The following is a 56,428-nucleotide window of genomic DNA, read 5'->3' as shown; positions in this document are numbered from 1 at the left end:
AATTCGGCATCCGAAGACTGGCGCTGGGAAGCATAATGCAGCGCTCCACGAATCGCAAATGCGCGCCTGCTGCTAGTGAAACCAATAACACCATCGGACATGCCGACCTTACCGCACGCAAAATGAGTGAGCTCGGCCAAGAATTCGCCATGTGCCGCGATGCCTTCATCGCCCTTGGTGACGAGAGCCGGCAGCTCATATTCATGCAGCTCTTGCAGAATTACGGCGGCATGCGCGTTGGCGAGCTGACGAATACCGTAGGGTTATCGCGCCCAACGGTGTCGCACCATTTGAAGATCCTGAAAGACGCCGGCCTGGTCAGCATGTATTCGGTTGGCACCAAGAACTTCTATCACGCCAGTTCCAACCTGGCCAAATGGCGCCAAATCGCTCACTTAGCCAAACAGGCAGAACGCTTCGTGGAAGACTACCTTAAAAGCTGCGATCAAGGAACGATCCCACCCTACCGAGCAGAGTAGGGTTGCGCATCGCCCTCCTCAAACCTGGCCTATCAGGTTCTTCTTACTCGGCCATTCATAAATGGCCAGGTAAGTTCGTCCTGATAATTGTGGTATCCAACATTTTTACGCCCTTAATAATGTTGTTTAGAGAAATTTAGGAATAGCATTCCTAAACTTGACCACATTACAAGCAAATGAAATGCACTGGTAGAGAAGGATGCGATCGAGAACTTCGGCTGCCTTGAGGGCATGGCCGACTATGAGGATGGATTCGGCCACGTCATCTGCCAGACTCAAGAGCCGTACCTGCTGACCGAGAACGTCGAGGCCGTTCCCGTTTGGACGATATGGGAATCGGGCAACCGAGCCTCCGCCCTGATTGCCGCCAACGCAAAACGGGACGGCGGGGGAGAGATGGCTTGCCTCATGAGCGAGGCGCTCCAGCACACCAAAGATCCGAATGGCGTGGCGTCGATGAAGAGGCTTGGTAGGTTTCTCGTGTCGGCGCTGAAGGTCACGCTGGGCTTTTTCGTTTGGCTATTCCACGCCGTGTTCACTTATTCCTTACTCCATTTGCTCTTTTCCAGGGTGGGACAGCCCTTTGTGGGGTATTCCGACTTTTTGGAGACGGGTGTCGTGAACGTCGTTCCTGCATGGCAATGGCTGCTCGATACCTGACGCTCGTGTCGCTCAGCTCCAGCCTTCGGGCAATCAGTCCACCAGGTTCTCGATGCTCGCGCCTTGCTCGGTGGTGCCGAGCCGCAGGCGATCGGTGGTGAGCACCAGCTTGGGGAAGGCATCGTTCACAAGGGCAAAGGGCGCCAGTTCGCGCTCGTATGTCTCGGGGCTTGCAAGCGTTTCGGTCACCTGGATGTAGAGACAGATCCATGTCGCCTACCCGGGCGTGCATGGCCACGTTGCGTCATACGGCGGCACTTGCTTCGAGATGCCGGCGAAAACTGGGCGCAACTGGAATGACGGGACGGCAGAACCGAAGGCCTCGTGTGGGAATGATCTCCTCTGGCTTTCAGGTGTACAGGGCGCGAATGCAGCTAACGAATTGAGATGCCAGAACCGCGGGATCATCTGCGAACCCGGATTCTGCCCACATCAAGGCCATCTCGACGAAGCCCCCCGCGACGTATCTTTCGAGGAAGTCCCTATCAAGGCCAGACGCGACGCCCCGTCTCGCTTCCGGCAGGAACCGGCCCACATTTGCTACCGCTGACTTGCGCAGCGCACCCGCAAGCTCGCCGCTGCCGCCCCCAAGGGCGAGCGCCCTCACGCCACTTCCCTGCTCCAGCAGATGGCGCAAGGCGTGCTCCACCAGCGCCTCCGGCGTCTCCGACCGCGTGAAGTCGTGCTCCGGCTCGGGCTCGACGGGAGCTATCACGTGGGCGCATATCTGGTCGAGCAGATCGGCCATAAGCGCCTCCTTGCTGGAGAAGCGCGCATAGAAGGTGGCTCGGCCCACATCCGCCCGCTCGATGACCATGCTTGCGGTAACGGCCTCGTAGCCCTTCTCCGCCAGAAGTTCTTGAAAAGCGCCCCTTATCAATCGCTTGCTGCGGGCAACGCGTCTGTCGTCGACTTTGAAGTCCGGTGCATCGGGCCCAGGCTTGCGGCGGGGCTCGCGCTCACGACGGTGGCGTGCGCCATGCTGTCGGTCGATTCCTCCCGGGCCATGAGCTTCACGCCTGGATCGTCTTCCAGGTGCCGCCAGGCGTTCCATTTGCAGTCGGGCTCGTCTTCATGGCAGCGGGCAGCGTGCTCGCTGCACCGCAAGTGTGTGAGCGAAGTCCGACGGGATGACGGTAGTCATTGCTCCGCGGACCCAACCCCTATCTACTCCCAGCTGTTCCAGACCTCGGGCTTGTAGCCAACGGTTGCCTGCTTGCCGTTGCGCACGACGGGCTCGGCGAGGACCTGCTGGTTCTCGAGCAGCTTGTCGAAGCGTTGGCTCTCTGCCAGGTGTTGGATGAGCGCAAGGGTGTCCTCGTCCTTGGCCTTGGGGTTGAGCAGCGCGTCGATACCGCCTGCCGCCTGCATCACGGAGCGCAGCTCGCCCTTGCTCATCTCCTTCTCCTTGAGGTCGATGAACTGGAACTTGATGCGGCGCTCCTTGAACCAGCGCTGGGCCTTCTTGGTGTCAAAGCTCTTCTTCGTGCCGAATATCTGGATGTTCATGGGGTTTCCCAATCCGGTTCGTTCGCGAGTATCCTTATAGAGTTTGACTGTACCGCGGCGTCCTGGCTTACGGGGCGCCGCTCGCAAGAAAGGCCCCACATGCTCCCTCTGCCCGAGGAAATCCGCCGCCGCTGCACCTTCGCCATCATCTCCCACCCAGACGCCGGCAAGACCACGCTTACCGAGAAGCTGCTGCTCTACAGCGGCACCATCCAGTCCGCCGGCTCGGTGAAGGGCAAGAGCTCGTCCAAGCACGCCGTCTCCGACTGGATGGACATCGAGAAGCAGCGCGGCATCTCCGTGACCTCCTCGGTGTTGCAGTTCGAGTACGGCGGACGCTTCGTGAACATCCTCGACACCCCGGGTCACCAGGACTTCTCCGAGGACACCTACCGCACGCTCATGGCCGCCGACGCCGCGGTTATGGTCATCGACGGCGCCAAGGGCGTCGAGGCCCAGACCAAGAAGCTCTTCAAGGTCTGCACGCTGCGCCACATTCCCATCTTCACCTTCGTGAACAAGCTCGACCACGACGCGCGCGACCCCTTCGACCTCATGGAGGAGATCGAGAACGTGCTGGGTATCGGCACGTATCCCATGAACTGGCCCATCGGCTCGGGACGCAACTTCAAGGGCGTGTTCGACCGTGCGAGCCGTCATGTGCTCGCCTTCCAGGGCGACGGCCACGCCAACGCTGCCAAGAGGGTAGCCGAGATTGAGGCGGAGCTGGGCGCGCCCGAGATGGACGAGCTTATCGGCGAGGAGAACCACGCGAACCTGCGCGACGACATCGAGCTGCTCGACGGCGCCGCCGACGAGTTTGACGAGGGGGCCGTGGCCACGGGCAAGCTCTCGCCCGTGTTCTTTGGCTCGGCGCTCACCAACTTTGGCGTGGAGCCGTTCCTGAAGGACTTCCTGCGTCTGGCCCCCAGCCCCGGCGCGCACAAGGATGCCGAGACGGGCGAGGTCATCGAGGCGACCGACCCCGACTTCTCGGGCTTCGTGTTCAAGATCCAGGCCAACATGGACAAGAACCACCGAGACCGCATCGCCTTTCTGCGCATCTGCTCGGGCGAGTTCAACCGTGGCATGGACGCCCTCCACGTGCAGGGTGGCCGCAAGATCAAGCTCGCCACGGGCACCTCGATGATGGCCGACGACCGCTCCACGGTAGACCGTGCCGTTGCGGGTGACATCGTGGGCCTGTTCGACCCGGGCATCTTCTCCATCGGAGACACGTTGTGCGCCGGCAAGCGCCGCGTGCGCTACGCGGGCATTCCCACCTTTGCGCCCGAGCACTTTGCGCGCATCACCCAGGTGGACACCCTGCGCCGCAAGCAGTTCGTGAAGGGCATGGAGGAGCTTGCCCAGGAGGGTGCCATCCAGATCTTCCGCGAGGTGGGCTCCGGCATGGAGAGCGTCATCGTGGGCGTGGTTGGCGTGCTGCAGTTCGAGGTGCTCGAGCAGCGCCTCAAGAGCGAGTACAAGGTCGAGGTCGACCGCAGGGCCCTGCCATACGAGATCATCCGCTGGGTGGAGAACGACCCGGAGGAGCTGGACCTGGCCTCGCTCGACCTCACGCGCGACACCTGCAAGGTGGAGGACATGCGCGGCCACCGGCTGCTGCTCTTCACGCGTCCGTGGAGCCTGGACTGGGCGGTGGAGCACAACGAGAACCTGCGCCTGGCCGAGTTTGGCAACGTGACGTTCTAGATGCGCCTGGGACGTGGGCTCTCCTAGCCCTCTACGGCCTTGGTCTCTTGGGCAAGATCCTCGCTGAGGTCGAGCTTGTTGAACTCCTCGTTGGTGGGGAGGGCCATCTCGAAGCGGCAATACGTCTCGAGCTTGCCCTCGGCCTTGTCAACGGAGAGCTCAAGGAGGTGCCCGCCGCGAGCGTGGTCGTCCGAGAGGTAGTGCAGGTGCCACCCCGGCAGGTTGATTCCCTGCAGGTAGGCGGGGGTCCAGACACCAATCGCCCATCCATGCTCGTGCTCGTAGGCATGCTCATGCTGGTCGCTGGCGAGCTCGGGGAAGGTGGGGTAGGGCTTGGTCTCGCACTTCTTGCAGCTGCGCACGCGAACGTGGGGGAATGTGCCGTGCAGGGCGACGAGCGCCCAAGCGTTGTCGTTGTCGTCGTAGGCACGGCGCCTGCGCTCGAGCTCGGCCCTTGCCTCGTCGAGGCTGCCGGTGGTGTCGAGACACACGCTTCCGGCGCGGCCCGTGAAGTTGGCCACCGTTGCAAAGGCGAGGCGGTTGGTGTTGGGGTACTCGCTGGCAGACCCGCTGTAGTGGGCGTTGTAGGCGTGGCCGTCGCAGATGATGGCCTCGCCGTCGAGTCCCTCGTAGGTGCCGATGCCCCAGGCGCCGTGGCGCTTGAGGCAACCAACGGTGACGGCTCCGTCGAAGTTGCCCATCATGAGGGCGTTGAGCGTGCTCACCTGGAAGAAGATGGGCTTGTTAGCGTAGGCCCTGGCCTCGGCGTCGATGCTGGAATCCTGGGCTGTGGCGTCAATGGGTTCCCGTAGGTTCATGGTGGTTCCCTCCTTTGGCTGCTCAGGATACGACTTGCGGCGTGGCCGGGGGCGCTTCGTCGCGTAGTATGGGTAAGGTCTTACAGGTTAAGGGGCGCGCGGGTGCGAGATCGTCCGGCGCGGGCGCTTGCGTGCGCGTGCTTGCGAGGCGGCTGGCGGATGGGACGCTTGCGGGCGAATGCGGGCGCGGGATGGCCGGTGGGCAAGTGGGCACCCGCGGGCATGGATGGGCGCGAGGCGGCAGGCGGACGGGCTGAAGCTCGTTTGCGCGTGGAGGTATGGATGGGCGAACGCGAGAGTCATAAGGCTGGGGGCGGGACGGCCGACGCTGCCGTCGCGGCTCCGCGCCTCACGCGCGACGAAGCTGGTCTCGCGCTGGTTGGCGGCAACATGGTGCTGCGGGGAGACTTCTCCCGCATGCTGCCGCGCCTGAGGCGCGACCGGCTCTCTCGCGAGTTGTTGGTTCGGGCGGCCAAGGTCAAGGGGGTGGACGCGCCGGTTGCCGTTGACGCCACGGCGGGCCTTGGCGAGGACTCGCTACTGCTTGCCGCCGCGGGTTTCAGCGTCCTGCTCTGCGAGCGGGACGAGGTGGTTGCCGCCCTGCTTAAGGACGCGCTTGAGCGGGCGGCGGCAGACCCTGCGCTCGCGGCGGTGGTCGCCCGCATGCGCGTGGCCGAGGGCGACAGCATCGAGGTGCTGCACTCGCTTCCCGAGCCTCCTGATGTGGTCTACCTGGACCCGATGTTTCCCGAGCGCCGCAAGAGCGCGGCGGTGAAGAAGAAGTTCCAGCTCATCCATCAGCTCGAGCCTCCCTGCGGCGAGCAGGAGGAGCTGCTGGGAGCAGCGCTCGCGGCCTCGCCGCGCAAGGTGGTTATCAAGCGGCCGGTCAAGGGACCCGCGCTCGCCGGCGTGAAGCCGAGCTACTCGCTCTCTGGCAAGGCTGTGCGTTACGACGTGCTGGTTCCGCCTCGGTAGGAGACCGTGCGTCCTCGGTAGGAGACTGTGAAGATGGTCGGGCTGCTGCTCGCTGTTGTGGCTTGCCGTTGCGGTGACGTTTGCTTAGGCCGGCGGAACAAATTCCCGTTGCATGGATAGGGCCTCTTACCTGCAATGTATGCACTCCTGGATGCTGTGCCGCCTTGGAGGCCTGTCAAAACGTGAGGCTTTTCGCCCCTTTCTTGTTTGGTGTCAGTTTGATTTGCGTTTGCGCCAGGACGGGTTTCCGGCATTTCTTTCTGCCGCCCGTGGGGCCGCCCATAGGCTCGAGGTGAGGCCGCTCCGTCGGGAGCGAGGCTGCGCCTCGGCATCGTTGCGCGGTCGGCCCAATGGTGGGCGCCTCGTCTTGAAAGGGGAGGCGTATGGACCTGTATCAGCGCGTGGACGAGGACATATTGGGGGTCTACAAGCGGTGGGCAGACAGGAGCAAACCGTACTTCGAGCGTTCGCGCGACGAGTTCTCCCGCCTCGTGAATCCCCGCGCCTATTACGACGAGGCCCCCGACCCCAACGACATCGTGCTCATCAATCTCTGCTTCACGGAGTGGTTCCTGTTCGAGTTTGACCTCGCGGACGGATGCACGCCTCTTGAGTGCTATGTGGCGGAGCCCCCGACGAGAATCGACGAGGAGAGCGTGCACCGCCTCGCGCAGGTGGCGACAACGCAGCGCTTCTCGCGCTTTGCCATCTGCGAGAAGCTCCTGGCGTCTGAAGATGCGCGTCTGCTCGACCTCTTCACGGGGGAGGAGCTGCTGGTGCATGCGCCAACGGTCTGCAAGAGGCGCAACTGGAGGCGCGGGACCGTGTCCATGAGAATTGCCTGCGTGGACGGCCGGTGGATGCAGGTGGGAAAGGCGACACTCTATGACAAGGCTCCGGCGAAAGCGGAATGCTCGATTCGGGGCGAGGACAAGGTCACGATCTTGGCTCGCAAGGATGGAGCCTGGGGCTTTCTGCACCGCGAATGGAGCGAGAGCTACTTCCTCAACCTTCTCTATGATGTCATCGGAGTAGCCGGGGCCTACACGGACACATGTCGCGCGGTTCCTGTGTAATTGGAGGCGGTTCCTTTTTCAACATTCCTGAATACGTGGCGTTGCCGCGCGTGGGCCATGCCTTTTGCGGGGTTGTTGCGGTGGGTCTCGCGTGAGTGGGCCCCAATCTCGTATCATCAAGGGTCGCAAACTATATCCGAGTGAAGGGTGCACACGTGATCAAGGAGATCGTCAAGGACGAGGAGTTCCTGAGCAAGCCGGCGGAGCCTGCAACGGCGGAGGATGCCGAGGTGGCGCAGGACCTGCTCGACACGATGGCGTCGCTGGACGACTGCGCCTGCCTCGCTGCCAACCAGATTGGCTCCACGAAGGCGATCATCGCGTTCCAGAGCACGAACGGCCCTGCGGTCATGTTCAATCCCAAGATCGTTGCCTTCATGGCTCCGTACAAGGCAACCGAGGGTTGCCTGTCGCTCGAGAACGTCTCCGAGGTGAAGCGCTTCCAGCTCATTCGCGTCAAGTTCGACGCTCTCGTGGACGGCAAGCTCGTCTCCCGCACGCGCAAATACCACAACTGGGTGGCCGAGTGCGTGCAACACGGCGTCGACCACTGCGCCGGCAAGCTGGTGTAGGCGAGGCATAGCGGTGGCCCCCGGCCCCGCATGCAACGGGGTTCGCGACGCCGGACTCGCGTGTGGCGGTGGGCTATGGCCGGCGGTCTCGTGTTCGCATGGGCACTACTCCAGGAACCCGAGTTCGCATGGGTGCTACTCCAGGAACCCGAACACGATGCCGAGCGTGATGTAGGCGGCCACCCAGACAATGAACGCGACGAAGCAGTACGCGAACAGGCGCAGGTGCGAGACCGAGGCGCTCTGGGCAATCTCCGCCATGGCGTCGGCGCGGGGGTTGCCTGTGGCGCTCGTTCCCTGGCGCTTGCGACGGCGTTTGGCGCTCTTGCTCTTGCTGGCATTTCCCTCGAGGTCGAGCGGCTCGTTCCAGGTGAAGGAGAACGAGAGCCGGGCGTCAGTGCCCACGCGCGTGCGCAGGGCGGCCACCTGCTCGGGCAGGTACGAGTTCGCCTGGCCTGGCTGGAGCTTTTCTCCCTCGGGAACGGTTCTGGGAACGCGGGAGCGGATGTGGCGTAGCGCCGAGGTGGACACGCCATAGCCGGCGGCGCCCACCGCGACGGCGATGATGAAGCCGATGCCAAGCGAGATTTCGACCGCGAGGCAGACCGCGTTGATGGTGTCGCCCACGACCGCCTCGGGATAGGAGGTCAGGATGCGTGACCTCACGAAGGGGACCGCCACGGGCAGCGCCACGAGCGCCCAGATCACAACGATGCCGAACCGCCAGGCGCGCAGGCGGCGGACCCAGGAGAGCAGGGTGGCGTCGTCATCGAGGTCAGCGAGGGTGGAGCGCCAGATGAGGCGTGCGTAGAGACACAGGTAGGGAACGACGAGCGCCCCGCCGAGACCGGCCACGAGCATGCCTTGCGTCGACACCTCGTTCAGCGATACGAACTGCGCCATGAACATGGACCCGCCTGCGAGGGCGAGCGCCGCGATGACGAGGAACGCCTTGAACCCCAGGCTCCAGGCGGGACGGCGCGTGTCGGGGCTTCCTGCCTCGGAGTCTTCCGTCGTGATGTGGTTGTCCATGAGCTTTTCCCTCCACCCGTTGTGGAGGACAGTATATCCCTCGGCACAAACGCTCCCTGCGTCGATTTCCGTGACGCCCCTCCTGCGCGATGCTTTCCGAGACGCCTCCCTCGCCGTTTTCGCGATGCCCTCGCGGTACTCCCCCGAATCGGGCGAATCGATGGAAATTGAACCATTGAACTCATTTCCATTGGTTTGTCCACGAAGTTCAATATCCTGTGTGGTAGAGTGTCGATAAATTGAACTTAAGGAGCCCCGAGGTTCTGGGAAGTTCAATTTATTAGCAGATATTGAACTTTGTGGAGTGAGGTGGGCATGGAAAACGAGTTCGCATCCCGGCTGAGAGCCGCGATGGAGGCTCGCGGCCTCAAGCAGTCCGACCTCGTCCGCGCCGCCGCAGAGGCGGGCGGCCACCTTGGCAAGAGCCAGGTAAGCCAATACGTGAGCGGCAAGACCGTCCCGAGGCCGGCCCCCGCCGCGCTGCTCGCGCGCATCCTCGACGTTCCCGAGGCATGGCTGCGCGAGGGAGCGGGCGACTTTGAGCCGGCGGGTGCTGGCGAAGGGCCAAAGGGCGACGGTTGTCTTGGGCCGGCGGATGATGGCCGTGCCCCCGAGGGCGCCAGCGACGGGTCGGCCACCAACGCCGACGGGCAGAAGGCTCGCGGCGACGGTCCGAAGCCCGATGGCGAGCGAGCTACTGCGCGGCCTGCAGCCGCGACCCCGGGCGCGTCGCCCGCGGCCGATTCCCATCACACCTCCACCCAAGGGAGCATCTCCATGCGTCAGTTCAAGAAGTCCTCAAAGCTCGACAACGTGCTCTATGACGTCCGTGGCCCCGTCGTGGATGAGGCGGCCCGCATGGAGGCCGAGGGCACGCGCATCCTCAAGCTCAACATCGGCAACCCCGCGCCCTTTGGCTTCCGCACACCCGACGAGGTTGTGCAGGACATGCGCTACCAGCTGCCCGAGTGCGAGGGCTACTCGGACTCGCGCGGCCTCTTCTCCGCGCGCAAGGCCATCATGCAGTACGCCCAGATCAAGCAGCTGCCCAACGTGGGCATGGACGACATCTACACCGGCAACGGCGTCTCCGAGCTCATCAACCTGTCCTTGCAGGCGCTGCTGGACAACGGCGACGAGATCCTCATCCCCAGCCCTGACTACCCGCTGTGGACCGCCTGCGCCACCCTCGCCGGCGGCACACCCGTCCATTACCTCTGCGACGAGCAGGCCGAGTGGTACCCCGACATCGACGATATCCGTGCCAAGGTGACCCCGCGCACGAAGGCCATCGTCATCATCAACCCCAACAACCCCACCGGCGCCCTCTACCCGCGTGAGGTGCTCGAGGAGATTGTCCAGGTGGCGCGCGAGAATCAGCTCATCATCTTCTCCGACGAGATCTATGACCGCCTCGTCATGGACGGCCTCGAGCACGTCTCCATCGCCAGTCTGGCGCCGGACCTGTTCTGTGTGACGTTCTCGGGCCTCTCCAAGAGCCACATGATCGCCGGCTACCGCATCGGCTGGATGGTGCTCTCGGGCAACAAGCGCTGCGCCCGCGACCTCATTCTGGGCATCAACATGCTCTCCAACATGCGCCTGTGCTCCAACGTGCCGGCGCAGTCCATCGTGCAGACCGCCCTGTGGGGCCACCAGAGCGTGAACGACTACATCGTGCCGGGCGGCCGCATCTACGAGCAGCGCGACTGCGTGTACAAGGGCCTCAACGAGATTGACGGCATCACGGCCGTGAAGCCCAAGGCGGCGTTCTACATCTTCCCGAAGATTGACATCGAGCGCTTTGGCATCACGGACGACGAGCAGTTTGCGCTGGATCTGCTGCACGAGAAGCGCGTGCTGATCGTGCCGGGCAAGGGCTTCAACTGGGGCAAGCCAGATCACTTCCGCGTGGTCTACCTGCCGCGTCGTCGCGTGCTGCGCGAGTGCATGGAAGACATCGCCGACTTCCTCAGCACCTACCGCCAGTAGCGTGCCATTAAGGACACCCGAGCTTGCCATGGGGGACAGACCCTTTTGCAAGTCTTCTGAATAAAGAAGCATTTCCGATGAATATGGGGGCGCGGGGATAATTATTCCTCGCGCCCCCTAGACTGTCCATTTGGTGCCGGGCACCCTGGAAGGGGTCAAGACGAATGACACGGATGATCAGAAGTTGAGGAATCCGGCACGGATGGCGCGGAAGCGCCGTTTGACGCGTCGGAAGACGCAAGAAGGAGACGTAATGTCTGATTTCGAGAACGAGAACCTGAACGAGAGCGACGAGATGCTGGACGAGACGACCGACCAGGGCGTTGAGGACGAGGTCGTCGAGGAGGACGTCGAGGTCGAGGCTGAGGCCGACGAGACCGAGGACGCCGAGGATTCTGACGATAGCGCCGAGGAGGCCGAGGAGCAGGACGAGAACGAGAAGCTCTTCGCCAAGGTGAAGCGTGCCGAGAACCTGCTGTTCCGTCGCCGCGTTTCCCTCGAGCGTGCCGCCGAGGAGAAGAAGGAGAAGACGGCCAGCCTGGTTCGTGCCCTGAAGCTCCTCGAGCTCAAGCCCAAGATGGACCAGAAGGAGATGTCTGACCTGCTGGGCATGCGCCTGCGCGAGCTCGACTCCCTGATGGCCGACGCCGAGGCCAAGGACATCGTGGCCCGCGTTGAGCCGGAGGAGCCCGACATGCGCAAGGTTGTCGTGTTCGCCGGCGAGGACGCCGTCGAGCGCGCCGAGGCCGAGGGCCGCAAGGGCGACGACCTGGTTCCGGGCCTCTCCGAGGAGGAGACCGAGCAGCTTCTTTCCCTGCTCGATAAGGTGATTGACCCGCTCGTGGCCATGGGTCTCGACGAGCCGCGCGAGGATCGTGGCGGCCGTGGCGGCTTTGGCCGCGGCGGCGACCGTGGCGGTCGCGGCGGCTTTGGCGGCCGCGGTGGCGACCGCGGTGGTGACCGTGGCGGTCGCGGCGGCTTCGGCGGCCGCGGTGGCGACCGTGGCGGCCATGGTGGCTTTGGTGGTCGCGACAGCCGTGGCGGCGACCGCGGGGGCTTCCGCGGCGGCGACCGTCGCGATGACCGTCGTGGCGGCTATGGCGATCGCGACAACCGCGGGGGCTTCGGCGGCCGTGGCGGCGACCGCGGGGGCTTCCGCGGCGGCGACCGTCGCGATGACCGTCGTGGCGGCTTCGGCGGCAACCGTGGCGGCTATGACCGCGGCGGCAACCGTGGCGGCTATGACCGCGGTGGCGATCGTGGCGGGTTCGGCGGGAACCGCGGCGGCTTCTCCGGCAACCGCGGCGGCGACCGTCGCGATGACCGTCGTGGCGGCTTCGGCGGCAACCGCGGTGGCTTCTCCGGCAACCGTGGCGGTTACCGCGACTAGCTCGGGCCGCGCTGTCTGACCGACAGCACCGATAGTCTCTGCCTGGCAAAAGGCCCCGCAAGCTCGCGATGAGCTTGCGGGGCCTTTGCGTGGCGGGCCTCGTGGCGCCTTGAGCGGGCCTCTCGTCTTACTTCTTGTACTCGTAGAAACCCTTGCCCGCGGCAACGCCGGTCTCGCCCTTGTCGGCCTTCTCCTTCACCGGAGTCATGCGGACGCTCGCGGCATACTTCATGACCTCGGGAACGTTAGCGAGGTCCGTGCCGGCGTGAGGCATGACCTCGGCGAGCGGTAGAGTGTCTGATTTGGAGAGGAATGGGCGCGCCGGGGGGCGAGTGCGTGAGGGGGCGGCCCTAAGGGCGCCAGACCCTGGGGGAACTAGCCCAAGGGTGGCGGGCGCGCGAGAGGCATGAGCACATGAGAGGGGCGATGGCATGACCGACTGGCTTTCGCGGATGTTCGTCAAGAACTATGGCAAGGTGGATGACCCGCAGGTGCGCGTGGGATACGGCATACTCGCCGGCGTGGTGGGGATTGTCTGCAACCTGCTGCTTTGCGCCGCGAAGGGTGCCATCGGCCTTTCGGCGGGATCTGTCTCTATCGTGGCGGACGCCGTCAACAACTTGAGCGACGCGTCGAGTAACGTGGTGAGCCTGATTGGCTTCAAGCTGGCAAGCCGACCGGCAGACGAGGGCCATCCGTATGGGCACGGACGCTTCGAGTACCTTGCGGGGCTTGTCATATCAGTGCTGGTCACAGCTGTGGGCATCGAACTTGCGCGCTCGGGCGTCGAGCGAATCGCGGTGCCGGAGCCGGTGGAGTTCAGCTGGGCGCTCGTTGTGGTGATGCTGTTGTCCGTGGCCGTGAAGGCGTGGATGATGGGGTTCAACAAGACGCTCGGGCACCGCATTGAATCCGAGACCCTTGCCGCGACGGCGACCGATTCGCGTAACGATGCCCTCTCGACCCTTGCCGTGCTGGCCTGCACGCTGGTCTCGCAGCTCACGGGCATACAGATTGACGGCTGGGTGGGCCTTGCGCTGGGCATCTTCGTGCTGGTGAGCGGCCTTGGGCTCGTGCACGAGACGGTGGATACCCTCCTGGGCGAGGCGCCCTCTCCCGAGCTCGTGGCCCACATTCGCAACGAGATCCTGAGCCGTCCGGGGGTGCTGGACATGCATGGGCTCATGGTGCATGACTATGGTCCGGGCCGTAAGTTCGCCAGTGCCCACGTGGTGATGGCCGCCGAGGAGAATCCCCTCGAGGCGCACGCGGTGCTCGATGCCATCGAGAGGCATTCGCTCGAGCACGATGGCATCATGCTGACGCTGCATTGGGATCCGGTGGTTACCAAGAGTGGCGAGGGCGGCGTGTTCGAGGGGGCCGGCGTGCCCGATGGGATTGACGAAGGCAGGCGGTAGGGCGCGCCAGTGATGGCCTGCGGGTTTACGGGAGCGCGATGGGGCAGGTATGAATCGAGGCGACCTCGCGGGTGCGGGGCCGCCTCGATGCGTTTTGCTTGGCGGTAGTGGTGGCGCGGCGGTGCGAGGGGCGCGGCGCGTATGGTCCGAGGCTGCTCTCGTTACTTCAGGCTCGCCTCGATGATGCCCTTGAGCTCGTCCATGCCGGAGCCGTTGGCGGCTGAGGTGATGACGTAGGGCACGTTGCTCGGCAGGGTGAACTGGCGCGCGAGTGCCTTTGCCTGCGCGGCCTGCTTGCTCTTTGCGAGCTTGTCGGCCTTGGTGAAGGCGATGCAGAACGGGTGCTCGAGCTTGAGCAGGTAGTCCACCATGTTCTCGTCGAGTGGCTGCATGTCGTGGCGGATGTCCACGAGCGCCACCACGAGGCGGAGGTTGCGCTCCATCTCGAAGTAGTCGGCCATGAGCTTGACCCAGCGCTCCTGCTCGGCGCCGGAGACGCGAGCGTAGCCGTAGCCGGGTAGGTCGACGAAGTCCACACCCTGGACGTCGAAGAAGTTGATGTTGATGGTCTTGCCCGGCTTGGCGGAGACCTTCACGAGGTTCTTGCGGTTAAAGAGCTTGTTCATGATGGAGGACTTGCCCACGTTGGAGCGGCCGACGAAGGCGATCTCGGGGCGTCCGGGCTTGGGCAGCTGGGCGGCCGTTCCGGCAGACCAGGTGAACTGTGCGAGGTTGTAGTTGAGCTTCTTGGCCATCTCGGCTCCGTTTCTCGGCGCGTGGGCGGCGGTTGGGATGGGTGGCCTGCCTTGCGCGCGTGTCATACATGTCAGGCTCATGAGTCTACCCGAGGGTGCGAAGCTGCGGCGACGATGTCCAACGCGTACTCGCGGAATCTCCGCTTGCGTTGGGGGATAGACCCTTTTACAAGAAACCTGAAAATGGGGGGGATTGCCGCCTTGCCCTCACTCCCGAGCAGACGCGCTGTCCCCCAAGTGCAGATACCTTGCAAAAGAATCTGTCCCCAATTACATGTCTCCAATTACAGGAGGGAGCCGGCACGGTAGTTCTTGAAGATGGGCTCGCCCTGCTCCTGGGTGGCATCGAGATCAAGGTCGGCCTGGATCTGGAAGTCGTTGTCGCTGTCTGCGTCGTGGAAGATTTGCGTGACGTGCCAGATGTGGTCGGACTGCTCCTCGCTCTCGTCTACGAGGAAGTACTTCGAGCTGTGGGCGTCGGCGTCGAGCAGCAGCTCGTCGTGGGCGGCGTGGAACTCCTCCAACACCTCGCGCCACTTGCGCTCGCCCATGCCCCAGGGCTGGTCCAGGTCTCCGAGCGTGGGTATCTCCTCCGCGCGGAACAGCCGCACACGGCGCCACAGGGCGTTGCGCACGAGCACCGTAAGGCCGTGGCGGTCCTTGACGACGGCCTCCTTCGCGGTGGGCGGCAGGTCCTCGGGCACCTCGCCGGCCGCCTCCCAGGCGTCCACGAGGCTGGAGTCCGTGGTGCGGACGATGAAGCCGAGCCAGGCCACGATGTCATCGAGGCTCTCGGAGCGCTTGTCGGTGGGGATGGTGCGGTCCAGCACGCGCCAGGCGTCGGAGAGGTAACGCAGCAGCGTCCCCTCGGAGCGGGCGAGCTTGTAGTGCTGGATATAGGTCTTGAAGTCCGCGGCAGTCTCGAGCATGTCGCGCAGGACGGACTTGGGGCGGAGGCAGTAGTCGCGCGCCCAGGGGACCTTCTCGCAGTACGTGCCAAACGCGGCGTCGAGCTCGTCCTCGAGCGGCCTGGGATACGTGATCTCCTGCAACTTGTCCATGCGCTCGTCGTAGTCGATGCCCTCGGCCTTCATCTCCGCGAGGGCGCGTCCGCGCGCCTCGCGCTCCTGGGCGCGGAGCACCTGGTAGGGATCCTCGAGCGTGGCCTCCACCATGGAGATGAGGTCCATGTCGTAGGTGTCGCTCTCCGGGTCCAGCAGCTCCAGCGCCGCGAGCAGGAAGGGCGAGAGCGGCTGGTCCAGCGCGAAGTCATCGGGAAGGTCGACGGTGAGGCTGTACGTGGCGGGCGAGGCGAAGGGCGAGGTCGCAGCGGTGGGCAGTGTCTCGGCAAGCTCGGGCGAGATGGCGTCGACGGCATCGGGGAAGTCCTCGCGCACGATGACGCCGGCGTCGATGAGGGTGGCGAAGATCTCGTCGGCACGCGCCACGAGGGCCACCTTCTCGGCGTCTGTCTGGAGGGAGTCCGCGATAAGGCGCATGACGCGGCCGCGGGCGTCGCCTCCCTGCTCGGTCTCGGCGAGAATCATCGAGTTGGTGATGCGCAGGCGCGGCACGAGCGTCTCGGGCGGGGCCACCGTGAGCTTCTCGAAGGTGTCCTTGTTCCAACCCACGAAGCCCTCGGGCGGGCGCTTCTTCTTGACCTTGCGCTGCTTCTTGACGTCGCCGCCGGCCTTGAGCAGGGCCTTTGCATACTCGATGTCATGCTCGGGAGCCTCGGCGATGACGCGCCCCTCGGTGTCGAAGCCGGCACGCCCCGCGCGGCCCGCAATCTGGTGAAACTCGCGCGAGCGCAGGCGGCGCTGGCGGTGGCCGTCGTACTTGGTGAGCGCCGTGAGCAGCACGGTGTGGATGGGCACGTTGATGCCCACGCCCAGGGTGTCGGTGCCGCAGATGACGGGCAACAGGCCCTGCTGGGCAAGCTTCTCCACCAGCAGGCGGTAGCGCGGCAGCATGCCCGCGTGGTGCACGCCCACACCGCAGCCAAGCAGGCGCTGGAGGGTCTTGCCGAAGGCCGTGGTGAAGCGGGTGCCCTTGCAGGCCTCCTTCACAGCGTCGCGCTGCTCCTTGGTGGCCACGCCGTAGCTCGCGAGGCTCTGTGCCGTGTTGAGGGCGGCATCCTGCGCAAAGTGCACGATGTAGATGGGGGCATCGCCGTCGCGCAGGGCCAGCTCGACCGTGCCCTCGAGGGCGGTGTCCACGTATTGGTAGGTGAGGGGCACGGGACGCTCGGCGTCCTTGACCTCGTCCACCGCGCGTCCGGTCTGCCGTTCGAGGGCGGCGGAGATGGCGCCCGTGTCGCCCAGCGTGGCGCTCATGAGGAGGAACTGCGTGTGGGGGAGGGCCAGCAGGGGCACCTGCCAGGCCCAGCCACGGTCGGCCTCGCCAAAGAAGTGGAACTCGTCCATGGCCACGGCGGCCACGTCGCTGGCGGCGCCCTCGCGCAGGGCCTGGTTGGCGAGGATTTCCTCCGTGCAGCAGATGACGGGCGCCTGCGTGTTGATGCGCGTGTCGCCGGTGATCATGCCCACGTTGTCGCGCCCCAGCACCTCCACAAGGTCAAAGAACTTTTCGGACACGAGGGCCTTGATGGGTGCGGTGTAGTAGGCGCGCTTGTGCTGACAGATGGTGAGGTAGGCAAGGCCCAGGGCCACCATGGACTTGCCGGAGCCCGTGGGCGTGCCAAGGATTACGTGGTCGCCCGCGGCAAGGTCGAGCAGGGCCTCTTCCTGGTGGGGCCAAAGCTCCATGCCGCGGCCCGCGCACCAGTCCAGGTAGCGCTCGAGGGCGACGTCTGGGTCGAGGGGCGGCTCGGGCTCGTAGTCGGGCCATTCCTCGGGGTCGAACCAGAGGTCTGGCACGAGCTCGCCGAGCGAGCCGGGCACGGTGGGGTCTGTGGTTGCTGCGTTGTCTGCCGTCTCTGCCATGTGCGTCCCGTTTGTCGTGGTGAGGTTGCATCTGACCAATCATATCGCGCCCGCGCCGTGGCATCGCGAGGCGCTAGCCGAGGAAGCTCACGAGGTTGTGGGCGCAGATGAGGGCGATGAGCGCGAGGGCGAAGAGGTAGAGCCGGTTTCGCGCGGCGTCCTCGATGACGCCCGAGAGGGTCATGCCGCCGAGCGACCCGGCGATGGCGGCCGCAATCATGCCAGCGAGGTCGGCGGGCGAAAAGCCGGGGATGGTGCCCGCCGCCAGCATGGAGACAAGCCCCGCCGTCTGGGAGAAGGCGATGATGAGTAGCGAGGCCTGCGAGGCGGCAAGCGTGTCCATATCGAGGAAGAAGACGAGGAGTACGAGGTTGAACGGCCCTCCGCCGATGCCGAGGAACGACCAGACGGCGCCCGAGAGGACGCCGAGCGCAGCGCGGGCGGGCATGCCTCCGAGCCGGGGGTGCGGAAGCCGGTCCTTCTCGAGGGTGTAGAAGATCGAGAGCGCCGTGAGCGCGAGGAGCAGACCCGCCTGGGCGCCACCCACGAGGGCCGGGTTGTCAAGCTGGTGGGAGACGGCCGTGAACAGGGCCTTGCCAAGCGCGCCGCCACAGGCGGAGCCGAGGCAGATGGGCAGCATGGTATGCATGTCTACCTGCAGCGTATTGGCGCGAACCCGGCGCGCGACGGTAAAGGCGGCCATGGCGAGCACGGTGATGCCAGACAGGAAGCTCGCGGCGTTCACGCCCATGAGCCCCAGCGCGTCGATGGCGGGCTTGATGATGACGCCGCCGCCGATGCCGCAGGTGGGGCCCAGGACGCAGGCGAGAAAGCAGACGGCGATGAGCAGGGCATAGGAGATCATGTGCGCCTCGGGTGGGCGGGCGCCCGATGGCGCCCGCGGTGGTGAAAACGTTCTCGCCCAGTGTATGACGCTGCGCGCCCAGCCGTGTCAGGCGCGCGTAAGCGGGACGGCCGGGTGTGCACGTGATTGCGGACGAGAGCTCCATCGGCCGGTCCAGGACGAGCGCCTAGCCGCAGCCCTCCTACAGGTAGCGCCCGGTGACGCTCTCGGGATTCTCGGCAATCTGCTTGGGCGTGCCCGTTGCCACAATGCGCCCGCCGTGCTCCCCGCCGCCGGGCCCGAGGTCAATCACGTAGTCTGCCGCGTGGATGACGTCCAGGTCGTGCTCGATGACCACGATGGTGGCTCCGCGTGAGACGAGCCCGTCGAACACGCCGGGCAGCGTCTGCACGTCGAGCGGATGCAGGCCGATGGTGGGCTCGTCGAACACGAAGACCGTATCGTCCTGGGCGCGTCCCATCTCGCTCGCGAGCTTGAGGCGCTGCGCCTCGCCGCCGGAGAGCGCAGGCGTGGCCTCACCCAGCGTGAGGTAGCCAAGCCCCAGGCTGCTCAGGGTCTGGAGCCTGGTCTGGACGCGCTTGAGGCCCAGCGTTGCCTCGATGGCCTCGTCCACGCTCATGGCCATGAGCTGCGGGAGCGAGAGGGCGCTGCCGTCCTTGCTTGTGCGCCTGATGGCGCTTGCGAAGGCCGCGTAGCGCGAGCCCCTGCAGCTTGGGCAGGGGATGTCTACGTCTGGGAGGAACTGCACGTCGAGCGATATCTGTCCCGTGCCGTCGCAGGTGGGGCAGCGCAGCTTGCCGGTGTTGTAGGAGAAGTCGCCAGCCTTGTACCCGGCCTGCTTGGCATCCTCCGTGCGCGCGAAGGCGCGACGAAGCTCGTCGTGGACGCCGGCGTAGGTTGCCACCGTGCTGCGCACGTTGATGCCGATGGGCGAGGAGTCGATGAGCTCGGCGCGCCGTATGCCCTCGGCTTCGACGCCGCACACGTGCGCGGGCGGCGGCGTGCCTGCCGCCGCGGCGTTGAGGGCCGGGATGAGGCTCTCGAGCACGAGCGTGGTCTTTCCGGAGCCCGAGACGCCGGTCACCACGACGAGCCTGCCGCGCGGGATGTCGACCGACAGGGGCTTCACGGTGTGGATGGCGTTTGTCTCAAGGTGAATGCGCCCCAGGTCAAACGGGTCGAATTCGCACGCGACCTCGGGCGTTGAATCGGCGCCTGCCGGGTGCGTGGAGAGGTCTCGGCTGCTTTCCGTGCCGGCGAGGGCGTCTCTCCCGCGTCCCGCATTGGCGAGGAAAGGCGCGATGCGGCTCTTGGGGTCATGCGAGACCTCGTCCACCGTGCCCTCGGCGATGACGCGGCCGCCGCCCGCGCCGGCAACCGGGCCCATCTCCACGAGCCAGTCGGCCTCGGCGAGGATGCGGGTGTCGTGGTCCACCATCACCACGGAGTTGCCGTCGGCGAGGAGGTCGCGCATGACGCCGAGCAGCCCGTCGATGTTGGCGGGATGCAGGCCGATGCTGGGCTCGTCGAGCACATAGAGCACGCCGGTGGTGCGGTTGCGCACGGAGCGCGCGAGCTGCACGCGCTGCCGCTCGCCGGTGGAGAGGGTGGCGCCCGCGCGGTCGAGCGAGAGGTAGCCGAGGCCCAGCTCGAGCAGGCGTCGTGCCGTGTCGGCAAAGCTCTCGCAGATGCGCACGGCCATGGGTCGCATGTCCTCGGGTAGGGTCTCGGACACGCCGGTCACCCACTCGGAGAGGTCGTCGAGGGTCATCTCGCACGCCTGGGCGAGGTTGATGCCGCGGACCCTCGGTGCCCGTGCGGCTGCTGAGAGGCGGGTGCCTCCGCAGTCTGGGCAGGGGCCCTCCTTGAGGAAGCGCGCCACGCGCTTGAGGCCCTTCTCGTCCTTGACCTTGGCGAGGGCGTTCTCCACCGAGTAGACTGCGTTGTAGTAGGTGAAGTCGAGCTCGGCGAAGTCGTCCGAGGACTTGGCCCGGTAGAGGATGTGCCTCTTGACGGCGGGGCCGTGGAAGACGATGTCGCGCTCCTCGGGCGTGAGCTCGCAGAACGGGACGTTGGTGCGAACGCCCATGGCCGCGCACACCTGTTTCATGAGGTCCCACATGAGACTGCCCCAGGGCTTGACGGCGCCGTCGTCGATCGAGATGGACTCGTCGGGCACGAGCGAGGCCTCGTCCACCACGCGCTGCACGCCGGTGCCTCCGCAGGTGGGACAGGCGCCGCCGCTGTTGAAGGCGAGGTCCTCGGCGCCGGGGCCATAGAAGGTCTCTCCGCAGGAGGTGCAGGTGATGGGCTGCTCGGCGGCTACGGCGAGGGTGGGCGGCACATGGGCGCCGCAGTGCGGGCAGGCGTGGGACCCGCAGCGGCTGAACAGCAGGCGCAGGCTGTTGAGCAGCTCGGACATCGTGCCAAAGGTGGAGCGCACGCCTGGCACGGCGGGGCGCTGGTGCAGGGCGAGGGCGGCGGGCACGTAGCGAACGTCGTCCACCTGGGCGCGACCCGCCTGCGTGAGGCGTCGGCGCGTGTAGGTGGAGAGTGCCTCGAGGTAGCGGCGCGATCCCTCGGCATAGAGGACGCCCAGGGCGAGCGAGCTCTTGCCCGAGCCCGACACGCCGGCGATGCCCACGAGCTTGCCGAGCGGGATGTCCAGGTCCACGTTCTTGAGGTTGTGTACGCGCGCGCCGCGGATCTCGATGTGCGTGGGGGTGGGTTGCGCGGAATTGCCGCCCGCGTGCCGGACCATCTGTGCCATGGGGCTCCCTTCTTCGCCGGTCATGGTACCGCTCGAGACGCCTTGCCCGCGGCGGTTCCGGTCGCTGCGGCCGGCGTTTTCCATGCGCGTCCTCCGCATAATACGCAGCCCGGGCGCGCGGAGGGCCTGCGCGCCCGGGCTGTCCTCACTGCGTGCTTTTTTTGTTTTGGGCTATTACACGGGCGCGAGTTTTCGTGCTAGCGTACCCGCTCGCTGCAACGGTTCGCAGCCCATAACGTCAAGAAAGGACGCCTGCCTGTGCCTACCAACAAGCGCGAGAGCCTCATTTTCACCTTCATCATGTGCTTCCTGATGGTCCTCTGGATGTCGATTTACAACATCGCCCGAATGGAGGGTCACATCGGCCTGGATGTCCTGGCTCAGGCTTGGATGGGTATGCCGCCCGCGTACATCTTCGCGATGCTTTGCGACTGGTTCGTTGCCTCTCCTCTTGCGAAGGGCTTTGCGTTCAAGCACCTCGTGACTCCGGGCAAGAGCTCGCCTGTGGCCATGACGCTGGCCGTGAGCAGCTGCATGGTGGTGCCGATGGTGGTCATCATGTCGCTCTATGGCTGCCTTGAGGCCGGCCTGCACATGCCGGGCGGCATCGCGGCGCTCCTGCCGAGCCTGCTGCCGATGTGGCTCACCAACATCTGCTTCAACTTCATCATGGCCCTGCCGTGGAACCTGCTTATCGCCGGTCCCATCGCTCGCCTGGTCTTCCGTCGCGCGTTCCCGATGGGCACGGTGCTCGCAGCTCCGCTGGACGCCGAGTAGGGTACAGACGGGCTGCTGCCTGGGCTGTTGGGGCCTGCGGGCAAGACGTCGGAGGCGCCTTGCCCGCAGGCGTTCGCCCGGCTTCAGCCCAAAGATAGAACCAAGCCACGAGAAGAAGGCGGCGATGGGGTTCGTCGAACCCGTCTGCGCCTCGCTTGTCTCAGATGCGGTTGTCGCCGAATTGGCGGTGGCCGCATCTGCGTCCGCGGAGTCCGGCACCCTTGCCCTCGCGCGTCCCTCCCTACAGAAGGGGAACGATGGAGCCCACGTACCAGGCCGTCAGCGGCATGACGAAGATCATGGCGGGCAGCATGTCGGCCATGGGGAAGTTCTTGATCTGCGTAATGCGGAAGCCCGTGGCAAGCATGAGGATGCCGCCCGTGGCCTTGAAGTTGGCGATCATGCCCGCGTCCGTGAGCGGCAGGATGACGCCTGCGAGGGCGTAGAGCACAAGCAGCACCGCCAGCTGCAGCACGGCAACGAGCGGCAGCATGATGCCGAGGTCGCAGGCAAAGATCATCGCCGTGAAGAAGTCCAGCACCGCCTTGGTGACAAGGATTGAGGGGTCTCCGGAGAGGCCCTCCTGCATGGCGCCGTAGATGCCGGTGCCCGAGGCGCAGAACAGCACGACGGCCGCCACGTAGCGGGCCATCCACTCGTCCTGGGCGACGCCCGCGACGCCGTCGGACCTCAAAAGCGCGTTGAGGGGGCCGCGCAGCTTGCCGGCGGCCTTGGCGATGGCGCGCTCCCAGTGCATGGCGCAGCCCACCCCTGCGCCCAGGATGATGGAGAGCACGAGCGGTGCGAGCGCGGAGAGGCCCGCGATCTGCGAGACGCCCATGGCCATGGAGCAGAGGCCAAACATGAGGTTGAGCGTTGCCCGCAGCTCCTTGGGCACAAAGCGGCCGAGGCCCACACCAAGCAGACCTCCCACGAGTACGGCGCTTGCGTTGATGAGGACTCCCGTTGGCATGGCTACTTTCCGTCTGATGCTGGCTTCGTTCCGAGTGTCTTGGAGTGAAGAGCATAGACGAACATGGCCACCACCAGCAAAAGCGAGGTGGAGAAGGCCGCCGTAAGGCCGTCGGCAAAGCTGGGGAGCACCGTGGCGTAGACGCCAAAGACGGCCACGCCCAGGGCGCCTCCCACCTGGCGCATCGTGTTGAACGCGGCGCTGGCGATGCCGCCCTGGTCTGTGCGCGCGCTCCTCAGCACGAGGGCGGAGAGTGCCGGCGTGCCGATGGCGCCGCCAAAGCCCACGACGATGGTGCCGGCTGCCACGTGCGCGAGCGTGATGTCCCGCGAGCCTACGATGAGGACGGCGAAGCCCGCGAGCATGCAGCTGAAGCCCACGAGCAGGGCGTAGCGGAACCCCTTGCCGCCGATGAGGCGGTCGCTCATGAGGTTGCCGATGACGCCGGTGAAGGCGCACGGCACGAAGGCCATGCCGCTGACGAAGGGGGAGAGGCCCAGGTGCTGCTGGAGGGCGAGCGTGCTGATGAACACGAGGCCGTTCCAGTTGAGAATTATCGAGAAGCCGCCGAGCATCGCCATGCGCATGTCGCGCGAGTCAAAGAGGGAGAGGGGCATCATCGGGTACCTGGCGCGGGACTGGGACCAGATGAAGGCCGCGCAGGACGCGACGCCCACGGCGAGCAGGATGGCCGGGAAGCCGAGGAAGCCTTCGGAGCCGCCCTCGATGATGCCGCCCACGAAGCAGCCGAGGCCCACGATGGCGAGCGCCTGGCCCAGGAAGTCGAACGGCACGCGCGTGCAGGGCGAGGGCTTGAGCCTGGGGACGAGGACGAGGATGGCGAGGCAGAACGGGATGTTGATGAGGAAGGTGAGGCTCCAGTGGATGGGCACGAGGATGCCACCGAGGATGGGGCCCACCGCCGTGGCGACCGAGCCCCCGATGCCCCAGAACGCAAGGGCCTTGGAGCGGCTGGGGCCGTCGGGGTAGCCCTCCTTGATGAGGGCCATGCTCGAGGGGAGCACGAGGGCGGCTCCGATGCCCAGCAGCGCGCGCCCCAGCACGAGCGTCACGATGTTGAGCGCCGTGCCGCAGACGAGCGATGCCGCGCAGAACAAGGCCATGCCCAGGCCAAAGATGCGCTTGGAGCCATGACGGTCCGAGAGGTTACCGGCGAGGAGCAGAAGCGTGGCAAAGGGCAGCGTGTAGCCGTCGACCACCCACTGTTGGGCCGCCATGCCGCCGCCGAGCTCGGCCTCGATGGTGGGGAGTGCAACGTTGGTGATGAACGTGTCCATGCAGACGATGAACATGGCCACCGAGGCCAGAAGCCCCGGGATGGCGCTGTGGTGCTCGTGCGTTGGCTGCTTGGGTGCGGTGGCCTCAATGCTCTCGCTCATACTGAGAACCCTTCTAATCTGGAGTACGGCGAGAAGAATAGACCCGTTTCTCGGCCAACAGCACCAGAATGGCCATGGAAGGTTCGAATACCTCGTATGCGAGGCGCGCCCCACTTGCCCTTGTCTACTTGAGCGAGCGCTCCCAGAGGCGGCCGAGGGCGCTGAGGGCCATGACGATGACGTAGTAGATGATTGCCGCAATGAAGAACGGCTCGAAGGCGCGGTAGGTGAAGGCCTGGATGCTCTCGGCCGCGCGCATGAGGTCCATGAGGCCGATGACCGAGACGAGCGCCGAGCTCTTGAGCACGGTGATGACCTCGTTGACGAGCGCCGGCACCACGGAGCGCAGGGCCTGCGGGATGATGATGTGCAGCATCGTGGGTGCGTAGGGCACGCTGAGCGCTCGGGCGGCGTCCGCCTGTCCGGGGTCCACGCCCTCGATGCCGCCGCGGAGCGTCTCGGACACCGTGGCGGAGCCGTTGAGGCCCAGCGTGAGCACGCCGGCGGCAAACATCGAGATCTTGTAGCCCGTGAGCTGCGGAGTTGCGAAGTAGGCCATGAACAGCAGCACGATAAGGGGCACGCCTCTAAAGATGGAGGTGTAGAAGCCCAGCACGAGGCGCAGGGGACGGCAGGGAAGCACCTTGAGCACGGCGATGGCGGCGCCCAGCGCAAACGCCAACACGAGCGAGCCGGCCGTCACCTTGAGGGTAACGGCCAAGCCTCCCCAGAACATCGAGAGGTAGGGCGCTATGAGCTGGAAGTTCAGCGACATCTGGCCTCGATTCGAGGGCGGGCCGGTCGGGTGTTGTCCCGGGCCGGCCCGCAGTGGTCGTGCTGTTGGGTGGGGCTATTGTCCCGCGCTTTCAGAAAAGTTGGAAAAGGGTCTGTCCCCTATCCAACATTACTCGGCGCTGGCGGCCTCGGCGGCCTTGTCGCCCCAGACGAAGCTCTCGTTCGTCCACTTGGCGATGAACTGGTCCATGGTGCCGTCGGCGATCATCTCGCCCACGCACTTGTTGAACGCCGGGATGAAGGCGGCGCCCTTCTTGGCCATGATGCGGTAGACGCTCACGTACTGGTCCGTCTCCTCCGCCGGCAGCAGCCCCAGCACGGTCTCGGGATTGGCCTGCTGCATGGCGAGGCCCTCGGCGCCGTCGCAGATATAGACGTCGACGCGGCCGGCGAGCACCTCCTGCAGGCACTGGTCGCCGCCGTCGAAGGTTGTGAACTCGTTGTCGGGCAGGGCGGAGGTGATGAACTTGTTCTGCACGGTGCCCGTGGTGCAGGTGAGCTTCTTGCCCTTGAGGGCGTCGAGGCTCTCGAGCGCATTGCCGCCCTTGGAGAGCGCGCCCACGAGCGGCTGATAGTAGCCGCGCGTGAAGTCGAAGGTCTGCTTGCGCTCGTCGTTGGCGCTCATCGGCATGGTGAAGGCGTCGTTGCTGCCCTGTACGGATGCGAGGGTGGCGGCAAAGTCCTGCGCCTCGAAGGTGTAGGCAAAGCCGAGGCGCTTGGCCATCTCGTCTACGACGTCGATGTCGAGGCCCGCGAGCTTCTGGCTGCCGTCTGCCTGCGGCTGCAGGGAGCGGAACGGCGCGAAGGCATCGTCGCCAACGAAGGTGAGATGGAGGCCCGTGATGTCGGTGGCGGCAGCCGTGGTGGCCGCCTCGGTGGTGGCGGCGTCACTCGCCTGGGAGTTGCCGCAGGCGGTGAGGGCAAGCGGGGTGGCGATGGCGCCAAGGCCCATAAGGGCGAGGAAGTTGCGGCGCGTGAGGCCGGTGGTGTGCGAGACAGTGTGCTGAGAGTTGCTCATGCTGAACCCTTCCTTGTAGCGGAGCCCAACATCATAGCGTAGGCGGGCGCCGGGGACGCGGCGAGCTTATCCTGTTAGCGAGCGCTAACGCAGGCGGGCCCCGCACGGCATGCGGGGTGCCGGGAGGGGGAATCCGATGGCTCTCATAAACGTGTTGGTTGCCGCGCTGGTCTTCTATATTGCATGCCGGACGGCGCTGTGCTGGAGCGCAACGGGCGTGGCCCGGGAGCACCTGGGACGCATGGCCCTTAAGACGGCGCACCTTGGCTGCGGGGAGATGACCTACCTCGACGAGTCCACAGGGGACCGCCCACGCTCCGAGGTGGTGGCGGGGGAGAGCCCCGAGCTGGTGCCCCTGCTTTCCATCCACGGCACCTTTGGCGGGGCAGACCGGGGGCTGGATGCCTGCCGCGACTTTGGGCCGGGCTTCCGGGTGATTGCGCCCTCGCGGTTTGGCTATCTGGGGAGCGACGTTGCCGGCGAGGGCACGCCTGCCGATCAAGCCCGGGCCTATGTGGAGCTTCTAGATGAGCTTGGCGTCGAGCGCGCCTTCGTGGTGGCAACCTCTGGGGGCGCCGCGTCTGCCCTGCGACTCGCCCTCGACCATCCGGAGCGCGTGAGGGGACTCATCCTGCGCTCCGCGCTGATGCCGCCTGCCGGGGTGCCCTCAAAGGCTCCCTCGGGCGTGCGTCTGCCGGCGCCGCTGCTGACGGACCTGGGCCTCTACCTCGTGGCGCCGCTTTTGGCCGCGGTGACGGGGCTGCCCATGTCCGCGGCCGACCGCATGCTGCCTGTGGCGGAGCGCCGGCGCGGCGTGGAGCTTGACCTCTCGGTCACCGATGTGGACATGGCTCGCAACTACGACAGCTATCAGCTCGAGGGGCTGTCGGTGCCGGCGCTCATGCTCAGGGCGAGGGGCGACAAGATGACGAGCGGGGCAGACGCCGATGCAGCTGCCGACCGGATTCCCGGCTGCGAGCTCGTGCAGTTCGAGACCGGCGGGCACGCGCTCGTGGGGCATTCGGACGAGATCCGCGCCAAGGTGCGCGCCTTCGTGCGGAGCGCGTCGTAGAGAGCGAGGACTGCCGCTCACCTCGGTAAAGACTCGCGTGACGCGACCCGTGCCCTTGTGGGCGGGGTTCTGCGCGATATGCCCGTCGCCCGGTCGATAGGGCGACGCTGGTGCCCCCTTCGAGTCATGCATAGGAACAAACTATGCATGAACATCCACAAAGGGTATTTCCCGTTGGCTCACCAACCCGGTAGGCTGGTCCTCGTCAAACAAGCACCCGCAGTGCGGGGACCTGAGCCCCGCGCCTCAAACGATGGGAGACCCCCTATGAGCACCCTGCACTCGCCCTTCCGCTACGACTACGTTGGCAGCTTCCTGCGCCCGGACGTCCTCAAGCAGGCCCGCGCTGACCACGAGGCCGGCGTCATCGACGCGGCCCAGCTGTGCGTCGTCGAGGACGAGGCCATCCGCGACCTCGTGGCCAAGCAGAAGGCCGCCGGCTATCAGGTCATCACCGACGGCGAGTTCCGCCGCAGCTACTGGCACCTCGACTTCATGTGGGGGCTGCAGGGCATCGAGCACGTCGAACTCGATCACGGCTACTTCTTCCACGGCGAGGAGACCACGCACGGCTCCGCCGAGGTCTCCGGCAAGATCTCTGGCGAGAACCACCCGTTCGTGGAGGACTACAAGTTCGTGCATGCCCTCGAGGAGGACGGCGTCGTTGCCAAGCAGACCATCCCGGCGCCTGCGCAGACGCTCTGCGAGCTCTTCCGCGACGAGGATCACATCCGTAAGACGGAGGCCGTCTACCCCAACCTCGATGACCTGCTCGAGGACCTGGGCGCCGCCTACCGTACCGTGATTCGCGACCTCTACGACGCCGGTTGCCGCAACATCCAGCTCGACGACTGCACCTGGGGCATGATCGTGGACGAGGGCTACTGGAAGTCTCGCTCCGTGGGAGACGTGACCGTGGAGGACGAGGCCGCCAAGTACCTCAAGGTCAACAACCTCGCCCTCCAGGACCTGCCCGAGGACCTCGTGGTGACCACGCACGTCTGCCGCGGCAACTACCACTCCGCCTATGCCGGCAGTGGCCCCTACGACAAGGTGGCCCCCTTCCTCTTTGCCAAGGAGAACGTGGGCGCGTTCTATCTCGAGTTCGACGACGAGCGCTCCGGTGGCTTTGCGCCGCTTGCTGAGGTTGCCGCGGGCAAGAAGGTTGTGCTTGGTCTCATCACGAGCAAGTTCCCCGAGCTCGAGGACAAGGCCACCGTCATCGCGCGCATCCACGAGGCTGCCAAGTACGTGCCGCTGGAGAACCTCTGCCTCTCCCCGCAGTGCGGCTTCGCGAGCTGCGAGATTGGCAACAAGCTCACCGAGGAGCAGCAGTGGGCCAAGCTTGCCCTTGTCAAGGAGATTGCCGAGGAGGTTTGGGGCAAGTAGCCCCGGCTTTGGCTCGAGTGCCTCCTCCTTGGGGCGTCCCCACACCCGGTATGGTTGGCAAGTAGCCCTGGCTTTGGCTCGAGTGCCTCCTGGCTGAATTGGATCGAGCGGCCCTGGCTTTGAGCCAGATGGCTCAGGCTTTGGGGCAGTCCGGCTACGAGGCGCGTGGCCTCCGCCGCCGGGCGGACGGTTCCCAAGCTATTCGTCTAAGCAAAAGGGACCCGGACGATTGTCCGGGTCCCTGTGCGTTTGAGCTTCGGGTGTGGTGCGTTTGGGCGTTTGAGTGTGCCGGAGCATGCTATCAAACGCTTTCCGTGCTTCCAAGGCTTGCAATCGGAGCCCTGGTATGTATTGGTATGTCGTTGCAGCGTAGGGGCGTAAGGGCATTTTTCGGGCAGTCGCATGGCGGGCGCTGGGCAAGTGCGCCTCTCTTGGGCTGGGCTTGCCCCTGGTCACTCGGCCTTGGTCGCCACACTCCCCACAAACGGGTGCGCGAGGTAGATGCTGCCAAGGAGCAGCGCGCACGCGAGCCAGGAGGCTGGCTCGGTGAAGCTTGCGGCCACATAGCCGTGGAGCGGAGTGACGAACAGCGAGCTCACAACCTTGAACGCAAGCTCGAGGCCGCTCGAGAAGAGCGGCGCGATCTTGTGGCCCATGGCCTGCATGGCCATCCGCAGGCACAGCAGCACGCCAAGCGCCGGGAAGAACACGAAGTTGATGCGCAGGTTCATGACCGCGTTTGCCAGGACGTCCGCATCGGTGGTGGCCGTGAGCAGCGCGATCATCTCCCGGCCGCATAGGAACACGAGCGCAGCGGCGATGAGGCCCCATGCCACCTCGACGAACAGGGACTTCCTGAGCGCGCTTCGGATGCGGCCCGGCTCTCTCGCGCCCCAGTTCTGTCCCACGAACACGGAGACGGCGTTGGACACGGTGTTGAGCGGCATCATGAGCACCATCACCACGCGCTGGGCACTGGCCTGGGCGGTGATGACGGCGTTGCCCAGGGCGTTGATGGCACGCTGCAGCACGAGCGAGCCCACGGCGTAGATGCAGTTCATCGCCGCCATGGAGATGCCCGTGGTGAACATCTCGAGGTAGAGCTTCCGATCCCAGGCAAAGTTGGCGCGCTTGGGCAGGAGGTCTTGGTAGTGCTTCCAGATGTAGCGGGCACAGAGGGCCGAGGCACAGGCCTGCCCCAGGACGCTCGTGAGTGCCGAGACCGCGATGCCAAAGCCCAGGCCCGCGATGAGGATGAGGTCGGCTACGAGGTTGATGAGGCACGATGCGAGCAGGAACCAGAGCGGGACGGTGCTGTTGCCCACGGCGCGGAGGAATCCCGCCAGCATGTTGAAGGCAAGCGTGGTGCAGAGGCCCGCGCAGGTGATGAAGATGTAGATAAAGGCCTGGTCGTAAATCTCTGCCGGCGTGTTGAGGAAGTCGAGCGCCGGGTGGAGCAGGGCGAGCGAGAGCGCCGTGAGCAGCACGGTGCCGATGGCGTTGAGCACGAGCATCGCCGCCACCGAGGAGCGGAGCCGCTCGCGGTCGTGGGAGCCAAAGCATTGCGACACGACGATTCCGTGGCCGCCATTGAGGCCCCACGAGAAGTTCAGCAGCAGTGAGTAGAACGAGCTTGTGGCACCGATGGCGGCAATGGCGGAGTCGCCCAGGTTATACCCCGTGATCATCATGTCGCCGATGTTGTAGACCTGCTGCAGCAGGTTGCTAAAGAACAGCGGCACGGCAAAGGCAAGGATGTGCCTGACGGGGCTGCCGGTAGTCATGTCTTTGGTAAGCGTCTTCATGGGATTCAGTCTAGCGGCCTCGGGGCCCTCGCGAGCGGCAGGCCCCGGCCCTCGGGCCTCCGCCTGCGCGCCGGGCGTGCGCAGCGTCCGATCTTCGGGCCAACCTGCTCCGCCGTGCGGCCTCGTTAGATCTCAAACTCTGCGAAGTCTCGATGCGGCGGTTGCGTGCCCGCGGGTCCAGACGATGAAGGTAGTCCTGCGGAAGGGGTGCCGGCGGCGTGGCCTCCTGTCGCGACGGGACTTCCGGGCGTCTCTGTCGTGGGGGTTGTGCCGCCCTCTCCTGCGAGGACGCTCTCCATGCTGGTGCCGGGGTTCTGGTAGAGGATGTCGAGCAGCTCCACAAAGTCGCGGATGACCTCGCGGGGCGTGAGGTGCGTGTCCGCGCCCACGCGGCCGTACTCGATTTGGAGGAACCTCACGAGGTCGTTCGTGTCGAGCGCGCGCTCGTAGCCAAAGTAGCCGGCGTGAATCTGCGCCAGCTTCTCGATGAGGACGAGCAGCTCCTCGTAGGTGAGGGGATTGAGCTTGATGACGGGTGCCAGCATGTCAGAGAGTCCCTCGCGGGCGAAGCGGCCCTCTGCCAGGCGGCTGCGTAGGGCCTCGTAGGAGTACACGCCGCGCCTACGGTCCTCGATGGACTGTGGCGTGCCGCCCATGACGATGCCTAGGTGGTGCGCCTTGCCCTGGAGGGTGTCGTTGTACATGGTGAGAATCTTCTCGTAGTTGTACTGGCGCGTGATGGCGTTGGGAATCTTGAAGAGGTTCACGAGCTCGTCGATGAGCACGAGCAGGCCCTCGTAGCCGGCACCGGTGAGGAACTGGGCGAGAAGCTTGAGGTAGTCGTACCAGTCGTCATCCGTGATGATGACGTTGATGCCCAGCTCGGCCTTGGCCTCGGTCTTGGTGCGGAATTCGCCGCGCAGCCAGCGCAGCGCCGCGCTCTTGCGCTCCTCGTCCTCGTCTGAGTCCATGAGGCTGGCGGCCCGGTATGCCTTGAGCACGCGCACGAAGTCGAAGCCGTGCACCATCTCCTCGAGCGCCGAAAACTGGGCGTTCAGGGCCTCCGCCTCTTGCGCCGAAGCCGTTGCATCGCCGGGCGCCGCGGCGGGGATGCTGGCAACCCAGCGATCAAGCACGAGCTGGAGCGATCCGCCCTCTGGGCGCGTCTTGGTTGAGAGGTTGCGGATGAGCTCGCGGTAGGTGGCGAGGCCCTCGCCGTGGCGGCCCTGGAGGCGCCGTTCGGGGGAGAGGTCCGCGTCTGCCACCACGAAGCCCTTGCCCATGGCATGCGTACGGATTGTCTGGAGCAGGAAGCTCTTGCCGGCGCCGAAGCGGCCAACGAGGAAGCGGAAGCTCGCGCCTCCGTTGGCGATGAGGTCCAGGTCATGAAGGAGGGCGGCGATCTCCGTCTCTCGGCCAACCGTGATGTAGGGCAGGCCGATGCGCGGCACGACGCCGCCCTTGAGCGAGTTGATGATGACCGCGGCGATGCGCTTGGGCACGCGCGGGCTGGTGCTGTCACCCATGGATGGCTCCCCTCACGTCTTCCAGGTAGTCCTCGATGATAGTCGGCTTTCCGGACAAATCGAACTCGAGGGCGGTGTCGCCCAGGAGTTCGAAAAGCTTCTCGTTGATGCCGTCCACAAGCATGTCCAGCGACGTGCCCGCGGGCGGGGTGTAGGGCGTGCCTTCCAGCAGGGCCTCCACGAGGGCGAGCTCCGGTGCCGTGAGACTCATGGGAGAGCCCGTCTCCGCCTGCGGGCACGCACTTGCCACGATAGCTGGCGCTGTTGTGGCACTTACCGACACGGCCCCGCCTGGCGCAGCGGCGCTGCTGGGTGAGATGGCCGGCGCGGCGAGCGTGCCGAGGTCCTCGGATACGGCTGCTCCGCCAGGCCTCCCTGCCTGGGCGGAGGTAGGCCCTGGCTCGTTGGTCATGGTCTCCGTGCGGGCGTCGGGCTCCGCGGCTTGGCCTTGTGCCAGGGGCGCGGGCGCCTCATCCTCGCGTTCCTCGTCCACGAGCAGGGCCTCACGCGTTGTGCTTGCCGCGGCGCGAATGCCTGCCAGCTGCGAGAGGTCCACGTGGATGGTTAGGGCCTCGCGCTCGCGCTCCCAGGCGAGGCGGGCGGCGATCTCGTCGTCGATGATCTTGGCCAGGTACTTGGGAACCTGCTTCTCCGCCAGTGGGTGGGGATACCCGATGGCGTCGCGAAGCCGCTGGTCCACGGCGCGCAGCACGGCTCCCAACTTGGCGTTGCGATCATGGCTACCGTGGTAGCCCTCCCAATACCAGCGCCCGCGAGCGCAGGTGTAGCGGTTGACCTCGTCCAGCTCGTAGACGGCATCCGGGTGTGGCTCGTTGGGCCAGAACACGGCCGAGGCAAACATCTCGTGCGGCATGGCGAGCGGGCTTCCAAAGAGGCTCTCCATCAGGCCGGCCTTGCGGTGCCGGTCGTAGTGGAGGGAGAGCCGCACGAGGGTTGCGCAGCACACGTGCCGCAGGGTCTCCGGCCGCGTCTGGTAGAGCCGGCTCACGCGCGGGCGGTAGCTCGAGAGGGCGTCGAGCGAGGAAAAGAGCTCCTCCTCGACGGGGTTGTCCGCCCCGTTCGATGCCTTGCGGCCACGCTTGCCCGTGCGGGGCGAGGCGGTGCGGGTGGGCGAGGGATCCGGGGCGATGAGGTTCAGCGGCGTGGCGAGGGGCCTGGCCTCGCCTCCGTTCCAGCCGGCGAGCCCGTTGCGCATGGCTATGAGCGCGCGGTCGAACTCGAGGTTCACGTAGGGTTCGATGAGTGCGCGATCCAGGTTATGCCACACCGCGTAGTCGCGCAGCCATGTGCGTACGTAGCGGTCGATACGCGGCTCGTACTCGCGGTATGCCCACCAGAAGCGCTCGATGGCCCGAAACCCCTCCGCACCCGGTGTGGCGCCGACGCCACACAGCAGCTCATAGAGATGCACGAAGACAAAGGAGAGCGAGGTTCTCCATATGTCGCCCCGGCGCACGGCGGCGCGCCACGTGAAGTAACCGCGCAGCTGGCGGTCGCTCATTGCCTGGTAGGTGGGGAAGTAGTGCTCAAAGGTGCCGTGGTAGACCACGTCGTCCGTATAGTCTTCCATAAACTGCGCCTGCCGCAGAAACACGAGGGCCTCCGGCTTGGTGCGAGACTCGGGGGAGGTGGCTATCCTGCGCATCTCGCGAATCTGCTCTGGCAGGTAGGTGGCCATCTGGGACCCGCGGCGGATGATTGGCTCGTCCGTGAAGGTGCGCCCGGCAAAGGCGCGGTTGGCCTGTGCGCGGGGGCTGGCCAAGATGCGATCGATGATGCTCTGGACATCCTCAGACATGGCCGCCTCCCCGCGCCTCCCGTGGCCGTTCTTCGGCCTGTAGCGTTTAGCTAGCATACCATAAAACGAACACCTGTTTGTTTGCGCGTGAGGCGCCTACGGGTCCGTTTGCCCGGTTTGTCGTGCGCGCAGAAGTGGGTGGAGGGGATGGTAGGCGCCCCGTTTGGAATGCTTGCCTCGTGTGCGCGACAATTTTGGACAACGAGTAATCAGAATGCAGAAAATTAGCTATGAATACCTGCAATAATGGCGAGACAACGTTTGCATGGATTAGGCATGAAACAGAGGTTGTCGTTAGCTGACAAACGGTTCACGTATGAAAAACACGGGATAACTGTGCCATGTTCGTTACAGGATGCACACGTTTTCATGGTCTTGGAGGGTGCTGCAGGCCCCTCAACCCTATAGTTTCTCCCACAAGTTTGCTGGGACTTCAAAGGGCGGTGCGTCACCACGGCGCACGAGCCAGCCATCGGTCTGGCTCTGCATGGGGTGGGAGGGAAAATGACGGGAAGCGTGTCGCGTCGCGCATTTCTGGGTCTTGCCGCGGGGGCGTTTGCCACGCTTGCCGCCGGCGGCCTGTCTGCATGCGGGGCCGCAGGGTCTGGCAGCACCCTCATCAACGTGTCTTACGACCCCACGCGAGAGTTTTACGAGGCGTACAACAGGCTCTTCAATGCATGGTGGGGGCAGGGCCACGGCCAGCAGGGCGTGGAGGTCATCCAGTCCCATGGAGGTTCGGGCAAGCAGGCGCTCGAGGTGGCAAACGGACTCAATGCGGACGTGGTGACGCTCGCCCTCGCCCCAGACATCGACTCCCTCGCCAACGAGGGACTCATCGCAAGCGACTGGCAGAGCCGCCTTCCCAACGAGTCCTCGCCCTATACCTCCACGATCGTCTTCGTGGTGCGCAGGGGCAACCCGCTCGGCATTCGCGACTGGGCAGACCTTGCGGCGGACGGCGTGGGCGTCATCGCGCCCAACCCCAAGACCTCCGGCGGAGCCCGCTGGAACTACCTGGCGGCCTGGGCCTGGGCGGAGCGTCAGTTCCCTAATGAGGGTCAGGTCAAGGACTACATGCGGAAGCTCTACGGCAACGTGCTCGTGCTGGATTCGGGGGCCCGCGCCTCCACCACGACCTTCGTGGAGAACGGCCAGGGTGACGTGCTGGTCTCCTGGGAGAACGAGGCTTACCTCTCCGTGCGCGACAACCCGGACGGCTTCGAAATCGTGACGCCCCCGGTGTCCATCCTCGCCCAGCCGCCGGTCTCGGTGGTGGACGAGTCCGTGGACGCCCACGGTACCCGTGAGGTGGCCACGGCCTACCTCGAGCACCTCTATTCCACGGAGGCGCAGCGGCTCTGCGGCGAGAACTTCTATCGCCCCGTGGACGAGGACGTGCTCGCGGAGTTTTCGGGCACGTTCCCGAGCCTCGAGCTTGCCACCATCGACGACTTTGGCGGCTGGGCCCAGGCAAAGCGCGACCACTTTGACGAGGGCGGCACCTTCGACGAGATTTACGGAGGGTAGGACATGGCAGACGAACGGCGCAACGATGGGGTGAGGGGTGCGAGTGCCGCGGGCGCGGGCGCGGCGGGCGAGGACCTGGCCGGGACGGACGCGAAGGCGGCAATCTGCGCTGCGCCTGCGCGCCCGCGGCGCCGCACCGGGCCGGTCCGCGTCATCCCGGGCTTCGGACTCATGGGTGGCATCACGCTCACGGCCCTCAGCCTCATCGTGCTCATCCCGCTCGCGAGCATCGTGCTCACGGCGGCCAAGGCTGGCCCGGCCCAGTTCCTCTCCGAGATAACGCGCCCGCGCGTGCTCTCGGCCTTCTGGGTGAGCTTCTCCACCGCCTTTGTGGCCTCTGCCATAAACGCCGTGTTCGGCACGCTCCTGGCCTGGGTGCTCGTGCGTTACCGCTTCCCGGGCCGCACCATTCTGGACGGCATGGTGGAGCTGCCCCTGGCGCTGCCCACGGCGGTGGCCGGCATCGCCCTCACCTCCCTCACGACAGACCAGGGCTGGGTGGGCTCGCTCTTTGCCCCGTATGGCATCCACCTCGCCTACACGCGCGTGGGCATCACGGTTGCGCTCGTGTTCGTGGGCATCCCGTTCGTGGTGCGCGCCGTGCAGCCGGTTCTCGAGAAGCTCGACCCTTCCGTTGAGGAGGCGGCCGACGTCATGGGCGCCAGCCGGGCCCGGACGTTTCTGCTCGCCATTCTGCCCGAGCTGCTGCCGGCGCTGCTCACGGGCTTTGGCCTGGCGTTCTCTCGCTGCCTGGGTGAGTACGGCAGCGTGGTGTTCATCGCCGGAAACCTGCCGTTCCAGACCGAGATCGCCCCGCTCGTGATCATGGGTGACCTCGAGAGCTATGACTACGTGGCCGCAACGTCGGTTGCCGTCGTGATGCTGGCGGCCGCCTTCCTCGTGCTCTTTGCGATGGGCCTCGTGCAGGCGCGCAGCAACCGCATCCTGAGGGGGAAGTGAGTGAGATGGCGCAGCAAGGCTATTCCAGGTCCGTTGCCCCTACCGGCTCGGTGACGGTGCGCGAGCGCAACCGCATGCGTCCCGCTCAGGTGGCGCTGCTCGTTGTGGCCCTGGCCTTCGTGGCCCTCATGCTCGTGCTGCCCCTTGTGGTGGTGCTGGTGACGGCGTTCCGCGAGGGTGCGGGCGCATGGCTTGCGGCGGTGGCGGACAAGTACACGCTGCGGGCCCTGGGCCTCACACTCGTGGCCACGCTCTTCGCCGTGGTCATCAACACGGCCTTGGGCCTGTGCGCGGCATGGCTGGTCACGCGCTTCAACTTCCGCGGAAAGAAGGTGCTCTCGGCCCTGCTCGACCTGCCCATGGCGGTGAGCCCCGTCATCGTGGGCCTCTCCCTGCTTCTGGTGTTTGGGCGCAAGAGCCCCATATACCCGCTGCTCACGGCCTTGCATCTCGACATCATGTTTGCCGTGCCGGGCATCATCCTGGCCACGGTGTTCGTGACCTTCCCGTTCGTCTCACGTTCCGTGATTCCCGTGCTGGAGGCCCGTGGCACGGACGAGGAGGAGGCCGCGGCCCTCATGGGTGCCTCCGGCCGCACGATCTTCTTCCGTGTGACTCTGCCGCACGTGCGCTGGGCGCTCACCTACGGCGTGGTGCTCTGCTGCGCCCGCGCGATGGGCGAGTTTGGCGCCGTGTCCGTTGTCTCCGGCCACCTGCGCGGCCTCACCAACACGCTGCCCCTGCACATCGAGATTCTGTTCAACGAGTTCCAGTACGTGCCCGCCTTTGCCGTCTCCACGATTCTCGTGGTGCTGGCGCTGGTGATTCTTGTTGCCAAGAGCGTCCTCACCAGGCGCATGGAGGAGGAGTAGCCCATGTCAGACGTTACCGACGGCCGCGTGGCCAGCCAGGGCGAGGAGGCGGGCGAGCGCCCGTATGTTGAGCTGCGGGGCATCAACAAGGCCTATGGCACCTACCAGGCCTCCCATGACGTGAGCTTTGGCGTCGAGAAGGGCACGCTGGCGGCGCTGCTGGGCCCCTCGGGCTCGGGCAAGACCACCATCCTGCGCATGATTGCCGGTCTGGAGCGGCCGGATTCCGGCGCCATCTCCATCGGTGGTCGCGTGGTTAACGACGTGCCGGCGGCCGAGCGCGGCATCGGGTTCGTGTTCCAGAGCTACGCGCTGTTCCGTTACATGACCGTGCGCGACAACGTGGCGTTTGGCCTGCGCGTCAAGCGCGCGCCCAAGGCCCAGGTGCGGGGGCGTGTGGACGAGCTGCTTGAGCTCACGGGCCTCGCCGACCTGGGAGGCCGCTACCCGGGCCAGCTCTCCGGTGGCCAGCGGCAGCGCGTGGCGTTTGCGCGCGCCCTCGCCCCCAACCCCAAGGTGCTGCTGCTCGACGAGCCGTTTGCCGCCATCGACGCCAAGATTCGCCGCGAGCTCCGCAGCTGGCTCAAGCAGACCATCCGCCAGCTGGGCATCACCTCGATCTTTGTGACACACGACCAAGAGGAGGCCATCGAGGTCTCGGACTCCATCGTGCTCACCCATGCGGGGCGCATCGAGCAGGTTGGCACGCCGGCCCAAATCTATGCTGCTCCCAAGACGCAGTTCTCCGCCGGCTTCTTCGGTGACTCCGCGCACGTGGAGAGCGTCTCGGCGCTTGGCTCCTTCGACGTGCCCGACCCCTCGTGCGGGGCCATCGTGCGCTCCGAACATGTGGCCGTTCACCTGCCGGGCGAGACATTCCCCTATGCCGCCTCGGCCGTGCCGGGCGAGGTGATCGACGTCTCCTTCCGTGGCCGGAGCATCGAGGTCGAGGTGGAGGTGGCGGGCCAGCGCCTGCATTCCACCCGCAGCCCCGAGCTGGCGCCCCTTGCCCCGGGCGACAAGGTTGGCGTCTTCGTCTACCGTCTGTTTGCGGAGCAGGGCAACGGCCTGGTTGTGCCGGTGGAGAACCGCAGCATGCGCGAGACGTCCGTGGTGATCTAGCGGCTGTTCCTTGGTGGCGCCCGTGGTTTGGGCGGCTTGGGGCGGCGTGCCGGGGATCCGGTACGTGGCGGGGTGCGAGAGCGAGGAGGGCGAGCATGTCCATCAGAGATATCGCCAAGCGGGCGGGCGTCTCGCCGTCCACCGTGTCGCGCGTGCTCAACGACCCCGCGCACCGCTGCTCGTCAGACGGCGTGCGCGACCGCATCTGGCAGGTCGCGCGCGAGATGAACTACCTTCCCAACGAGGCGGCCCGAAGCCTCAAGACCGGTGCCGCTGCCGCCGAGCGGGCGCCGCGCTACGTGGACGTGCTGATGACGAGGTCCACGCGCCGGCAGGCCGAGCCCTTCTTTTCCGAGCTCCTTCGCGTGGTGGAGGCCGAGACCCAGCGCCAGCGCTGCATCATCGCCAACGTCTGGAGCCTGCCCTCGCTCATGGGGACGCGCCGCAATCGTGCCGCCGGGCTCGAGTACGAGCGCGTGCTGGCGCCCGACGCCTCACGTGCGGACGGCCTGCTCATCCTGGGCAAGTGCGCGCCCGTCGTGCTGGACCGGTTGCTGCGCGCCTATGGCGGCAACGTGGTGTGCGTGGGCAGGAACTCCGTGGGCGAGCGAGCCGACGAGGTGCTGTGCGACGGCGAGAAGCTCGCCCGCATGGCCGTGGAGCACCTCATCGGGCTGGGGCACTCGACCATCGGGTATGTGGGCGACTGCCGGGGCGAAGCTCGCTGCCGCGGCTATCAGCGCACGCTGCTGGACCATCACCTCGAGCCCGAGGTGGACCTCATGATCTCGTGCGAGCACACGGAGGCGGCGGGCTATGCCGTGATGAAGCGGCTCGTGCAGCGCGACAACGCCCCCACGGCCATCTACTGCGCCACGGACGCCATCGCCGTGGGCATGCTCCGCTGCCTCTCCGAGCTGGGCGGACGCTACTACGCGCCGTCCATCGTCGGCTGTGACGACATCGAGTCGGCGCAATTCACCGCGCCCGCGTTGACGACGGTGGCGCTTCCCAAGCGCGACATGGGGCGCTATGCCCTGTGGCTGCTCGCAGACCGCATGGCGGGCGGCCACTCCACCACGACGCGGGTGGAGCTCTCCGGCCGCCTCGTCGTGCGCGACTCCTGCTCGCTGCCAAGCGACGCGAACGGCTACACCTACGTCATCTAGCCACGCCTCGTCGTGCGCCTTCGCTCACCGGGGCGTCGCCTGCGCGCCTGCGGCCCCACGGTTCGCTGCCTGCGGCCCCATGACCTGCCTACGAGTGGCCCGCCGTTGGCGCAAGAGGGGCGTTGCGCGGTAAGGAATCCAAACGAATCCGTCGTTTCCGCTTCCAATAACCTACAAACATAGTAGGATTATCGGAAATTATTGGCTCGGGAAACGGGGACCCCGATGGAGAGCAAGCGAATTCGCTGCGACGTGTTGGTGATTGGCGGTGGAACCGCCGGATGCTTCGCCGCCCTCACGATTGCCGGGAAGGCGCGCGAGGAGGGCACGGCTGCGGGGGCGCCCGGTGCCTGGGAGCAGGGTGCGTCATACCTGCCGGGCGCCGCGGCGGGGAAGGACGTCGCCGCCGCGGCCGACGTGGGCGCACGCGGAGCCGCGGATGGCACTCAGGCGAGCGCTTCCGGTGCAAACGACGCCGCAGGACCCGCCGATGCCACGGCTGCCGGCCTGCCCAAGGTCGTCATTCTCGAGAAGGCCAACGTCGAGCGCTCGGGCTGCCTGGCCGCCGGCGTCAACGCCCTCAACGCTTACATCACCCCTGGTCATGTGCCGCAGGACTACGTGGACTACGCCCGCAAGGATGCCGGGGGCATCGTTCGCGGCGACCTGCTGCTCACCATCTGCGAGCGTCTCAACCACGTGACGCGCAGGCTCGAGGAGCTTGGCCTCGTCATCCTCAAGGACGAGGACGGCAACTACGTCTCGCGCGGCTGGCGCAACCTCAAGATCAACGGCGAGAACATCAAGCCGCTGCTGGCCGAGGCCGTGCGCCGATGCCCCAACGTCGAGGTCATCAACCACGTCAACGTCACAGACCTCGTGACGGTGCCGGACGAGACCGCGCCGAGCGGCCGCCGCGCGGTTGGCGCCGTGGGCTTCTCCGTCAACGACCCCGTGGCCTTTGGCATCGAGGCCAAGACGGTCATCGTGGCAACGGGCGGCGCGGCCGGCCTCTACAGGCCCAACAACCCCGGGTTCTCGCGCCATAAGATGTGGTACCCACCGTTCAACGTGGGCTCCGGCTTTGCCATGGGCCTGCGCGCTGGCGCCGAGATGACCACGCTCGAGAACCGCTTTATCGCGCTTCGCTGCAAGGACACCATCGCCCCCACGGGCACCATCGCCCAGGGCGCGCACGCCCCGCAGGTCAATGCCCTTGGCCGCAACTACGAGAAGAAGTACGGCATCACCACGCCGGAGCGCCTCTGGGGCACCGCCGAGGAGACGCTGGCCGGACGTGGTCCCTGCTACCTGCACACGAAGGGCCTCTCGGCCGAGGCGGAGCAGGACCTGTTCCGCGCCTACCTCAACATGGCGCCCTCGCAGACCCTGCGCTGGATCGAGCGAAACTCCGGTCCCGCCAGCGAGGACGTTGAGGTGGAGGGCACCGAGCCCTACGTGGTGGGCGGCCATACCGCGAGTGGCTACTGGGTCGACACCAGGCGTGAGAGCACGGTGGCCAACCTCTTTGCCGCGGGCGACGTGGCCGGCGGCGCCCCGCAGAAGTACGTGACCGGCGCGCTTGCCGAGGGCGAGATCGCGGCCGAGTCCGTGGTGGCACGCCTGCGCGAGCCCGCCGCTGCGGCGGATGAGGGGCTCGGCGCGGCGGCCGTCGACCGCGCCCTCGCCTCCGCTCGTACGGACTACGAGCGCGGCCTCACGGCAGACGATGCGCCCTTCACCACCGAGCAGCTCGAGGAGGCCATGCAGAAGGTCATGGACGAGTACGCCGGCGGCATCTCCCGCGGCTATCGCTTCAACGAGCCGCAGCTTGCGGTAGCCGATGCCCGCCTCGCCCAGCTCCAGCAGACGGCCGAGCGCCTCTCTGCCGCAGACACGGACGACCTGCTGCGCGTCTGGGAGCTGCGCGACCGCCTGCTCGTGGCGCGCGACCTGGTGGCTCACATGGCGGCCCGTCACGAGACGCGCTGGCACGGCTTCTGCGAGAACGCGAGCTTCCCCGAGCGCGACGTCGCGTGGGGGTGCTACGTGAACTCGCGCCTTGCGGCCGATGGCTCCGTGGAGGTGGTCTCGCGCCCGCTGGTGGGCGAGGGCGAGCGCTACGAGCACGCGGGCGCGGGCACGCCCATCGAGGGCGTGGTTGCCGCAGACCTGGGCGCCGCGGCGGGGGAGGTGCAGCAATGAGCATTCGCATCAGGCATGACGACTGCGTGGGCTGCGGCAAGTGCATCGAGGCGTGTCCCGGCAACCTCATCAAGTATGACGACGAGGGCCTGGCCGAGATGCGCAGGCCCAGGGACTGCTGGGGCTGCACGAGCTGCCTCAAGGCCTGCCCGGTGGGGGCCGTGGAGTTCTTCCTCGGTGCCGACATGGGCGGCACGGGCGCCACGCTCTCGTTCTCGCGCACCGGAACGGTGAGCCACTGGTCTGTGAGCTGCCCCGACGGGCGTGCCGTGGGCATCGACGTCGACGGCGCAAACGCCAACAAGTACTAGCGAGGGCAACCGGCGTGGGCGTGCCGGGTCTCGAAACGAACAGGAGCGGCGGAGCAAATCCCGCCACGAGCGAAAGGATCGACCATGAGCGAGCGTTCTCACCTCGATGAGCTCGAGGCGGAATCCATCTACATCATCCGAGAGGTTGCCGCGGAGTGCGAGAAGCCGGTGATGCTCTACTCCATCGGCAAGGACAGCTCCGTCATGCTGCACCTCGCCCTCAAGGCGTTCTATCCGGAGAAGCCGCCCTTTCCGTTCCTCCACGTCAACACGACGTGGAAGTTCCACGAGATGATCGAGTTCCGCAACAAGGTCATGAAGGAGAACGGGCTCGACTTCATCGAGTGGATCAACCAGGACGGCGTGCGCCGCGGCGTCAACCCGTTCGACTACGGCTCGAGCTACACGGACATCATGAAGACGCAGGCCCTGAAGCAGGCCCTCAACCACTATGGCTTCACCGCGGCCTTTGGCGGCGGCCGCCGCGACGAGGAGAAGAGCCGCGCCAAGGAGCGCATCTTCTCGTTCCGCAACGCCCAGCAGGCATGGGATCCCAAGAACCAGCGCCCCGAGATGTGGAAGCTCTACAACACCCGCGTCAACCAGGGCGAGTCCATGCGCGTGTTCCCCATCTCCAACTGGACTGAGGCCGACATCTGGGAGTACATCAAGCGCGAGAACATCGAGATCGTGAGCCTGTACTACGCCAAGGAGCGCCCGGTGGTGCACCGCGACGGCAACATCATCATGGTCGACGACGACCGCTTCCGCTTCCGTCCCGGCGAGAAGCCGCAGATGGAGAAGGTGCGCTTCCGCACGCTGGGCTGCTATCCGCTCACGGGTGGCGTCCACTCAGACGCCACGACGCTCGACGAGATCATTGCCGAGACGTTGGGCGCCGTCGAGTCAGAGCGCACGAGCCGCGTCATCGACTCCGACTCCGGCGACGGCTCCATGGAGCGTCGCAAGAAGGAGGGCTACTTCTAGGATGCCCGCCGGCCCGTCACACGCGGGCCGGCGCGCCAGACCCCGCCTACGCGGGAGCCTCTCCGATTTCTCCTCGTTAGCTGGAAGGAGCCCACATGAAGGGCCAGCTCAAGTTCATTACCTGCGGCAGCGTCGATGACGGCAAGTCCACGCTCATCGGCCATCTCCTCTACGACGCCAAGCTCATCTACGCAGACCAGAAGCGCGCTCGAACTCGAGAGCAAGACCGGCAGCCGCGGCGGCAAGCTCGACTACTCGCTGCTGCTCGACGGCCTCACCGAAGAGCGCGAGCAGGGCATCACGATCGATGTGGCCTACCGCTACTTCAAGACGGACCGTCGCAGCTTCATCGTTGCCGACTGCCCGGGCCACGAGGAGTACACCCGCAACATGGCGGTGGGCGCGAGCTTCGCCGAGCTTGCCGTCATCCTGCTGGACGCCACGAAGGGCGTGCTCGTGCAGACCCGCCGCCACGCCCGCATCTGCGCGCTCATGGGCATCGAGCACTTCGTGTTCGTGGTCAACAAGATGGACCTCGCCAACTACGAGGAGGCCACGTTCCGCAAGATCGAGGCCGAGATTGCCGAGCTTGCGGGCGAGCTGGGGCTCAAGGACATCGTGGTCATCCCCGTGTCTGCCACGGAGGGCGACAACGTGACGCATGCCTCGGCCAACATGCCGTGGTACCCGGGCAAGACGGTCCTGGCACAGCTCGAGGACGTTGACGTGGCCACTCGCGAGCACGAGCAGGGCTTCTACATGCCCGTGCAGCGCGTGTGCCGCCCCAACCACACGTTCCGCGGCTTCCAGGGCCAGGTGGAGAGCGGGTCTGTGCACGTGGGCGATGAGCTCACGGTGCTGCCGAGCGGCCAGAAGGCCCGGGTCAAGCGCCTCATCGTGGGCTTTGACGACGCGGATGAGGCCGGCGTGGGCAAGCCCGTCAACATCCAGCTCGACCGCGAGGTGGACGTCTCGCGCGGCTGCGTGCTGGAGGGCGTGAGCGGCGTGGGCGTGGCCAACTCGCTCGAGGTCGACCTGCTCTGGATGGATGACGTGGCGCTCAACGAGGGCTCGGACTTCCTCGTGAAGCTCGGGGCCTCCCAGGTGCCGGGCGTGGTGGAGAAGGTCGAGTACGTGGTGGACGTCAACACCGGCGAGCACCACGAGGCGCACGGCCTGCGCAAGAACGAGATGGCGCGCGTGCACCTCTCGCTTACCACGCCGGTGCCGGCGGCCCGCTTTGCGGACCACCGCACGGCAGGCGAGCTCATCCTCATCGACCGCGTGAGCAACATGACGAGTGCCTGCGGTGTGGTGCGCGCGGCCGAGCGTAGCCAGGGCGCCTCGGCGGACTACAAGGTGACGCCGTGGAGCCGCGCGCGCCAGAAGGGCCAGCACGCGCTGGTGGTGGGCCTTCCGGGCCTGGACGCGGACGCGGCGGCCCAGGTGGAGGCGCGCCTTGCCCTGGGTGGCAGGCACACGCTCGCGATTGCCGCCGGCGGAGTGGGCGAGGCGCTTGCCCCCGTGGCGCGCGCCCTGCATGACGCGGGCGTGATCGCGCTCGTCTCTGGTGGCGAGGCCGAGCTTGCGGGCCTGCGCGAGGCCCTGGGCAGCTCCTACACGGACGCCTCCGCCCTTGCCGGCGCCGACGCCTCGGACACGGCCGTGCTCGCGGACGCCATCGTGCGTGCCACGCGGCTCAATGCCGACATCGACTCCGACTATGCGCCCTCCTACATCTAACGGCTGGTGGTTGAGAACATGGCAGACAAGAACAAGATGCGCTTCGCCACGGCACTGCTCCACGCCGGCAAGCCCGACGGCGGCGTGACCCCTGCGGCCACGATGGTGCCCGTCTACCAGACGAGCGCCTTCCAGCAGGAGAGTGCTGAGCGCCTCGAGGGCATCTTCCACAACACCCAGCCCGGCTACTGTTACACGCGTGTGGGCAACCCCACGGTTTCGAGCTTTGAGCGGCGCATGGCCGCCATCGAGGGCGGTGTGGGCGCGCTGGCCTGCGCAAGCGGCATGGCGGCGACGTTCAACGTGATCTGCGGCCTGTGCGAGGCGGGTGACGAGCTCGTGGCGAGCAGCTGCCTTTACGGCGGCACGCTCGAGCTGTTCGAGGACCTCGAGCGCATGGGCATCACCGTGCGCCGCGTGGACGACGTAACGCCCGAGCAGCTTGCCGGTGCGGTGACCGATCGCACGCGGCTCGTCTTCGCCGAGACCATCTCCAATCCGCGCCTTGGCGTGCTGGACATCCCTTCCGTGGCGGCGTGGTGCCACGGGCAAGGCTTGCCGCTTGTGGTGGACAACACCGTGGCCTCGCCGTACCTATGCCGGCCGCTCGAGCTGGGGGCCGACGTCGTGGTGGAGTCCACGTCCAAGTACGTGAACGGCGGCGGCAACGCCATCAGCGGCGTCATCGTGGACTCCGGCAAGTTCCGCTGGGATGCCGAGCGCTACCCCGCACTGGCCAAGTGGCGCAAGATGGGGCCGTTTGCCCTGCTCGCGCGCCTGCGCAACGGTCTGTGGCGCGATACGGGTGCCTGCCTGGCCCCGGTGACCGCCTTCCTCAACTGCGTGGGGCTCGAGACCCTTGCCGTGCGCATGGAGCGTGCGTGCGAGAACTCGCTCGAGCTGGCCACGTGGCTTTCCGGCAGCGGGCTCGTGAGCGAGGTGGGCTACCCCGGCTTGCCGGACGCGCCAGACCACGAGCTGGCCGCGAGGCAGTTTGGAGGCAAGTTCGGCGCGCTCGTGACGTTCCGTGCCGGCTCGCGCGAGAAGGCCTTCAAGTTCGTGAACAGCGTGAGGTACGCCTATCGCGCGAGCAACATCGGCGACGTGAAGACCCTCGTGCTGCACCCGGCGTCGACGATCTTTGCGGACAACACGCCCGAGGAGCGCGAGCTGGCCGGCGTCTACGACGATTCCGTGCGCGTGAGCGTGGGCATCGAGGACGTCGAGGACCTGATCGAGGACTTCCGCCAGGCGCTTTCGTAGGCGTGGTTGTGCCGGCTTGCCCGTTGTGCGGCTTGGCGGAGCGGCCGAGGCGCGCCCCGAGGCATATCCCGAGGCATCTTCTGGACGCAGGTTGGCGTGGGCATATCGCGCGGGCACGAAAACGTTTGCCCCGGAAGGCGTGGGCGCGCCGGCTTTGCGCGAGTACACTTTGTGTGGGGCGTGGGGACGCCCCACGAGGAGAGGAGCCAGATAATGGCAGATAGTACGAACGGTGCCGCGGCCGCTGCTGCCGAGCCCGCAAAGAAGCCGAAGAAGATGAGCGCGGCTGCCCTCAAGAAGGGCGGCTTCATGTCCCAGAAGCAGAAGGGCTACTACTCGCTGCGCATCCGCGTGGTGGGCGGAGACCTCACGACGCAGCAGTTCGAGGCCGTTGCCGCCGCCGCCAAGAAGTATGGCCGCGGCTACGCGCACCTCACGAGCCGCCAGGCCATCGAGATTCCCTTCGTGAACATCGAGGATGTCGATGCCATCAAGGCCGACCTTGCCAAGGGCGGCGTGGAGCCGGGCTGTTGCGGCCCCCGCGTGCGCACGGTCACGGCGTGCCAGGGCTGCCGCGTCTGCCCGTCGGGCAACATCGACACCTATGACATCGCCAAGAAGCTCGATGAGCGCTACTACGGCCGCGACCTGCCGGGTAAGTTCAAGTTTGGCGTAACGGGTTGCCAGAACAACTGCCTCAAGGCCGAGGAGAACGACCTGGGGATCAAAGGCGGCCGCAGGGTGAAGTGGCTGCCGGACGCCTGCATCCACTGCGGCATCTGCTCCAAGGTTTGCCGATTCGACGCGTGCCACGAGGTGGACGGCAAGATCGTCGTGGACTACGGCAAGTGCGTGAGCTGCGGCAAGTGTGCGCAGAAGTGCCCGGTTGACTCCTGGGAGAGCAGGCCGGTCTTCAATCTCATGTTTGGCGGCCTCTTTGGCAACCACATTACGAAGGGCAAGTCGATTCTGCCTCCGTGCGAGAGCGAGGAGCAGCTCTTCCGCGTGGCCGACGCCACCATTCAGTGGTTCGACGACCACGCCAAGGCCGGCGACCGCTTCAAGTTTACGCTCGACCGCGAGGGCTGGGATTCCATGGTCGAGGCCGTGACCAAGGCGTACAACGAGCCCGACACCGGCAAGGGCGAGGTTGTCGAGGTGCGTTACGTGCCCAACCAGGACGATCCCATCCCGATGGACTCGCCCGAGTGGCGGTAGCGACTGGCTGGTGTAGGTGATGAGGTGCCCGGCTGACATGCCGGGCACCCGCACGCCGGCTGTCGGGAAGCGACATCGCCGACGGCGCACAATCGCGCGGCATGGGCCTCCGTGCACCGGCCGCGGTGAAACGGGGCCGCTAGGGGCGCGCAATCGTGTGCCTTGCCCCCCCCCGCGCGTTGGTTGCCGGGAAAGTTACGGCTCAATTTGTTGTCTAGATTCGATTTGCGCGATACAGCAAAGACCCGCAGGCGCTCTACCTGCGGGTCTTTGCTTGTTAATTGCCTTTGTACTTTTCGCTTGCGAGTTAGACAACAATATGAGTCGATACTTTGCGGGCGGAGCTTCTTCCAGGCGGGAAATCGCCCCAGATTGTCGTCTGAAGCGGTTCCATTAGAAAGGGAGCGACTGCGACTGGCGCCGCCGGAGGTTCAGGCAACTTACAGGGCCTTCTCCACGAGGGCTGCCAGGTCTTCCTTGGCGAGGGTGCCCTGGTTGCGGGCAACTTCCTTGCCATCCTTGAGCAGCACGAACGTGGGGCTGGCCAACACCATGTACTTCTGGGCGAGCGCGAGGTCAAAGTTCACGTTGACCTTCACGAACTTGGCGCGGCCCCCAAACTCCGCCTCGAGCTTGTTGATGATGGGGTTCATGCGCTTGCAGGGCACGCACGAATCCGAGTAGAAGTCCACGAGCACGGGCACGGGGGAGTCGAGCACCTCCGCCTTAAAATCCGCCTCGCTCACGCGCTGCGCCATGGCCTAGGCCTCCTCAAGCTTGCGAACATCAAGGTCATAGGTGTCGTCGCCGTCCTCGGAGGGCTTGAGCGCCAAGACCTGCTGGCCGTCATCGCGGAAGCTGCGCGGCACGTTCTGCATAGGCTCACCCGCGTTCAGGTGCACGCGAAGCACCTGCCCAATCTCGAGCTCCTCAAGCGCGGCCTTGGCAGTCACGAAGGTCATGGGGCAAACGAGCGGCGTAATGTCGACGGTGTCGTCAATCTGGTAATCGGTCTCTGCCATGTGGTCCTCCCTGGAGGGTTTGCCTCGGCTCCGACAGGCCAGAGCCGGCATCCTTTGGAAAGCGTGAAGCCGTAAGAAAACTGCGACTCTGTGCCTATCCGCGTGCGTGTGGTGCTAGTATATCCCTAAAACCTAGTAGAAAGATAGGTTTTATCCGAATTAGGAAGATCCAGGGCGTCGGGCCTAGGGTGCCGGCCCGCCGAGGGGAGAGCCTCATGAACATCACCGTTGGTGGCGACAAGAAGACCGTTGCCGAGGGCACGACCGTGGCACAGCTTGTCGAGCAGGAGAACGTCGAGAACCCCGACTACGTGACCGTTGCCGTGAACGACGCCTTCGTCGACCACGCCGACTTTGACACCCACGCGCTCGCCGAGGGCGACACGGTTGAGTTTCTCTACTTCATGGGCGGCGGCCAGCGCTAGCGCCACGCTTCTCGCCATCTTGCCGCTCAATCGGCGCTCACGTGCATTGGGCACGCTTCGCTCCTCTTTCGCGGCAATCTGGCGTGCTCTCCGGCATGGCTCAGCTCGGGGGTATGGCGCTCCTCATTTTCGCCAACCTGTCGCACCCCGAGGTGCTGTCGAACTTCAGCTATAAGCGAATTCCTATGAAAGGAGCGGCTCCATGGCTTTCACCGGCGAGCAGCTTGAGCGGTATAGCCGCCACATTATCCTCAAGGAGGTTGGCGTCAAGGGCCAGAAGAAGCTCTGTGCCGCCAAGGTCCTCATCATTGGCGCCGGCGGCTTAGGCGCTCCTGCGGCCCTCTACCTGGCCGCGGCCGGCGTGGGCACCATCGGCATCGTGGATGCCGACGAGGTGGACCTCTCCAACCTGCAGCGCCAGGTCATCCACACCACGCCCGACATCGGCAAGCCCAAGGTGGACTCCGCGGCCGAGACCATGGAGGCCATCAACCCGGACGTCGAGGTGAACACCTTCCAGGAGTTCGTTGACTCCACGAACATCATGGACCTCATCGCCGACTACGACTTCATCATCGACGGCGTGGACAACTTCCCAACGAAGTTTCTGATCAACGACGCCTGTGTCATGGCAAAGAAGCCCTTCGTGCACGCGGGCATCATCCGCTTCAAGGGCCAGCTCATGACCTACGTGCCGGGCGAGGGCCCCTGCTACCGCTGCGTCTTCAAGACCATGCCGCCCAAGGACGCCGTGCCCACGTGCAAGCAGGCTGGCGTCATTGGGGCCATGGCCGGCGTCATCGGCTGCCTGGAGGCGCTCGAGGCCATCAAGTACATCTGCGGCGTCGGCGACCTGCTCACCGGCAAGCTCCTCACGTTCGACGCGCTCAAGGGCGAGTTCCACACCATCAAGCTTCCGCCGGCGGACCACAACTGCGCCATCTGCGGTGATCACCCGACGATTCACGAGCTCATCGATTACGAACAGCCCGAGTGCGAATCTGCTCTGCACGGCGTGTAGCGGGCGCCCTGCCGTTCAATCGGCGCTTGCGCACCTCGGTGGGCGGCGTTCCTCTTTCGCGGCAATTCGCTCCGCTGCACGCCGTGCCGGGGGATGGACAGTGTCGAGGCGATCGTCATGGATACGGAGGTTTTGGTGGTCGATAAGCTGACGCTTTTGCGGACGGACTACGAGAAGATCCTGGCGCATGCGCGCTCGGGATTCCCGAATGAGATGTGTGGCCTCCTGGCTGGGACGGTTGCGGCAGGCCACGTGCCGGGCGCTGCCGGCGAGCGCCAGGTGGGTACGGTTGAGCACGTCTACCTGCTCACGAACATCGACGCGAGCAACGAGCACTTCACGATGGACCCGCGCGAGCAGCTTGCGGCGGTGAAGGACGCGCGCGCCTGCGGCTGGCAGCTGCTGGGCAACTGGCACTCCCACCCCGAGACGCCTGCGCGTCCCAGCGTGGAGGACAAGCGCCTCGCCTATGACCCGACGACCTGCTATCTTATCCTCTCCTTGGAGGATGCCGAGCATCCGGCGCTCAATGCCTACCACATTGGCAAGGATGGCTTTGCGACCCGCGTGTTTCTGGAGATAGAGGGATAGCTGTGACGCATGAGAAGGACGGCACGGCTGGCATCGAGGATCCGGCTGCGCCGTCCTTCGATGTTGCCGCAGACGACGGGCACGACACCCGAGAGCCCACCGGCGACGCCGCCGGGACGTGGGATGCCGTGCTCTTTGCGAGTTACGGGACCTCCCGCGAGGAGGCCCGCGCCGCGAGCATTGCCCCGGTTGCGCGCACGCTGCGCGGGGGCCTGGGTTGTGATGGCGCTGCGCCCGACGCCCCCATCTTCATGGAGGCCTATACGAGTGCCAAGGCGCGGCGCGTGCTTGCCCGTCGGGGCGTGCAGGTGCCGGACGTCTCCGAGGCGCTGCATGCGCTGGCCCGCTCCGGCGCGCGCCGGGTGCTGGTGCAGCCTGGCCATCTTGTCTTTGGCACCGCGTTCGCCCAGGTGACGCGCGCGGTGGAGGAGTGCCGCTTTCTCTTTGCGAGCCTCGTGCTCGCCGAGCCGCTGCTCTCCTCGGACGCAGACCTTGCCGTGGTCGCCGGCACGCTCGACGCCTGCCATCCGCGGCGCACGGGCGAGGCGCTCGTGCTTGTGGCCCACGGGGTTGAGAAGGGCGGCGCTTGTGCGGGTTCTGTCTACGCGTCCCTGGGCCTGCACCTGCGCGAGCTTGGCCGCGACGACGCCTTCGTGGGCTCCATGCACGGCTATCCGGATGCCAGCGCCGTCGTGCGGCTCCTCGAGCTCGATCGCGCGCGCCTTGGCATTACGCGCGTGCGGCTCGTGCCGCTCATGCTCACGGCGGCGGCGCATGCCTCGCGCGACATTGCGGGGGCGCAGCCCGGGAGCTGGCGCACCGCCTTGGAGGCGGCGGGCTTTGAGGTGGTGCCCGAGCTCGAGGGCCTGGGCTCGCTGCCGGAGGTTCGAGAGCTCTATCTGGCCCACGCGCGCGAGGCGTGGGCGAGCGCGCCGCAGGCAGAGGCCGCTGCCGCAGACGGTCTGCCCGAACACGCCCGCTTCCCGCTCTTCTGCGACCTGCACGGCGCTCGCTGCCTCGTCGTTGGCCTTGGTTCCGTGGGCCTGCGCCGTGCGCGCACGCTTGTGGCCTTTGGCGCGGACGTCACGGCCATCGATCCGTCGCCTCGCGATGGCGCGGCCGAGGAGGCGACGCGCCTTGGCGTGGTCCTCAGGCGTCGCGAGTGGCAGCCGGCTGACCTTGAGGGCATGCGGCTGGTTGCGGCCGCAACGAGCGAGCCTGCGGTCAATGACATCATTGCCCGTGCCTGCGGACGTGCGGGCATTCCGGTGAGCGTGGCGAGCAGCGCGCGGCTCAGCACGTTCTTCTTCCCTGCCATCTGCGCGAGCGAGCGCCTCGTGGCGGGTGTTGCCTCGGGCGGCGCGGAGCACGAGCTGGTGGCTCGAGCGGCGGCGTGCGTGCGCGAGGTGCTTCGAGAGGTGGATCATGGCTGAGCAAAAATCGTCTTGGGGTGCTCGTTCCGAACGGGCGCTCGCGCGCGTCGCTCGTCGTGCGGCTCAAGGGCGGCGACCCCTACGTCTTTGGCCGTGGCGACGAGGAGGCCTCGGCGCTTGCCGAGGCGGGGGTGCCCTTCGAGGTGGTACCAGGCGTCACGAGCGCGCTCGCGGCGCTCTCCTATGCGGGCGTCCCGGCAACCGGCCGCAGGTATACGGCATCGTTTCATGTCCTCACCGGGCATCGCAAGGCTAACGGCGAGCTGGACATCGACTTTGACGCCCTTGTGCGGACGGGCGGCACGGACGTCTTCCTCATGGCGGTGGCCACGCTGGGCGAGGTGAGCCGGGGGCTTCTCGACGCGGGTGCCAAGCCCGACACCCCGGCCTGCGTGGTCGAGCGCGGCGCCCTTCCCGAGCAGCGGCGCATTGACGCCACGCTGGTCACGGCGGAGAGGGCCGCCCGCGAGGCGTCCTACCCTTCCGGACCCGCGAGGGGTCACGCGCCCTCTCGGCGACCCTGGCCGACTCGCGGGTGGCCTTCGACGACGTGGCCGCCTACGAGACGCGAGCGGTCGCGCCTATGCCTTCTTTGCGGACGACGCGCCGACGGGGCCGTGACGCCCGGCGGCGGGCCAGTAGAGCTGGCTGTCGCTGCACTCCGACGCCTGACCGACCGGCGCGCGAGCTATCATGGAGGTACCTTTCGTCGTCGCGGCGGGCCCGCCGTCCGGACGGCGCGTGTACCGGGGGGACGCCATGAAGATCAAGGACGGGTTCGTGCTGCGCCAGGTCGCAGGCCAGGGAGTCGTCATCGCCACGGGCGAGGCCAGCAAGGAGTTCAGCGGCATGGTCAAGCTCAACGGGACCGGCTCGTTCATCTGGGAGCGGGTTGCCGAGGGCCTCGACGAGGATGCCATCGCCAAGGCGCTCGTCGCGGAGTACGACGTGACGCCCGGGAAGGCCGCGAGCGACGTGGCCGCCTTCGCGGCCAAGATGCGGGAGAACGGCTTCCTTGCGTGACGAATCCTGACGAGGACGCGCTCCGTACCGACGGCCTCCAGCCCAACATCGAGGACGTGCTCCGCACTGAGGGGGTCTACGTCTCCACGACGGTTGGCGTGAGCATGTGGCCCATGCTGCGCAACCGGCGCGACACCATCGTCGTGCGCCCGGCAGCCGGCAGGCTCCGCCGCTTCGACGTGGCCCTCTACCGCAGCGGCGGGAGGTACGTGCTGCATCGCGTCGTGCGCGTGCTGCCGAGCGGCTACGTCATCATCGGCGACAACTGCATAACCGAGGAACACGTGGAAGACGCTCAGGTGCTGGGCGTGCTCTGCGAGTTCTACCGGGGCGAACGGCACGTGGATGTGGATGGGCTGCCGTACCGGGCCTACGTGCGCCTCTGGGTGGCCACGGCGCCGGCCAGGCACCTCGCCAAGCGTGCGAAGGGCTGGCTCGGCCGCCGGCTGAGGGGCAGCCGATGAGCCGGACTGGCCGGCTTGCCGCTCCTGCCGGCACTTCCGAACCCGGCGAGCGCCCGGGCGCCCCGCGCGGCAGGCGCCCCGGCAGGCCCTTCGTCCAGACCAACCGCCCCGTCCGCGAGCTGTGGGCCTGGACACGCGCCGCGCTCGGGCACGGCGCGTGGCGCATCGCGGGCCTGTGTGTGCTCCAGGGCGCCATGTCCGTCATCGTCGTCTCGTACGCCCTGCTCATGAGCAACGTGGTCGACTCCGCCACGGCGGGGGACGCCCCGGCGTTCGTCGCGGCATGCGTCGCCTTCGGCGTGGCGCTCGTCGTGCAGGTGGGGCTGAGCGCCGCGCAGAGCCACGTGGTCGAGAAGTCGCGTGGCGCGTTCGACAACGCCCTGCGCGCAACCGTCTTCTCGGCCCTGCTCGGTGGGGACGAGACGTGTGCCACCCGTCACACCGGCGACCTCATGAGCGTGCTCACCTCGGACGTCACGGTCGTCACGAGCGGCCTCACCTCGCTGCCGATGACCGTCGTCTCGATGGTGGTGCGCATGGTGGGCGTCCTGGCGGTCATGGCCCTCATCGCGCCGGGCCTGGCGCTGCTGTTCCTTGTCGCGGGCGGCACCTTTGTCGTGGGCTCCACGCTCCTGCGCCGTCGCATCGGCGGCCTGCACCTGTGCGTTCAGGAGGCGGAGGCGCAGGTCCGCAGCTTCATGCAGGAGTGCCTCGAGGGCGTCACGGTCATTCGCGCGTTTGGCGTGGAGGGCAAGGTGGGCCGCGAGGCAGACGCCCTCATGAGTGCCCACCTCCGCGAGCGTATGCACAAGAATGATGTCTCCACGCTCGCGACCTCGGGATTCAACCTTGCCATGCAGGTCGCCTATCTCGTGGGGTTCGTGTGGTGCGGCCACGGGATCCTCGTGGGAATGGTGACGGCCGGCACGCTCGTGGCGGTGACGCAGCTTGTCGGGCAGATCCGTGGGCCGCTGGCGAGCGCGAGTGGCATCGGCCTCACCCTTGCCTCCGCCTGCGCGAGCGTCGAGCGCCTCATGGAGGCCGAGGCCGGCGCGCAGACCGCCTCGCGCGAGGTTCCCGCGTGGCTGCGCGGAGAGGGCGGGGCCGATTCCTCACGGGGTTCGGAGGCACTGGGGGAGAGCGCCGTGACGGGAGCCGGGCCGGTCGGCGAGGCTTGGTCCGCTCGCCTGTATGCGGCGCTCGAGACGATACGGTTCGAAGGCGTGACGTTTGAGTACGCCGGCCGCGCCGCCGCAGGCTCCGGCACCCCCGCGCAGCCTGCCGAGGACACTCGTCCGGACGCCGTCCGCGGTCGTCACGCCGAGGGTGCTCGCCCGCATGTCCCCGTCACCACCTCCGCGCCGCTCGCAGGCGACACCCCCGCCCGCCCTCCCGTCCTCGCCCGCTTCTCGGCCGAGGTACCCAAGGGCTCGTTCACCGTGGTCACGGGCCCGAGCGGCGTGGGCAAGTCGACGCTGCTCATGCTGCTCATGGGCCTTCGCCGCCCGACGTCCGGGCGCGTCGCGCTCGCGTGCGCGGACGGCCGTAGCGTGGACGTGTCCACGCTGCCGGCCGGCATGTTCGCCTACGTCCCCCAGGGCAACGGCCTCATGTCGGGCACCATCGCCGAGGCGGTGGCCTTCTCCGAGCGGGGACCGGTGCCCAACATGGGCCGCGTACGCGAGGCCTGCCGCGCGGCCTCAGCCGCGGAGTTCGTCGAGCGGCTCCCGCACGGCTACGAGACGATGCTCGGCGAGCACGGCCACGGCCTTTCCGAGGGCCAGATGCAGCGGCTCGCCGTCGCGCGAGCCCTTTACAGCGGCGCGCCCATCCTCGTGCTCGACGAGTCCACCTCGGCGCTCGACGCCGATACCGAGTGCCGCCTGCTCGACTCGATTCGCTCCATGAGCGACGTGACCGTGTTCATCGTGACGCACCGCCCCCAGGCAGTCTCCCTCTGCGACCAGGAGCTGCACTTGGGTGGCAGAACAGAGGGGAGCCACTGATGGCGGCAAAGCAGCAGCACGACGAGGCGAGGACCTCCCAGCATGCGACTCCGGCGGGATACTCCACCGCCTCGGAGGCGACCCCGGCGCTCCGTGCGGCCGGCCTCACCCTCACGCAGCTCATGCGGGCGGGCATGCTCGGCGCTCCGCTCGGGGAGCTGCCTGCACTCCAAGACGGCGGAACGTGGGAGAACGTCTACGCGCTCGCCAAGCACGACAGCGTGGAGGCCATCGCTTGGGCCGGCCTCGGCGAGGCAGCGCGTGCGGCTCTCGCCGGGGAGCTGCGCAAGTCCTGGGGCTCCGCGGCAGACCTCACCCTGCTCCGCCAACTCCAGTTCGACGTGGAGCGCGAGCGCATCACGGCGCAGATGGAGACCGACGGTCTCTCGTGGCTGCCGCTCAAGGGCGTGCTCATCGCCGGCTACTATCCGCAGCCCGGTCTGCGCTCGATGTCCGACAACGACATCCTCTACGGCTTCGTCGAGCCGGAGCCGGATGGGCGCGGCTTCCGCATCAAGGGTGCCACCGAGGCCGAGCGCGCGGAGACGGTCGAGCGCGGCACCGAGGCCATCGTTGGGATCATGGAGGGCCTCGGCTACCGCGGCGAGCACGTCGGTGCGAGCAAGGACGACTGCTTCTTCAAGGATCCGATGTTCAACTTCGAGATGCACCGTGGCCTTATGGACGACCTCGACGAGGACATCCCGGAGTTCTGCGCCTACTACAAGAACCCCTGGCTCCGCGCCCGGCGGGACCCGGCCGACCCGCTGCGCTTCACGTTCTCCCCGGCTGACGAGTACCTCTACTTTCTGGCACACGCGTACAAGCACTTCAGCCGCGCCGGCTGCGGCGTGCGGTTCATCGCCGACGAGTGGGTGCTTCTCGGGCACTTCGGCGACGAGCTCTCCGGGTCCTACCTCGAGGGCGAGCTCGAGACGCTGGGCCTCGCGGAGTTCGATCGGCTCGTGCGCGACATGGCGCAGGCCGTTTTCGGCGGCGAGGGCGAGGCGCCGAGGCTGACGGACGACCAGCAGCGCCTCTGGTTCTACCTCTTGGGCAGCGGCACCTATGGCACGACGGAGAACCGCGTCGCACACCGGCTGCAGGAGCTGGCAGAGGAGGGTAAGTCTGCGGGGGAGGCGCGGGCCGAATACCTCGGCAGCCGCTTCCTTCCCAGCTATACGTGGTGCTGCCGCTACTACCCGGTGTTGCGGGGCCGCAAGTGGTTGTATCCGGGCTTTCTCGTGTTCCGCGCCCTGCGCGGCGTCGCGGTGCATCCGGGACGCCTCCTTGGGGAGTTGCGCGTCATCCTGCGACGGTAGAGGGCGGGCTCTGGCTTCTGCATAGCCACAGGTAGATGGACTAACGCGGAAAAATATGAGATAGGCATTCGGTAAAATACGAATAAGCCATTCAGATAATTACGGCAATCTCGTTCGGCAAAATACGAGTGAATCACTCGAGAAATAAATGAATGTCCCATCCAGAATAACGGGCCCGGAAGCCGTGAGGCTTCCGGG

At 66.4% G+C, this 56,428-nt stretch carries 50 protein-coding genes and 3 pseudogenes (1 of these 53 cut by a window edge); 34 read left to right on the top strand and 19 right to left on the bottom strand.

Translation table 11 applies throughout. From position 1 onward, the window contains the following. The 3 genes and pseudogenes from EFAMC2_RS06525 to EFAMC2_RS06515 all read left to right on the top strand — a co-directional run. Positions 1–36, top strand: a pseudogene (locus tag EFAMC2_RS06525) (nitroreductase family protein) (it extends 644 nt beyond the left edge of the window). Then, the gene (locus tag EFAMC2_RS06520) at positions 36–479 is read left to right on the top strand and encodes an ArsR/SmtB family transcription factor (protein WP_222838542.1); all 444 of its coding nucleotides are present in this window, start codon (positions 36–38) and stop codon (positions 477–479) included. The pseudogene EFAMC2_RS06525 and the gene EFAMC2_RS06520 overlap by 1 nt, the downstream one beginning before the upstream one ends. Positions 480–710: 231 nt before the next feature. After that, complete coding sequence (locus EFAMC2_RS06515; protein WP_187325201.1) at positions 711–1,139, top strand: hypothetical protein; 429 nt, start codon at positions 711–713, stop codon at positions 1,137–1,139. 33 nt (positions 1,140–1,172) lie between these two features. On the opposite strand, the gene EFAMC2_RS06510 is transcribed toward EFAMC2_RS06515, so the two are convergent. The 3 genes from EFAMC2_RS06510 to EFAMC2_RS06500 form a co-directional block, all read right to left on the bottom strand. Beyond that, a complete protein-coding gene (locus EFAMC2_RS06510) occupies positions 1,173–1,328 on the bottom strand; it encodes a hypothetical protein (RefSeq protein WP_187325199.1) in 156 nt (51 codons plus the stop codon). A 160-nt stretch (positions 1,329–1,488) separates the two neighbouring features. Further along, positions 1,489–2,193: a TetR/AcrR family transcriptional regulator gene (locus EFAMC2_RS06505; RefSeq protein WP_154028025.1), complete on the bottom strand. Its 705-nt coding sequence runs from the start codon at positions 2,191–2,193 to the stop codon at positions 1,489–1,491. A gap of 113 nt (positions 2,194–2,306) precedes the next feature. Next, positions 2,307–2,648, bottom strand: a complete 342-nt coding sequence (locus EFAMC2_RS06500; RefSeq protein ID WP_154028024.1) for an arsenate reductase family protein — start codon at positions 2,646–2,648, stop codon at positions 2,307–2,309. Positions 2,649–2,747: 99 nt separating this feature from the next. On the opposite strand from EFAMC2_RS06500, the gene EFAMC2_RS06495 reads away from it, so the two are divergent. Next, complete coding sequence (locus EFAMC2_RS06495; protein WP_154028023.1) at positions 2,748–4,361, top strand: peptide chain release factor 3; 1,614 nt, start codon at positions 2,748–2,750, stop codon at positions 4,359–4,361. A 23-nt stretch (positions 4,362–4,384) separates the two neighbouring features. On the opposite strand, the gene EFAMC2_RS06490 is transcribed toward EFAMC2_RS06495, so the two are convergent. Further along, entirely contained in the window at positions 4,385–5,179 is a 795-nt protein-coding gene (locus EFAMC2_RS06490; RefSeq protein ID WP_154028022.1) for an acetolactate decarboxylase, read from the bottom strand. Between the two features lie 282 nt (positions 5,180–5,461). On the opposite strand from EFAMC2_RS06490, the gene EFAMC2_RS06485 reads away from it, so the two are divergent. The 3 genes from EFAMC2_RS06485 (at position 5,462) to EFAMC2_RS06475 (ending at position 7,802) form a co-directional block, all read left to right on the top strand. Then, the gene (locus tag EFAMC2_RS06485; RefSeq protein WP_187325198.1) at positions 5,462–6,154 is read left to right on the top strand and encodes a class I SAM-dependent methyltransferase; all 693 of its coding nucleotides are present in this window, start codon (positions 5,462–5,464) and stop codon (positions 6,152–6,154) included. A 383-nt stretch (positions 6,155–6,537) separates the two neighbouring features. Beyond that, the gene (locus EFAMC2_RS06480; RefSeq protein ID WP_154028021.1) at positions 6,538–7,230 is read left to right on the top strand and encodes a hypothetical protein; all 693 of its coding nucleotides are present in this window, start codon (positions 6,538–6,540) and stop codon (positions 7,228–7,230) included. A gap of 155 nt (positions 7,231–7,385) precedes the next feature. Continuing rightward, positions 7,386–7,802, top strand: coding sequence for a peptide deformylase (locus EFAMC2_RS06475; protein ID WP_154028020.1), 417 nt, complete (start codon positions 7,386–7,388; stop codon positions 7,800–7,802). A gap of 135 nt (positions 7,803–7,937) precedes the next feature. Here the strand turns inward: EFAMC2_RS06475 and EFAMC2_RS06470 are convergent, their stop codons facing one another. After that, complete coding sequence (locus EFAMC2_RS06470; protein WP_154028019.1) at positions 7,938–8,834, bottom strand: hypothetical protein; 897 nt, start codon at positions 8,832–8,834, stop codon at positions 7,938–7,940. A 315-nt stretch (positions 8,835–9,149) separates the two neighbouring features. Between EFAMC2_RS06470 and EFAMC2_RS06465 the strand changes: the two genes are divergently transcribed. Both EFAMC2_RS06465 and EFAMC2_RS06460 read left to right on the top strand, forming a co-directional pair. Continuing rightward, positions 9,150–10,826, top strand: a complete 1,677-nt coding sequence (locus EFAMC2_RS06465; RefSeq protein WP_154028018.1) for an aminotransferase class I/II-fold pyridoxal phosphate-dependent enzyme — start codon at positions 9,150–9,152, stop codon at positions 10,824–10,826. 253 nt (positions 10,827–11,079) lie between these two features. Continuing rightward, a complete protein-coding gene (locus EFAMC2_RS06460; protein WP_154028017.1) occupies positions 11,080–12,216 on the top strand; it encodes a hypothetical protein in 1,137 nt (378 codons plus the stop codon). Positions 12,217–12,343: 127 nt separating this feature from the next. On the opposite strand, the gene EFAMC2_RS06455 is transcribed toward EFAMC2_RS06460, so the two are convergent. Then, positions 12,344–12,490 (bottom strand): hypothetical protein, encoded by a 147-nt coding sequence (locus EFAMC2_RS06455; protein ID WP_187325200.1) that lies wholly within the window; start codon positions 12,488–12,490, stop codon positions 12,344–12,346. 157 nt (positions 12,491–12,647) lie between these two features. On the opposite strand from EFAMC2_RS06455, the gene EFAMC2_RS06450 reads away from it, so the two are divergent. Continuing rightward, the gene (locus tag EFAMC2_RS06450) at positions 12,648–13,634 is read left to right on the top strand and encodes a cation diffusion facilitator family transporter (protein ID WP_154028016.1); all 987 of its coding nucleotides are present in this window, start codon (positions 12,648–12,650) and stop codon (positions 13,632–13,634) included. 161 nt (positions 13,635–13,795) lie between these two features. Here EFAMC2_RS06450 and yihA read toward each other — a convergent pair whose 3' ends face one another. From yihA to EFAMC2_RS06430, 4 genes are all read right to left on the bottom strand, one after another. Beyond that, complete coding sequence (gene yihA, locus EFAMC2_RS06445; RefSeq protein ID WP_154028015.1) at positions 13,796–14,389, bottom strand: ribosome biogenesis GTP-binding protein YihA/YsxC; 594 nt, start codon at positions 14,387–14,389, stop codon at positions 13,796–13,798. A gap of 284 nt (positions 14,390–14,673) precedes the next feature. Then, the gene (locus tag EFAMC2_RS06440; RefSeq protein WP_154028014.1) at positions 14,674–17,334 is read right to left on the bottom strand and encodes a DEAD/DEAH box helicase; all 2,661 of its coding nucleotides are present in this window, start codon (positions 17,332–17,334) and stop codon (positions 14,674–14,676) included. Between the two features lie 73 nt (positions 17,335–17,407). Beyond that, on the bottom strand, positions 17,408–18,199 hold the full coding sequence (locus tag EFAMC2_RS06435; RefSeq protein WP_154028013.1) for a sulfite exporter TauE/SafE family protein: 792 nt from the start codon (positions 18,197–18,199) through the stop codon (positions 17,408–17,410). 181 nt (positions 18,200–18,380) lie between these two features. Then, entirely contained in the window at positions 18,381–20,969 is a 2,589-nt protein-coding gene (locus EFAMC2_RS06430; RefSeq protein ID WP_261980156.1) for an excinuclease ABC subunit UvrA, read from the bottom strand. A gap of 258 nt (positions 20,970–21,227) precedes the next feature. Between EFAMC2_RS06430 and EFAMC2_RS06425 the strand changes: the two genes are divergently transcribed. Continuing rightward, the gene (locus EFAMC2_RS06425) at positions 21,228–21,746 is read left to right on the top strand and encodes a DUF2798 domain-containing protein (RefSeq protein ID WP_154028012.1); all 519 of its coding nucleotides are present in this window, start codon (positions 21,228–21,230) and stop codon (positions 21,744–21,746) included. Between the two features lie 241 nt (positions 21,747–21,987). Here the strand turns inward: EFAMC2_RS06425 and EFAMC2_RS06420 are convergent, their stop codons facing one another. The 4 genes from EFAMC2_RS06420 to EFAMC2_RS06405 form a co-directional block, all read right to left on the bottom strand. Next, complete coding sequence (locus EFAMC2_RS06420; protein WP_154028011.1) at positions 21,988–22,719, bottom strand: DUF554 domain-containing protein; 732 nt, start codon at positions 22,717–22,719, stop codon at positions 21,988–21,990. 2 nt (positions 22,720–22,721) lie between these two features. Further along, positions 22,722–24,119, bottom strand: a complete 1,398-nt coding sequence (locus EFAMC2_RS06415) for an MFS transporter (RefSeq protein WP_261980155.1) — start codon at positions 24,117–24,119, stop codon at positions 22,722–22,724. 124 nt (positions 24,120–24,243) lie between these two features. Then, positions 24,244–24,894, bottom strand: a complete 651-nt coding sequence (locus EFAMC2_RS06410) for an amino acid ABC transporter permease (protein WP_154028010.1) — start codon at positions 24,892–24,894, stop codon at positions 24,244–24,246. 129 nt (positions 24,895–25,023) lie between these two features. Beyond that, entirely contained in the window at positions 25,024–25,932 is a 909-nt protein-coding gene (locus EFAMC2_RS06405; RefSeq protein WP_154028009.1) for a substrate-binding periplasmic protein, read from the bottom strand. A gap of 136 nt (positions 25,933–26,068) precedes the next feature. Here EFAMC2_RS06405 and EFAMC2_RS06400 point away from each other — a divergent pair, with 136 nt between their 5' ends. Both EFAMC2_RS06400 and EFAMC2_RS06395 read left to right on the top strand, forming a co-directional pair. Next, the gene (locus EFAMC2_RS06400) at positions 26,069–27,004 is read left to right on the top strand and encodes an alpha/beta fold hydrolase (protein ID WP_187325197.1); all 936 of its coding nucleotides are present in this window, start codon (positions 26,069–26,071) and stop codon (positions 27,002–27,004) included. Positions 27,005–27,271: 267 nt separating this feature from the next. Beyond that, entirely contained in the window at positions 27,272–28,393 is a 1,122-nt protein-coding gene (locus EFAMC2_RS06395; RefSeq protein ID WP_154028007.1) for a 5-methyltetrahydropteroyltriglutamate--homocysteine S-methyltransferase, read from the top strand. A gap of 452 nt (positions 28,394–28,845) precedes the next feature. On the opposite strand, the gene EFAMC2_RS06390 is transcribed toward EFAMC2_RS06395, so the two are convergent. The 3 genes from EFAMC2_RS06390 to EFAMC2_RS06380 all read right to left on the bottom strand — a co-directional run bounded on the left by EFAMC2_RS06390 (position 28,846) and on the right by EFAMC2_RS06380 (position 33,543). Further along, entirely contained in the window at positions 28,846–30,198 is a 1,353-nt protein-coding gene (locus tag EFAMC2_RS06390; protein ID WP_154028006.1) for an MATE family efflux transporter, read from the bottom strand. 125 nt (positions 30,199–30,323) lie between these two features. Next, positions 30,324–31,724 (bottom strand): ATP-binding protein, encoded by a 1,401-nt coding sequence (locus tag EFAMC2_RS06385; protein WP_154028005.1) that lies wholly within the window; start codon positions 31,722–31,724, stop codon positions 30,324–30,326. Continuing rightward, positions 31,717–33,543 (bottom strand): TerB N-terminal domain-containing protein, encoded by a 1,827-nt coding sequence (locus EFAMC2_RS06380; RefSeq protein WP_187325196.1) that lies wholly within the window; start codon positions 33,541–33,543, stop codon positions 31,717–31,719. The genes EFAMC2_RS06385 and EFAMC2_RS06380 overlap by 8 nt, the downstream gene beginning before the upstream one ends. Positions 33,544–34,047: 504 nt before the next feature. On the opposite strand from EFAMC2_RS06380, the gene EFAMC2_RS06375 reads away from it, so the two are divergent. From EFAMC2_RS06375 to EFAMC2_RS06325, 12 genes and pseudogenes are all read left to right on the top strand, one after another. Continuing rightward, complete coding sequence (locus EFAMC2_RS06375) at positions 34,048–35,073, top strand: sulfate ABC transporter substrate-binding protein (protein ID WP_154028003.1); 1,026 nt, start codon at positions 34,048–34,050, stop codon at positions 35,071–35,073. A gap of 3 nt (positions 35,074–35,076) precedes the next feature. After that, a complete protein-coding gene (gene cysT, locus EFAMC2_RS06370) occupies positions 35,077–36,033 on the top strand; it encodes a sulfate ABC transporter permease subunit CysT (RefSeq protein ID WP_154028002.1) in 957 nt (318 codons plus the stop codon). A 5-nt stretch (positions 36,034–36,038) separates the two neighbouring features. Further along, positions 36,039–36,905 (top strand): sulfate ABC transporter permease, encoded by an 867-nt coding sequence (locus EFAMC2_RS06365; protein ID WP_222838541.1) that lies wholly within the window; start codon positions 36,039–36,041, stop codon positions 36,903–36,905. Positions 36,906–36,908: 3 nt separating this feature from the next. Beyond that, positions 36,909–38,027, top strand: a complete 1,119-nt coding sequence (locus EFAMC2_RS06360) for an ABC transporter ATP-binding protein (RefSeq protein ID WP_154028001.1) — start codon at positions 36,909–36,911, stop codon at positions 38,025–38,027. A 95-nt stretch (positions 38,028–38,122) separates the two neighbouring features. Continuing rightward, entirely contained in the window at positions 38,123–39,196 is a 1,074-nt protein-coding gene (locus EFAMC2_RS06355; RefSeq protein ID WP_154028000.1) for a LacI family DNA-binding transcriptional regulator, read from the top strand. A gap of 225 nt (positions 39,197–39,421) precedes the next feature. Then, entirely contained in the window at positions 39,422–41,401 is a 1,980-nt protein-coding gene (locus EFAMC2_RS06350; RefSeq protein ID WP_222838540.1) for an adenylyl-sulfate reductase subunit alpha, read from the top strand. Next, positions 41,398–41,712 carry a ferredoxin family protein gene (locus tag EFAMC2_RS06345; protein WP_154027999.1) on the top strand — a complete coding sequence of 105 codons (315 nt, stop codon included), beginning with the start codon at positions 41,398–41,400 and terminating at the stop codon, positions 41,710–41,712. The genes EFAMC2_RS06350 and EFAMC2_RS06345 overlap by 4 nt, the downstream gene beginning before the upstream one ends. 57 nt (positions 41,713–41,769) lie before the next feature. Continuing rightward, the gene (gene cysD / locus EFAMC2_RS06340; RefSeq protein ID WP_261980160.1) at positions 41,770–42,699 is read left to right on the top strand and encodes a sulfate adenylyltransferase subunit CysD; all 930 of its coding nucleotides are present in this window, start codon (positions 41,770–41,772) and stop codon (positions 42,697–42,699) included. Positions 42,700–42,794: 95 nt separating this feature from the next. Then, positions 42,795–42,890: pseudogene (locus tag EFAMC2_RS10565) on the top strand (hypothetical protein); the annotation flags it as partial. Beyond that, the gene (locus EFAMC2_RS06335; RefSeq protein ID WP_410054802.1) at positions 42,862–44,442 is read left to right on the top strand and encodes a sulfate adenylyltransferase subunit 1; all 1,581 of its coding nucleotides are present in this window, start codon (positions 42,862–42,864) and stop codon (positions 44,440–44,442) included. The pseudogene EFAMC2_RS10565 and the gene EFAMC2_RS06335, both read left to right, overlap by 29 nt. Before the next feature lie 18 nt (positions 44,443–44,460). Continuing rightward, the gene (locus tag EFAMC2_RS06330; protein WP_222838538.1) at positions 44,461–45,705 is read left to right on the top strand and encodes an O-acetylhomoserine aminocarboxypropyltransferase/cysteine synthase family protein; all 1,245 of its coding nucleotides are present in this window, start codon (positions 44,461–44,463) and stop codon (positions 45,703–45,705) included. 213 nt (positions 45,706–45,918) lie between these two features. Next, positions 45,919–46,923, top strand: coding sequence for a 4Fe-4S binding protein (locus tag EFAMC2_RS06325; RefSeq protein ID WP_222838537.1), 1,005 nt, complete (start codon positions 45,919–45,921; stop codon positions 46,921–46,923). 440 nt (positions 46,924–47,363) lie between these two features. Here EFAMC2_RS06325 and EFAMC2_RS06320 read toward each other — a convergent pair whose 3' ends face one another. Next, entirely contained in the window at positions 47,364–47,681 is a 318-nt protein-coding gene (locus EFAMC2_RS06320; RefSeq protein WP_154027997.1) for a thioredoxin family protein, read from the bottom strand. 3 nt (positions 47,682–47,684) lie between these two features. Further along, on the bottom strand, positions 47,685–47,945 hold the full coding sequence (locus EFAMC2_RS06315) for a sulfurtransferase TusA family protein (protein ID WP_154027996.1): 261 nt from the start codon (positions 47,943–47,945) through the stop codon (positions 47,685–47,687). Between the two features lie 215 nt (positions 47,946–48,160). Here EFAMC2_RS06315 and thiS point away from each other — a divergent pair, with 215 nt between their 5' ends. From thiS to EFAMC2_RS06275, 9 genes and pseudogenes are all read left to right on the top strand, one after another. Continuing rightward, a complete protein-coding gene (gene thiS, locus EFAMC2_RS06310) occupies positions 48,161–48,370 on the top strand; it encodes a sulfur carrier protein ThiS (protein WP_154027995.1) in 210 nt (69 codons plus the stop codon). Positions 48,371–48,572: 202 nt separating this feature from the next. Next, positions 48,573–49,391 carry a thiazole biosynthesis adenylyltransferase ThiF gene (gene thiF, locus EFAMC2_RS06305; protein ID WP_154027994.1) on the top strand — a complete coding sequence of 273 codons (819 nt, stop codon included), beginning with the start codon at positions 48,573–48,575 and terminating at the stop codon, positions 49,389–49,391. Positions 49,392–49,508: 117 nt separating this feature from the next. Next, positions 49,509–49,982, top strand: coding sequence for a M67 family metallopeptidase (locus tag EFAMC2_RS06300; RefSeq protein ID WP_154027993.1), 474 nt, complete (start codon positions 49,509–49,511; stop codon positions 49,980–49,982). A gap of 2 nt (positions 49,983–49,984) precedes the next feature. Next, entirely contained in the window at positions 49,985–51,415 is a 1,431-nt protein-coding gene (locus EFAMC2_RS06295; RefSeq protein ID WP_154027992.1) for a sirohydrochlorin cobaltochelatase, read from the top strand. Beyond that, positions 51,376–51,846: pseudogene (locus EFAMC2_RS10560) on the top strand (uroporphyrinogen-III C-methyltransferase); the annotation flags it as partial. The gene EFAMC2_RS06295 and the pseudogene EFAMC2_RS10560, both read left to right, overlap by 40 nt. Positions 51,847–52,174: 328 nt before the next feature. Further along, entirely contained in the window at positions 52,175–52,438 is a 264-nt protein-coding gene (locus EFAMC2_RS06290; protein WP_154027991.1) for a PqqD family protein, read from the top strand. Beyond that, a complete protein-coding gene (locus EFAMC2_RS06285) occupies positions 52,435–52,902 on the top strand; it encodes a S26 family signal peptidase (protein WP_222838546.1) in 468 nt (155 codons plus the stop codon). Before EFAMC2_RS06290 ends, EFAMC2_RS06285 begins: the two co-directional genes overlap by 4 nt. Further along, complete coding sequence (locus EFAMC2_RS06280; protein ID WP_154027990.1) at positions 52,899–54,908, top strand: ABC transporter ATP-binding protein; 2,010 nt, start codon at positions 52,899–52,901, stop codon at positions 54,906–54,908. The genes EFAMC2_RS06285 and EFAMC2_RS06280 overlap by 4 nt, the downstream gene beginning before the upstream one ends. Beyond that, on the top strand, positions 54,908–56,230 hold the full coding sequence (locus EFAMC2_RS06275; protein WP_154027989.1) for a nucleotidyltransferase family protein: 1,323 nt from the start codon (positions 54,908–54,910) through the stop codon (positions 56,228–56,230). The genes EFAMC2_RS06280 and EFAMC2_RS06275 overlap by 1 nt, the downstream gene beginning before the upstream one ends. The last annotated feature ends 198 nt before the right edge of the window (positions 56,231–56,428 follow it).

The sequence above is a fragment of the Olsenella uli genome (genome assembly GCF_901212655.1).
Taxonomy (GTDB): domain Bacteria; phylum Actinomycetota; class Coriobacteriia; order Coriobacteriales; family Atopobiaceae; genus Parolsenella; species Parolsenella uli_A.
The sequence above is the reverse complement of the archived record's forward strand: the minus strand, read 5'-3'. Positions and strand labels throughout refer to the sequence as shown.

Coding starts and splice junctions, on each gene's coding strand:
- EFAMC2_RS06520 (WP_222838542.1), top strand. CDS start 36: ATGCAGCGCTCCACGAATCGCAAATGCGCGCCTGCTGCTAGTGAAACC.
- EFAMC2_RS06515 (WP_187325201.1), top strand. CDS start 711: ATGGCCGACTATGAGGATGGATTCGGCCACGTCATCTGCCAGACTCAA.
- EFAMC2_RS06505 (WP_154028025.1), bottom strand. CDS start 2,193: ATGGAACGCCTGGCGGCACCTGGAAGACGATCCAGGCGTGAAGCTCAT.
- EFAMC2_RS06500 (WP_154028024.1), bottom strand. CDS start 2,648: ATGAACATCCAGATATTCGGCACGAAGAAGAGCTTTGACACCAAGAAG.
- EFAMC2_RS06495 (WP_154028023.1), top strand. CDS start 2,748: ATGCTCCCTCTGCCCGAGGAAATCCGCCGCCGCTGCACCTTCGCCATC.
- EFAMC2_RS06490 (WP_154028022.1), bottom strand. CDS start 5,179: ATGAACCTACGGGAACCCATTGACGCCACAGCCCAGGATTCCAGCATC.
- EFAMC2_RS06485 (WP_187325198.1), top strand. CDS start 5,462: ATGGGCGAACGCGAGAGTCATAAGGCTGGGGGCGGGACGGCCGACGCT.
- EFAMC2_RS06480 (WP_154028021.1), top strand. CDS start 6,538: ATGGACCTGTATCAGCGCGTGGACGAGGACATATTGGGGGTCTACAAG.
- EFAMC2_RS06470 (WP_154028019.1), bottom strand. CDS start 8,834: ATGGACAACCACATCACGACGGAAGACTCCGAGGCAGGAAGCCCCGAC.
- EFAMC2_RS06465 (WP_154028018.1), top strand. CDS start 9,150: ATGGAAAACGAGTTCGCATCCCGGCTGAGAGCCGCGATGGAGGCTCGC.
- EFAMC2_RS06460 (WP_154028017.1), top strand. CDS start 11,080: ATGTCTGATTTCGAGAACGAGAACCTGAACGAGAGCGACGAGATGCTG.
- EFAMC2_RS06455 (WP_187325200.1), bottom strand. CDS start 12,490: ATGCCTCACGCCGGCACGGACCTCGCTAACGTTCCCGAGGTCATGAAG.
- EFAMC2_RS06450 (WP_154028016.1), top strand. CDS start 12,648: ATGACCGACTGGCTTTCGCGGATGTTCGTCAAGAACTATGGCAAGGTG.
- yihA (WP_154028015.1), bottom strand. CDS start 14,389: ATGGCCAAGAAGCTCAACTACAACCTCGCACAGTTCACCTGGTCTGCC.
- EFAMC2_RS06440 (WP_154028014.1), bottom strand. CDS start 17,334: ATGGCAGAGACGGCAGACAACGCAGCAACCACAGACCCCACCGTGCCC.
- EFAMC2_RS06435 (WP_154028013.1), bottom strand. CDS start 18,199: ATGATCTCCTATGCCCTGCTCATCGCCGTCTGCTTTCTCGCCTGCGTC.
- EFAMC2_RS06430 (WP_261980156.1), bottom strand. CDS start 20,969: ATGGCACAGATGGTCCGGCACGCGGGCGGCAATTCCGCGCAACCCACC.
- EFAMC2_RS06420 (WP_154028011.1), bottom strand. CDS start 22,719: ATGCCAACGGGAGTCCTCATCAACGCAAGCGCCGTACTCGTGGGAGGT.
- EFAMC2_RS06415 (WP_261980155.1), bottom strand. CDS start 24,119: ATGAGCGAGAGCATTGAGGCCACCGCACCCAAGCAGCCAACGCACGAG.
- EFAMC2_RS06410 (WP_154028010.1), bottom strand. CDS start 24,894: ATGTCGCTGAACTTCCAGCTCATAGCGCCCTACCTCTCGATGTTCTGG.
- EFAMC2_RS06405 (WP_154028009.1), bottom strand. CDS start 25,932: ATGAGCAACTCTCAGCACACTGTCTCGCACACCACCGGCCTCACGCGC.
- EFAMC2_RS06400 (WP_187325197.1), top strand. CDS start 26,069: ATGGCTCTCATAAACGTGTTGGTTGCCGCGCTGGTCTTCTATATTGCA.
- EFAMC2_RS06395 (WP_154028007.1), top strand. CDS start 27,272: ATGAGCACCCTGCACTCGCCCTTCCGCTACGACTACGTTGGCAGCTTC.
- EFAMC2_RS06390 (WP_154028006.1), bottom strand. CDS start 30,198: ATGAAGACGCTTACCAAAGACATGACTACCGGCAGCCCCGTCAGGCAC.
- EFAMC2_RS06385 (WP_154028005.1), bottom strand. CDS start 31,724: ATGGGTGACAGCACCAGCCCGCGCGTGCCCAAGCGCATCGCCGCGGTC.
- EFAMC2_RS06380 (WP_187325196.1), bottom strand. CDS start 33,543: ATGTCTGAGGATGTCCAGAGCATCATCGATCGCATCTTGGCCAGCCCC.
- EFAMC2_RS06375 (WP_154028003.1), top strand. CDS start 34,048: ATGACGGGAAGCGTGTCGCGTCGCGCATTTCTGGGTCTTGCCGCGGGG.
- cysT (WP_154028002.1), top strand. CDS start 35,077: ATGGCAGACGAACGGCGCAACGATGGGGTGAGGGGTGCGAGTGCCGCG.
- EFAMC2_RS06365 (WP_222838541.1), top strand. CDS start 36,039: ATGGCGCAGCAAGGCTATTCCAGGTCCGTTGCCCCTACCGGCTCGGTG.
- EFAMC2_RS06360 (WP_154028001.1), top strand. CDS start 36,909: ATGTCAGACGTTACCGACGGCCGCGTGGCCAGCCAGGGCGAGGAGGCG.
- EFAMC2_RS06355 (WP_154028000.1), top strand. CDS start 38,123: ATGTCCATCAGAGATATCGCCAAGCGGGCGGGCGTCTCGCCGTCCACC.
- EFAMC2_RS06350 (WP_222838540.1), top strand. CDS start 39,422: ATGGAGAGCAAGCGAATTCGCTGCGACGTGTTGGTGATTGGCGGTGGA.
- EFAMC2_RS06345 (WP_154027999.1), top strand. CDS start 41,398: ATGAGCATTCGCATCAGGCATGACGACTGCGTGGGCTGCGGCAAGTGC.
- EFAMC2_RS06330 (WP_222838538.1), top strand. CDS start 44,461: ATGGCAGACAAGAACAAGATGCGCTTCGCCACGGCACTGCTCCACGCC.
- EFAMC2_RS06325 (WP_222838537.1), top strand. CDS start 45,919: ATGGCAGATAGTACGAACGGTGCCGCGGCCGCTGCTGCCGAGCCCGCA.
- EFAMC2_RS06320 (WP_154027997.1), bottom strand. CDS start 47,681: ATGGCGCAGCGCGTGAGCGAGGCGGATTTTAAGGCGGAGGTGCTCGAC.
- EFAMC2_RS06315 (WP_154027996.1), bottom strand. CDS start 47,945: ATGGCAGAGACCGATTACCAGATTGACGACACCGTCGACATTACGCCG.
- thiS (WP_154027995.1), top strand. CDS start 48,161: ATGAACATCACCGTTGGTGGCGACAAGAAGACCGTTGCCGAGGGCACG.
- thiF (WP_154027994.1), top strand. CDS start 48,573: ATGGCTTTCACCGGCGAGCAGCTTGAGCGGTATAGCCGCCACATTATC.
- EFAMC2_RS06300 (WP_154027993.1), top strand. CDS start 49,509: ATGGATACGGAGGTTTTGGTGGTCGATAAGCTGACGCTTTTGCGGACG.
- EFAMC2_RS06290 (WP_154027991.1), top strand. CDS start 52,175: ATGAAGATCAAGGACGGGTTCGTGCTGCGCCAGGTCGCAGGCCAGGGA.
- EFAMC2_RS06280 (WP_154027990.1), top strand. CDS start 52,899: ATGAGCCGGACTGGCCGGCTTGCCGCTCCTGCCGGCACTTCCGAACCC.
- EFAMC2_RS06275 (WP_154027989.1), top strand. CDS start 54,908: ATGGCGGCAAAGCAGCAGCACGACGAGGCGAGGACCTCCCAGCATGCG.